Consider the following 52870-nt stretch of genomic DNA (forward strand, 5'->3'; position numbering starts at 1 on the left):
TTTTAACCCCCACCTGCACCTCCAGCATTCTGCAAGAAGACTTACACAACTTTGTGGAAAGGGCGCAGTTGGAAGCAAAAGGGGACGTAATGCTGGCGGACGTGAACCATTACCGCTACAACGAATTACAAGCCGCAGACCGGACTTTACAACAAATCGTTCAATATTACATTGAGAAAGCCCGCAAGCGTGGGGAACTACCGACAGAAAAAACTGCTAAACCTTCAGTTAATATCTTTGGTATTTCTACTCTTGGTTTCCACAATAACCACGACTGTACGGAACTGAAACGGCTAATGGCTGATTTGGGAATTGAGGTAAATACTGTCATTCCTGAAGGTGCTTCGGTTCACGAGTTAAAGAATATGCCAAAAGCTTGGTTTAATCTAGTTCCTTACCGCGAACTTGGTTTAACTACAGCTAAATATTTAGAGGAAGAATTTGGGACTCCTTACGTAGATATTACGCCGATGGGTGTTGTGGAAACTGCAAGATGTATCCGCAAAATTCAGCAGGTAATTAATGCCCAAGGTGGTGAAGTTGATTACGAAGACTTCATTAATGAACAAACTCTCCATGTATCCCAAGCTGCTTGGTTTTCCCGTTCGATTGACTGTCAGAACTTGACTGGTAAGAAAGCGGTGGTATTTGGTGATAATACCCATGCGGCGGCTTTAACTAAGATTTTGGCGCGGGAAATGGGGATTCATGTGGTTTGGGCTGGTACTTATTGCAAATATGATGCTGACTGGTTTAGAGAACAGGTGAGCGAATATTGCGATGAGGTATTGATTACAGATGATCATGGAGAAATTGGGGATGCGATCGCTCGCGTTGAACCTTCTGCTATATTTGGTACACAGATGGAACGCCACGTTGGTAAACGTTTGGATATTCCTTGCGGTGTGATTGCAGCACCAATTCACGTTCAGAATTTCCCCATTGGTTACAAACCATTTATGGGTTATGAAGGTACAAATCAAATCACAGATTTAATCTACAATTCCTTCACTTTGGGCATGGAAGATCACCTTTTAGAAATCTTTGGTGGACACGATACAAAGGAAGTAATTACCAAAGGAATTTCTGCGGAATCTGGTTTGAATTGGACAAAAGATGGACAAGCAGAATTGAATAAGATTCCTGGTTTTGTGCGCGGAAAAGTGAAGCGAAATACCGAAAAGTTTGCCCGTGAACGTGGGTTTAAGGATATCTCGGCTGAGGTATTGTATGCGGCTAAGGAATCTGTAGGGGCGTAGGTTTCGAGGTTAGTTAATAAGAGTGAGTGGTGAGGGGTAATATTTACTCTTTACTACTTGCTTTTATTTTATTGATGTTGTTGATTTTGGTGCAAAAGTCGAGTTTCTTATAAAAAATAATTTAGTGTATAATACTATCTATTATATTCTTAAGTATCTAAATCTACATCTATGAAACTCTCCTTGGTTAAACCTTATAAATCTATAACTTTTCTTACAGAGACTGAATTACCTGATTTTGTCGTACTGACTGGAGTTAATGGTTCTGGAAAAACTCAACTATTAAAAGCAATTGAAAAAGGTAACATTCTGGTTGATGATATTACAGTTAATAAGCAAGAAAAAACAGTCAGATGTTTGAATTGGATTGATCTTATATCTCTTATCTCTAATGATGGTGGTGGTTCTGTAGGTCTTTTTCAAATGAGTCAGGAAAAAAGTAATTTGTGGATTGAGCTTTCTAGACATATTAAAAATGGTCACTCTCAAATTAACAATATATTACAAAAATTTAATAAACCTGATCTCTTAAATATAGAAATTCATAATCTTGTGAATATGAATGAAAATGATTTAACAAATAAAGGACTTAATCCAGAAGAGGTGACACAAATTCTTACAGCAATTCAAAAAGCAAATCAAAATACCAAGAAAGACTTCACAAAAAATGATCCTAACTATCGTTTAAAAATAGTTGAGCTATTAGAAGATAAAGCGGAAATGTATCTCATAGCCTTTGAACAAGAAGATTTTTATAAAAATTTTCCTGAGATAAGTCGAAAAAAGTCTATTGATATATTCCAACAATCTTTTGCTAGACTTTTTATGGATTATCACAGGAATTGGTTGTTTAATGAACTTAAGCAACTTAGAAATTCTAAGGAAAGCAAAGATATTGAATATTTATCTGATGAAGAGTTTAAAGAAAAACATGGAAAACCTCCTTGGTATCTCTTAAATGATATTTTCAAAGAAGCTAATTTAGACTTCTTAATTAATAAACCAAATAAATACGAAGATATTCCTTACGAACCTATTCTTACAGACCAACTAAGGGGAAATGTTGTCACATTTGGTGATCTTTCATCTGGAGAAAAGATTTTAATGTCATTTGCACTATGTTTATACTATACGAAAGATAGTCGTCAGCTTGTAAATTATCCAAAAGTTCTGCTTTTTGATGAAATTGATGCCCCACTACATCCTTCAATGACTAAATCTCTTTTAAATACAATACAAGATGTACTTGTAAGTCAACATAAAATAAAAGTAATACTGACAACGCACTCACCATCAACAGTGGCTTTAGCTCCAGAAGATTCAATATATATCATGAATAAAACTGGAGAAAATCGTTTACAAAAAACGACAAAAGATGACGCACTTGCTATTCTAACTTCTGGTGTTCCTACCTTAAGTATAGATTACGAAAATCGCCGTCAGGTATTTGTTGAAAGCCAATATGATGTTGAATTTTATGAAAAGATTTATAAGAAATTAAAGAACTATTTAACACCAGGAATTTCACTCAACTTTATTTCATCTGGAGTAGGAGGTAAGGGAAACTGTGATCAAGTTGAAGAAGTTGTAACTCAGCTATATGATAAAGGTGGTAATAGAACTGTTTATGGAATTATTGATTGGGATTTAAAAAATATTGAGAGCGAACGTGTGAAAGTTCTCGGTCAAGGAAATCGTTACAGTATTGAAAATTATATTCTTGATCCAGTTCTCTTAGCAGCTTTCTTATTGAAAGATAAGTTAATCGAACGCTCAGATATAGGTTTAAATGAAGATGAGACATATATTCACATTGCTAATTTCGATAATATTCGGCTTCAAAAAGTAGCTAATTTTATAGTAGATAAAATTAGAGAAAATTTGCCACCTCAAAATGAAGAGACAATTCAGCAATGTGAATATATTAGTGGACAATCAATTAATTTGCCAGAATGGTTTCTTCAGATTCAAGGACATGAATTAGAAAATAAGCTAAAAACTATTTTCCCAGGACTCAAGCGATTTCACCAAGAACCTAAACTTAAAGAAGAAATCTTAAAGACAGTTGCTGATGATATGCCAAAACTGCTTTCTAAAGATTTTATACCGTTATTCCATAAAATTCAGAATGTTAACTTTTAAACAAAATAATCATTGAGTCCGTTTTAACGAACTTCGACTATTAGACTGGGAATTAATTCCCAGACGGGTTATAAAGCTAACTGATAATATTAAAAAATATCAGCTACAGCATGAGGAAAAATCCCACCATGTCCAACTAAACAAACTTAAATGATGCTCGTAATAACGTAAGTTGCTAGTTAAAGAAATTGTCTGAATCAGGATGTCCAGGATTTAAGGATGAACAGGATTAAGACTGAGATTTTATCACAAATTACCTATTACCAGCCTCAACTAGATAACTAGCAACTTGAGTTATTATTGAAGGTAGTCGATTTTTTGTAGGTTGGGTTAAGCAACAGCGCAACCCGACTCATTTGTTAGGTTATGGCTAACGCCACGCTACGCGAACGTCCCTCAACCCAACCTACAAATCAAGACTTTTTTCGATTTGGACAAGGTATTGAATTATGAAGTTGTTTATTTCAGTGAAATATTACGTAAAGTTGTAAATCATCCTAATAATATATTTTTATATCCCTTTTAATAAATTTTTAGTAAAAATTATTACAATTAACTTGACAGCTATTACACCTTGACAAATTCAGTTCTTACAGGTTAGGAGTACACTTCTACTATTTCCTAAATAGAAGATTTACTGATAAATAAAAATTTATAGCAGATAAATATCACAATACAAACTTATTATTTCCACCATTCAACCGCCCAAATCACCAATTTGAGTATTCACCGAAGTATCTCTCAAAACAATGTAATAAAAGTATCATAAAAATATCGCAAATTCTTCTATAGAAAATTAGCAGATGCGTGTTAAGGTTTTAATTTCGTTGTCTTCCCCTAGCGCTTCTGCCCATGCATCTGCATTATTTACACCCCCAACACCTTGAAGAATTAGTCAAGGGCAATGGTATTTCTTTACACATAGCTCAATTAAATTTTAAATCGCTTCAAGGCGTGAATGCCTATGAATATCTGCTGATTTCCGACCAACTCCCCCGCACCAATACTGGCATGATAAAAAACGGCTGGTTACAGCGTTACAGCCACATTACAGAAGGTGGTTGGTGGTGTTCTGGACGAGATCCTCTTAACAATTGGCAAATGATGGAATGGGGATGCTTTAAACCCAGTCAACCCCGACAAAATCAAAATGGCAAATCTATTAAATATGAACATCCCCCCAGCACACCAACACGGGTGTTTTGTTTGCGGGTGACATTGCAAATTTGGCAGCAAGTTTCCCAACGTTATCAGATTGCAATGCCTGACAATATTAGCATTACTGAAGATGGCGAAGCAGTCGGTTTTTGGCAATGGATAATGGCATCTAACATTGCGATCATTATTTGCGAAGGTGTGAAAAAAGCAGCCGCATTATTAACACAAGGATATGCTGCTATTGCTATTCCGGGAATTACCAGTGGTTATCGAGTTATTAAAGATGAATTTGGCAAAGTTACCCGTCGTCAATTAATACCTGATTTAGCTATATTCGCTAAAAATAAACGTAATTTTTATATTTGTTTTGATTTTGAAATTCAAGCTAAAAAAATTGCTGCTGTTAATAATGCTATTTCCCAACTTGGTTGTTTATTTCAACAAGAAAACTGTCCTGTAAAAGTTGTTGAACTACCAGGAAAAGAAAAAGGCGTTGATGAGTTTATAGTCGCTAAAGGTGCAATCAGTTTCGATAAAGTTTATCGCCAAAGTGTTGATTTAGAAATTTACCTTGCCCAAACAAAACCCCACACAGATTTAACAATTCCGGCGGCACTAACTGTGAAAGTTCCCTATTTAGGTGAACTACCTTTTCCTACCTCTGGTTTAGTGGGAGTTAAATCAGCTAAAGGCACAGGTAAAACCACAGGATTACAAGCTGTTGTGACTAAAGCTAAAAATCGTAATCAACCAGTTTTATTAATTACTCACAGAATCCTTTTAGGGCGTTTTTTGTGTGAAAAAATTGGGATTAATTGGGGAATAAATAAAACAGAATGGTTTGCGGAAGATGAGCCGGAACTACCAATTACTCAATCTTTCGGTTTATGTATTGATTCTATTTGGAAACTGAAGCCAGAAGATTGGCAGGGTGCAATAATTATTTTAGATGAAGTTGAACAATCTTTATGGCATTTACTCAATAGTAATACTTGTAAACAAAAGCGGGTAAGAATTCTTAAATTATTCCAAGACCTGATTTCTACAGTTTTAAAAACTGGGGGTTTAGTAATTGCCCAAGATGCAGATTTATCAGATGTTTCACTAGAATATTTACAAGGATTATCAGGAATAAAATTAACTCCTTGGGTGGTTGTCAATGAATGGAAACCTCAGCAAGGTTGGGATGTGACTTTTTATGATTCTCCTAACCCAACACCTTTAATTCATCAACTAGAATTAGATTTAATTGCTGGACGTAAATGTTATGTGACTACGGATAGTCGAACTGGACGTTACAGTTGTGAAACTATTGAAGGTTACTTAAGGCAAAGATTACAGAAATTGAGAAAAGAATTTCCTAACACATTGGTAGTTAGTAGCCATACTACTAATACACCTGGTCATGCAGCGGTTGATTTTATAGGTGCTATTAATCAAAAGATAACTGATTATGAAACTGTTTTTGTTACTCCTAGTTTGGGGACAGGAATTAGTATTGATGTTCAACATTTTGACCGAGTTTATGGCATTTTTCAAGGGGTAATTCCTGACTCAGAAGCACGACAAGCTTTAGCTAGAGTTCGGGATGATGTACCGCGAGTTGTTTGGTGTGCTAAACGCGGTATTGGCTTAATTGGTAGCGGGAGTACAAATTATCGGTTGTTATCTTATTGGTATCAGGAAAATCAAAAAGAAAACTTGGCTTTGCTGAGTCATTTACATAAAATTGATGTTGATTTACCTTTGGTTTATGACCCAATTCATTTAAGAACTTGGGCTAAATTATCTGCTAGGGTAAATGCTTCTATTCGTCTTTATCGTCAATCGATGCAAGATGGTTTAATTACAGATGGGCATCACATCCAGATGCGGAGTAATGCAGTTCAAAATAATATTCTTCGAGATTTGCGTTTGGCATTTTATGCAACGGATTCTAGTGATATAGAAACCCGAAAAAGGTTAATTGTAGAAATTGTGAAAGTGCAGAAAGATTGGGCGCAAAGTCGCCAAAAGGCTAAAGACATTAAACGCAAAATCCAAGATATTAAAATTCATAATCAATTATTCGCTGCAACTGCTGTTGCTAATGCGAAAGATATTGATTATGTGGAATATGAACAACTATTAAGTAAGCATTCTTTGAGTGAAATCGAACGTCAAGAAATTAATAAATATATCCTCAGACAAAGATATGGAGTTGAAGTTACTCCGCTGTTGAAGTTACAAGATGATAAAGGATATTATGGACAATTGCTAATTCACTATTATCTAACTCATGAAAGTGAATATTTTCATGTTAGAGATGAGCAAGAATGGTATCAGCAATTATCTTGGGGTGAGGGTAAGGTTTTTCTGCCGGATTTAAGGACTTATACTCTGAAAGTAGAGGCTATGATAGCTTTAGGAATGCTCCAGTTTTTGGAACCAGAAAGAGTGTTTAGTGAAAGTGATGCTGATTTAATTTGGCTAAAAAATGTTGCTGTTCAGAACAGTAAACATATTAAAAGAGCGCTGGGTATTGATTTGGTGAGAGGGAATGAAGTTGTTTCTGGAATTAAGATCATTAGCCGCATATTAAATTTATTGGGTTTGCGGCTGAAACAGGTAAATGATGTCTATCAAATTGATTTAGAATCATTAACAGATGGTAGAGAAAAAATCTTTGCAGTTTGGCAGCAAAGAGATGAGTTGATGTTAAATCATTTGCAAGGTGTTGATTGTGTTTTAGAATTGAAGGGTGGGCGATTAGAAGTTGCTGCTACTTAAACAATTCAAAATCCTAGCTTTTTTAAACGCAAAGGTACGCGGAGGTTAGCGCAAAGGTAAGCAGAGATTTTCTCAAGTTAATTCGCTATGTTCCAAAAAAAATTACATGAATGCTGAAGAGTTGATAAATCAGGGATTAAAGAAAAAGTTAGGAGGGGATTTTGAAGAAGCTATTGCGCTATTTAACCAAGCAATAGAGTTAGAACCCACTCTAGATAAAGCTTACCAAGGAAGGGGAAATGTTTACTTGGTTTTAGAAGAATATGAAAAAGCGATCGCAGATTATCAGCAAGCAATAGATAATAGTACTCAGTTGGAGCAGAATCTCAATTTCGATATTGCTAAGGCTTTCCATGGCCGGGGGTTAGCTGATTTTAATCGCGGGAATTATCAGGAAGCTATTGCAGATATTAACAAGGCTTTGGAATATTATCCCAATTTTGCTGTGGCTTATAGCAATCGGGGTAATATTTACCATAGTATCGGTCAATATACAGAAGCGATCGCAGATTATAACCAAGCAATACATTTAAAACCCAACTTTGCGGAAGCTTATCATAATCGTGGTAATAGCCGTTACGCTCTTCAAGAATATCAGGGTGCGCTCGCAGATTATAACCAAGCAATACATTTAAAACCCAACTTTGCGGAAGCTTACTACAACCGAGCTTTGCTTTTTTGTCATCTTGCCAAATATGACAAAGCCATGCAAGACTTTAACCAAGCAATCAAACTCAATCCTGATGATGTTCAAGCATACTACCAGCGGGGTTTGCTGCGTAGTACTTTGGGAGATGATCAAGCCGCAATTCAAGACTTTAACCAAGCATTACAAGAAAATCCTACCTTAGATGTAGTTTACGGCTTTCGGGCTAATGCGCGTCAGCGATTGGGAGACTATCAAGGTGCAATAGAAGATAGCAATCGACAAATACAACTTAATCCTACTTTAGCCACAGGATATTGCGATCGCGCTACGGGTAGATATTCTTTAGGAGACTATCCAGGCGCAATTAAAGATTATAATCAGGCATTACAGATAAATTCAAATTTAGCAGATGCTTATTATGGAAGAGCTATTGCTTATCAAGCTTTAGAAGATTTTTCCGCAGCAATTACAGACTATAACCAAGCAATCAAAATTGAACCGCATTTTCCCCAAGCTTACTGCAATCGGGGTAACGCTCGGTGGTTGCAAGGAGATGAACAAGGAGCAATTGCAGACTATAACCAAGCAATAGCACAAAATCCCGATTTAGTCACAGCTTATTACAACCGGGGTTTGAGCCGCTATGCCTTAAAAGACTTTGTAGGCGCAATCCAAGATTATACTGAAGCATTAAGGTTAAATCCCCAATCAGCCAGATTTTATAGCGATCGCGCTAATGCCTACTATGCCCTACAAGACTATCACAAAGCAATAGCCGATTACAACCAAGCAATTATCATCAATTCTCAGGTAGCTCAGGACTGGTTTAACCGGGGTCGAAGCCATTTTTGGTTAGGAAACTCAAAAGCAGCGCTAAGAGACTTAAATCAAGCCTTAAAACTCCAACCATCCTCAGCTTCCGCTTATCTAATGCGGGCAAATATTCGCCGACATTTAGGAGATAAGCAAAATGCCATTGACGACTTCCGCAAATCAGCTAACCTTTATTATCAAGAAGAAAAAATACAATACTACCGACAAATTATTAAATTGATAGAAGAAATCCAATGATACTCCCTTCCAGAGAAAGATTAGTTATCTTCTTCCTTCTTTCTTTACTTCGCGCTCTTTGCGCCTTCGCGGTTTAATTAATCCATATTCTCTTAATAGGAAATCCCTAAGAACGATAAGCAACTCGCAGACTTTGGACTAAAATCACCAAAGAAGCCACAGCCATCAAACCGCCCCAAAACCAATAAGGTAAAAGCAAATACCGCTGCATTTGAGCCGTATCAGAAAGCCCCAAAGAACCAGCACTATAGCTAAATAGATAATTTAATTGGTGATAGGTACTCACGCAAGCTTGCACACCTAAAAATTGAATTGCAAACCCTTGTACCCAACGGGGAGCCTTCAAAGCAATTCCCAGAATAATGATACCCAACACCGGAATTGCAATCAACCCAAACCAAGAACGCACCCAAACTAATGTAGACAGCAGTAAAAAACCGCCTAAAATCTTCAAACTCAACGAAGCTGCTTTAAAACTGCGAGAAGCGAGAATCAAAGCTGCACCGGCGATAGGTGGACCCATTGGCCCTGCGGCCGCTACCATAGCTGGCCCAATCGGACCCAATGTTGAGCGCATAGTATAAGTAGCTACACCAGAACCATTACTAAAAATTTCCAACTTCTGAAAATTTCCCCCTAACATCAAAGCCATCAAGCCGTGACCCATTTCGTGAAACCAAGTTGCTAGAATAGTAAATGGGTATAAAATATAATCGCCGTTTGGTAATTGCCACAAAAATACAGTAGCGATCGCTGCGCCTATCAACCAATTTAACCCCATGCGTTCAACTTCTGCGGGGGCTTCTTGAGTCAGGAAGGGTGGAAAATCTTTTGGTTCCCTCATTGGTTAGGTTCCTAATTATGAATTCGTAATTGGTAATTATTCATTATTAATTACCAATTACAAACTAAGAATTACGAATTATTTGTCTAAGAAAGTTGAAATAAGAACGTTACCAAATCTCCTTTACCCAGACTGATGCGATCGCCTGGACGTAAGCGGTGTCTGTTCCCTGGTAATAGTGGCAAATTATTAATATAAGTGCCATTGGAACTACCAACATCTTCAATATAATGAGCGTCTCCCTCAACACGAATATCTGCATGAATCCGGGAGACAATTTCAGAATTTGGAAATCCAGCCACGTCGATATCGGGAGGAATCCGATCATTAGGTTTACCAATATGCACCACAGAGATATTTTGCGGTAATTCAATTTCCTGGTTACTTTGGACATGAAATAGCCGCGCCACAACTTGCTGTAATTGAGTTCTCGATGCGGTAACTGTTTGTACTATTGGTTCCGGTGCGGATTGAGCTACAAAAACTGGTTCTGGCTCAGTTTCTGGCTCAGGTTCTGGTGGTGTAGAAACTACTGGCTCTGGAACTACAGCTATAGGTGGTTCTACAGGCGGTAAGGGTGGGGTATTTTCCACTACAACAGGTGGTTCTACAGGCAATATTGGCGCTGTGGGTATTGCTTCTTGTGCTACTGAAACTACCGTAGGTGGAAGGGTGGAGTTAACAGGAGTGCCGAGTCCCAAAGCATCTGGTTGTAAAAGTTCTAACATTGGATCAGGTGTAACCAACGGTGGTACTTCCACCGGGATTTCAGGCGCAACGGTTGGTGCTACTGTTGTGGCTACCATTGCAGCGTTTGAGTGTAGGTTATGGCCACACTGACCACAGAAAGCAGCATCTGCCTGCACAGTTGCCCCACAGCTAGGACAATTAGTAGTCGCTGGCAAGGGTGTATAGCAAGCTTCACACTGAACAGCGCCGTCTGGGTTGGGATGATTGCAATTTGGGCAGACGATCATGGATTTAAGCCTTTGTCAAGGTCATCGTAAAATATATTACTAGCAAGCAGAAGTCAAAGTAATTCGTAATTGTCAACCCATGTCTAAAGCTAGGGACTTGTAACCTTGAATTAAGGCGGTATGCCAGAGGCATTATTACGAATTACCTTAGCGCAGCGTTTCCGCAGGAAAGATTACGAATTACGTTCGCGCAGCGTGCCGGAGGCACTATTAGTAATTATGCGGTCAGTTATCAGTTTCTTCACTGTTGACTGATTTAAGGTTTTAAGGTTTCAGTTCCAAACCAGCCTCTGCATCCAGGAGCCACAGTAGTTCTCCTTGGGGTTTAATTAAGCGAGATGGATACGTGAAATCATCAGCTTCGGGTGCGAAGACTTGGGCTAAAGCAGGTCTTTTATTAGCACCGGCAGCTAAAAAAATCACAGTTTGAGCAGCGTTGATGAATGGGTAAGTGAAGGTAATGCGCTGACTACTGTCTTTATTACCTACAGTGATCAAGCGATCGCATACTTTAAGCGCTTCTGTATGAGGAAATAATGATGCAGTATGGGCATCATCACCCATTCCCAATAAAACTACATCCAATGCCGGAAAATTTCCTGGTGCAGAATGGAAAAATTCTTGCAGATGCTCTTCATACTTAGTAGCATCTACCGCTGGATTGGCTGATAAAGTTGGTACAGCATGAATGTTTGCTGCTGGAATAGGAACACGATCTAGCCAAGCGCGACGTGCCATCAGTTCATTGCTATCAGGATGATCTGGTGCGACATAACGCTCATCTCCCCAGAACACATGAATTTTATCCCAAGGCAACTTTTGATTACCTATCGCTTCATACAACGGCTTAGGTGTGCTACCACCAGATAAGGCAATAGTAAATTGTCCCCGTTGCTGAATAGCCGTTTCCAATTTCGATAAGATCAAATCTAGCGCCCGTGCAACCAGCGCTGGTTGATCCGGTAGAACTTCAACCGTTTTGTTCATGGCTTCATCATTACATAACCGGCTTCCAGCAATACAATACCGAACTTCTGACAGTTTCCCTTTTTAACTTTTGAAACTTTTAACATCATCCAGTTAATTGGGAAATAATCAACCTAGAGGTTCTTTATCACCATTCATGGTTATTTGTCAGTAGTCATTTGTACTAACCGCCAATAATCATCGCAGAGGATAGGTTTAAGAATAAAGCTCCCTGTAGGGGGAACGTAACGAATCAATACTTAATAAATCGCTTTAGATATATAGGACTAATATTTGATTTTCAATAGTATTTTTAAGTAAATATACTATAAAAATGTAACATACTGAACTGAATATGCGTGTACGTCAACCTTGTGCTGAACATGAGTTAGAACTGCAACTTGTTCATGAAAGCCTCTTGGAGTTAACTTTTCAGCGTGGAAATATTGCCCAATCAACTGTAATTAAAACTGCTAAGGAAAAGTGGTTTGTCAATACAATAGCTGTAGCCGTCTGGGTTTGCGGGATTGGTTTCGGCTGCCGTATTATTTTGTATAGTTTTCATGATTTTACACAGCTTGTACAGCTTGCTAATATGCTATTTCATGTTTTGATGTGGGGCATACCTGTTATTTTTCTAATATTCATTTATATACTTTATTCTCCATGCTTCATCATCTGGACATTTGATCAAACTACCAAACACCTACTGCAAATCAAAACTAATTTATTGGGAAAACACCAAAAACGTATATTTGACTTCAGTAAAATTCAAGCTATCCAAGTTGAACAGGACTACGATTCGGATTTTCAGTCTTTTGAATGTAGCGAGTTGTATGTTGTGCTGAAATCTGGTCAGCAAATCACTCTTAGGCAAAGTTCTTATGAATCAAATCGACGCAAAAAAGCGATCGCGCTGAAACATCATCGAGAACTTGCTGAAAAAATGCGCTCCTTTGTGGGATTGGGTAATGAAGCCATTCCCAAAAACGAAAGAGCAGACGCTGTTTATATCCCCAGTGAAGAGGAAATTAATCAAGAAATAGAAGCTGGTCATAAATTGGCGAAACAAGTCTTTGGCACGTTATTTTCTAGCAAAGCCAAGAAACAAGAAACGCTACAAGAATTACGTTCACAGGTGAATCAAGATCCAACCAACCCAGCAGCTTGGGAAAGTTTAGCTATGATGCTAGGACTACAGCGAGATACACAATTGGAGTGTATTGAGGCTTATCATCAGGCAGAAACACTTTATCGTCAGCTTGGAGATACAGATAAAGCAAATGAGATCCAATCATTGATCAAACGTGTTAATAAAAGCCTTGGATGAAATTCAAAGTATAGGCTGCTCAAACAGTAGCAACGCCAGTACAAAATCCATCATAAAAATTGCTACCCAAGTAGTCACAACCGCTGTTGTCGCCGATTCTCCTACTTCTTTAGCGCCACCTTTAGTAGTTAATCCCCAACTACAGCCATTAACAGCAACTATAGCCCCAAAAATTAACCCTTTGAGCAAAACAATTAATACATCTGAAGGCAATAAAAAATCTCTGACTGACTCTAAAAACGTCTCTGGAACCACCTGATAAAATTGTGAAGCGGCAAAAGCTCCACCAGTGATACCCATTAATAAAGCGAATATCATCATTAAGGGCATCATCAAACAGCAAGCAATAACTCTTGGTAGTACAAGATAATCAATGGGATCAGTTTTGAGCATATATAGTGCGTCAATCTGTTCTGTGACTCGCATTGCGCCTATTTCTGCTGCAAAAGCTGAACCAACTTGTCCGGCAATGATACTAGCAGTCAAAATTGGTGCTAATTCTCTACAAAAGGCTAAAGCAAAAGCACCGCCGACACTCTCTACTGCACCAAATCTGACTAATTCTCTTGCCGTTTGAATGGTGAAAATCATCCCAGCAAAACCACTGACTAGCAGAACTGGTAAGAGCGAAGCAGGTCCTGCCGTTACCATATGCTCTAAAATCTTCCGGTAGTAAGTTTTTCCTTGAAGTAAATGCAGGCAGATTTGACCAAATAGGAGGACTGCGGCCAGACAGCGAACAATCCATAATTGCTCTAAATTTCTTTTTGGTTGCAACGTTACCGCCAATTAATATTGAATTTTATTATTTAGTTAATATTCATCACAATTAAACATTGACTGGAAACATTACCCCTAATTTATGACAAATAAGATATCCCAATCAGCAATTGCATCCCGTTGAGCAATTAATAATTCCTGAATGCCTTTTTCAGAAAAATCTAGTAATTGATTTAACTGAGTACGGCTAAAGCTACCTTCTTCTGCTGTTCCCTGAACTTCAATGATGCCAAGTTTGTGGTTCATGACAACATTAAAATCTACAGTTGCGGCTACATCTTCAATGTAGTTAAGATCCAAAAATGGCTCTTCTTCCAATAAACCTACAGAAACTGCTGCCACTTGTCCACGCAAGGGCGATCGCTCTAATACTCCCTGTTGCAATAATTTAGAAATTGCTTGAGCTAAAGCTACAAAACTGCCTGTAATTGCTGTTGTTCTTGTTCCAGCATCTGCTTGCAACACATCAGCATCTACAGTTAGTGTCCGTTCTCCCAAAATATCAAAATCCAAAGCTGCTCTTAAACTGCGTCCAATTAAACGTTGAATTTCTTGCGTCCTTCCCGATAATTTCATAAATTCCCTTTCGTGCCTTTGTTGGGTGGCAGATGGTAACATTCGGTACTCGGCGGTTAGCCAACCTTTGCCTGTTCCTTTTAAAAACTTAGGCACTCCCTCAGTAAGGCTGACTGTACAGAGTACTTGAGTATCTCCGCATTGAGCCAGAACAGAACCCGGAGTAAAGCGAGTGAAACCGGGTAGAAAACTATGGGGACGAAGTTCGTAAGGTTTTCGACCGTCTGGACGCTGCCAAGTCATTGGAGTTACCTCAAAATGTGGAATGCTTTTAGATTACCGCAGGAGAATGGGGATATGGGTAGCTAAATTTGAAATGGGAGTCAATTAAATACAATCCAAAATCCAAAATCCTATCACCCAAGTAAAGTCAGAATATTGTGCTGTACCTGTTCTGGGGAATAGTCACCATTAATAGTTAACAGTCGGCGACGACGATCATAATATTCTAAAATAGGAACAGTGCGATCATAAAATAACTCTACACGGCGCTGCACAATCTCCGGTTGATCGTCTGGGAGCGATCGCCCTAAAGATCGGCTAACCATTACGGCCTCTGCTACTTGCAGATAAATTGCCCAATTTAGCTTCTGTTCTAAACTGTCTAACAAAAAATCTAATTCTTCAGCTTGAAAGGCTGTTCTCGGATAACCTTCTAATATCCAGCCACACTTGACATCCTCCTGGTTGAGGCGAACTTTGATAAATTCAATCATCATTTCGTCTGGGACTAATTCCCCTTTTTCTACATATGGCTGGGAGAGACGGCCTAACTCATTCAATTCACCAGAGCCATTATCCGATTTTTTTCCAAATATTGCTTCTCGTAAAATCTCACCTGTGGAAATTAGAGGAACCTCAAAGTATTTACAAAGTCTTTCTGCTTGAGTGCTTTTTCCAGAGCCTGAACCTCCTAAAATCACCAATTTCACAACTATTTACTCCTCTTGATGTCAGATTTCTGACTTTTTAACTTTTTCTCAATTAAAATTGCTATTGACTTCAGAATGTCAATCAGAAAAATACACTCAATCTGTACAAAAATAGACTAATCATACAGCGTCAATTTGCTATTACTATTCACAGCAAAAGCTATTTAATGTATTGTGACTATTTAAGCTAATTTTTATGGTTGCCCAACTAGAACCCCCAAGTATCAATTTGACTCTCAGCCTACCATATTCAGTTCAGGGATTAGTGCAGGTTTTCACTACCTCCCAGCGAAATTTTTTTACGACTGTCATGGCGCAAGCCCTAAGAATTGCTGGTCAAGGTACACCAGTTTTAGTGGTTCAGTTTCTGAAAGGCGGTATTCGCCAAGGGAAGGATAAACCCATACAAATGGGTCAACATTTGGATTGGTTCCGTTGTGATTTGCCACGCTGCATTGATACACCACAACTAGACGAAGCTGAAAACGAAGCTTTACAGCAGTTGTGGCAGTATACAACAAAGTTAGTATCTGAAGGTAAGTATTCTCTGGTTGTTTTAGATGAATTAAGTTTAGCTATCAACTTTGGTTTAATTCCCGAAGCAGAGGTTTTAGAATTTCTCACAAAACGCCCTCCCCATGTTGATATTATTTTTACTGGTACGGAAATACCAATGTCTATACTGGATGTGGCTGATCAAATTACAGAGATTCGCCGTAGTCATCAACCTTAAATATTTTAAGTAGATAGGTATAATTAAACATAACTATGTGAATAAAAATTAACGATATTCAAACCCTCTTCTCTTCTTCTTCCTCCCTGATGATCCTAATAATCAAGATTTACACCTACTTGTTTAGGTTATTGTCATCGTTCTCAGAACCAGTCTAAAAACGATGACCGCCTGCTTATTACTTTTAAATTTGACCGCTAAAGGCAGGCTTTACTTTACGGTCAATCCTTTCCCCCAAGTCTTCAGCAATAGTTAGAACATAAGGTTTGCACTGCTTGACATTGACTATGATGCCTTGAGCTTCTTCAATTTCCAAATCTTCTACATAGCCTTTGCTGGCGGATATTGCTTCTACTGAACTTAGAAATGGACCAAAATAGTAAGTACAACGGGGATTTTGGGTAGCAATTTCTACCCACCAAGCTAATCCTAAGCCGTTGGATAAACTAACCAGTCCTTCTTTAAGGTTATGCCAAATTTTTTTCATGGTTTTCACCAGTTTATAAAGGTATTACAGGGTGTTCAACAATATGTTGGATTTATGCTCTGTTACATTTCTTTATACTCTTTTTGGCTTATTTTTTCAAAGAAACTGACCGTAGTTTATCAAGATAGTGAGTATTTAACGAACGTTGGCGATAAATTTCATAAAGCGCCATACCTGCTGCGACCGATGCATTTAGGCTAGGAGTCTTACCCTGTAAGGGTATTGATACTAAAACATCACAACCACGTTGTGTCAACATACTCAGACCTTCGCCCTCAGCACCAATTACCAAAACACTAGGTCCACTGAATGTTACTGTATGTAAAGGTTCGCTACCGGCCGCAGCAGTTCCATAAATCCAAAACCCAGCTTCTTTAAGTTGTTCTAACGCACGGCTGAGGTTAACAACTCTGGACACGGAAAAGTTTTCTAAAGCACCTGCTGCCACTTTCACCACAGTGGAAGTGATCCCGGAAGCCCTTCTTTGGGGAATCACTAATCCTTGAGCGCCTATGGCTTCGGCTGTACGAATAATTGCACCCAAGTTGTGTGGATCAGTGATACCATCTGCCACAACAATTACAGGGTCAGAGACAGATTTTGTTTGTTCAATTAGATCTTCTATTTCTATGTAGGCGTAAGGAGCTATTTGGGCTGCTATACCTTGGTGATTAGCTCCGTCAGTGATTTGGTCTAACCGCTTAGGCTCAACTTCATCAATAACTGAGCCATTTTCTTTAGCTTGCAGGATCAAATGATGGAAACGATGGTCGTAGCGAAGGCGAGTAGTAATCCAGATGCGATTGAGATTACGCTGACTTTCCAATGCACTCAATACTGGATGACGACCGTAGATGAGATCATTATCCTTATCTTGATCTTCTGCGGGTTTAATGACTGGAGAGGGTTGGGAGATGTGATGAGATATGCGGGGTTTACCAGAGATGGGTTTGCTTTCTCCCTTGGCTTGATGACGAGTAGGATTAGCAATGACGCGTTTACCCTTAATCTTGATGGGTTGTCCACGTTTGGGTTCACTAGCAGTATTAATTTTTCTTGGTTGATTTGTCATGGAAGTATTTGGGTGTGAATAAATTGGTGAGCATCACGATGATCTCAATTTAATGAAACATTACGACAGATTTTCCTACCACCAGGTGTAGCTACTGACTATCTCTCTAGATGGAGTTTTTGTAATAGTTCCGTTAAACGGGGATAATCTGTGAGATATAAATAGCCAACTAAAGTTTCTAGACTAGTTGCTTGTTGATAAATTTCGGGATTAAGTCGCTTGGGACGGCTTGTAACAGCGTTGCGACCTCTTCGGACAATTTCTAACTCGTTGCTCCTCAAATAAGGAGTCAGCGATCGCAAATGTAGCGCTTGTGTTTCTGCTCTGACCTGCGCCACTACTGAGCGATGGTAAATTTCTGACCGCTGCTGTGGCCATAGGTAATACATCCTAACATAAAGTTCGTAAATTGCATCCCCCAAGTAAGCCAAAGCCGAAGGAGAAACCTGTTTAATTTGTGCTGGGGATATTTGCTGGGGTAATTCTGCTGGGTTTACCAACAATGTAGTTTTATCTGAGGAATCTTGTATGGTAGATTCATCTTCTTGATCTAATGGCTGTTCCTCCTGTGAGTTCACAAGTTCATCATTCCTTGACTCAAATATATTAGCTGGATTATTTTCGCCCACATTTTTACTGCGGCAATTATCAGTTATTGACTGACTTGGGATATTTAACACTAGTAACAATTAATTACTAAATCTTTGTTTATTGTTAGCGATTGGCAGGTGATATTTAGAGGTATTTGGACACAAAAACTTTTCAAAGTACTTAGCGTAGTTTACGAATTACCCGTCATTATTCAAACCTAGTATGCCAATGCTATAATTCTACTGGGATAACTAGTATAAATCTTAGATTGCACTTTCAAACACATAAGTTGGCAAGATATGGAATTCTTATTTGATTTTTGTTGGCGTAGAGCTTTACTTTATCTAAACAAGGGCTACACTACTCAAGCTATCAGTAATCAAACCTAATCCTTTATAGCAGCTCATATAATTTTTGGGCTTTGCATAATTGCGGGATGATTTGAGAATCTGCATCAATATATAATCACCGCGTCTGGAGTGTCTCCGCGTCCCCGCGTCAGCCTCAATCATCCCCTTATTCAGCAACACCAATTTTTGTACCTCTCTCACAAGGAGAGAGGTTTTTTGCCCAACTGTTAAAAATTAAGCTATCCGATTTTGTATCTGGATAGCCCAAGTCAAGCAATCAAGATGACTTGATATTTTCTAAAGCCGCATCAACCGTAGGTTGAAGGGAGAGAAATTTCTCTAAGCGAACAAGCTTGACTGTTTGAGTTACACGCGCATTGGTGACAATTTGCAAAGTGCCTGTGGCGGTTTGAGCTTGCTTGGCCAACTGTACCAGCGCACCTAAACCAGAGCTATCAACAAAGTCAATTTGTGAGAGATCCAGAATGATGTGCTTTGGACCTTCGTCAATCTTACCACCCAATACCTTGCGAAATGTCGGCTCAGAAAAAGCGTCTAACAAACCTGTGAGGCGGAATAGCTGACAGTTATCCCGGGCTTCGCGAGTGCCTCTCAGGCTCACGGTTAGATTTAGTGGTTCAGCAATAATTCCCTCCTCGTCCTTTTGACTGAAAGTAAACGCTCAAGTATAGATGGTTTTGGCGTAAATTGTCTAGTTTGGGGATTCGATTTTGGATTTTGGATTTTGGATTTTAGATTTCGGATTTGGGATGTTAATTAACTCCCATCTCAAATCTAAACTCTAAACTCTAAAATTTATCTCTTCCTCTAGTGACCCATTCAGACATTTTTTTATTTTTACTTCACCTAAGCGATCGCTGCTTGGCGTGCTGTTTGCATTTCTAGCACAAATTGTGCAAATAAGTAATCAGCATCGTGAGGACCCGGACTAGCCTCTGGGTGATATTGTACGGAAAATACAGGTAGAGACTTGTGACGTACCCCAGCTACTGTGCGATCGTTTAAGTTCAGGTGACTAACCTCTACAACTGCTGATGGTAACGAATCCGGATCAATAGCAAAACTGTGGTTTTGGCTAGTAATTTCGACTCGTTGCTGTAAACCAGCCGGCTGATTTAAACCACGATGCCCAAATTTTAGTTTAAAGGTTTCTGCTCCTAAAGCATGACCCAAAATTTGGTGTCCCATACAAATACCAAACATGGGTTTTTCACTTGCTAGTAGCGCTTTAGCCGTGCTAATACCTGCTGTGACTGCGGCAGGATCGCCAGGACCGTTGGAGAGAAAAATACCATCTGGATTGTAGTTGAGGATTTCTTCACAAGATGTATCGGCAGGAACAACTATCACCCGACAACCATAACTGGCTAAACGGCGCAAGATATTACGTTTAACACCAAAATCTAAGGCGACAACGGTGAAGGTTTCCCCAATTTTAGCCACAGCCTCTGAGTTGAATTCCCATGCAGCAGTTGTTGACTCTGACCATTCATAAACATTTTGTGTGGTGACTTGCTGTACCAAATTAAGTCCTGTCATATTGGGAGCAGCTTGCACCAGTTCCAACAATTCTGATTCATCTAAAATGGATGTAGAAATGCCACCATTCATAGCGCCAAACATCCGAATTTTGCGAGTCAGGGCGCGGGTATCAATGCCGTAGATAGCGGGGACTTGATGTTTTTTCAGGTAGTCAGGTAGGGATTGTGTGAAGCGCCAATTACTCGGTTTATGACAGATATTGCGAGCGATCGCACCTTGCACTTGAGGTCTAGCTGATTCCTCATCTTCAGGATTGACCCCAGTGTTGCCTAATTCAGGATAAGTAAAAATAACAATTTGACCAGTGTAACTCGGATCGGTTAACACTTCTTGATATCCGGTCATGCCAGTGTTAAAGACCACTTCACCGATAGCGGTTCCCGTAGCACCGAAAGACCAACCGTGATAAGCAGTGCCATCTGCTAAGACAAGTAGAGCGGGTATTGCATCAGACATAGGTAATAGGTGATTAGTAATTGGAGCTAGAAGAGGGTTTTCTCTCTTCCATAATTTAAATTTAGTTCTTTATAAGACTACAAAAGTATATTTTCTCATGGTTTATTCTGGTGGATACTCTACATCTACAATATTCATTTCTATAATTGCAAGTTGCTCTTTCAACTCCTGATCACTAGGTCTTTTAGGGTATTCTTCGTGCGTATAAACCCATACAGGATAAACAGAGCAAGAAGCTTGATGAACAACATACATAAATCGGCCTCTACGAGAAGCACCTTGAAGTTCCGGCATAGAAAACCGAATTTTTCTAAATTCAAAATCTGGTTTGTAAGCACCTTTAGGAAAATTCTCGCTATCTGAATCATCAAAAAAGGGATCTTGGGCAAGGGTATCTATATAGGTCTTTATCAAAACCTCAAATGAATCTCTAGCTCTTTTGTTTTTTTTGTAGTGACTTTTAACAAGCCTAACAAGACTAAGCTTAAACTTCGGCAATGGCCTCATCGAATATATTTCGCAACCAGGCACTACTATCCTCCGGCTTTACTTCTGGAATACGTTCGTAATTTAAACGCAATTCCTCTAAAGTATCAGATAAAACTGCCTGATATTCGGGATCATCTTGCTCAATACAATCAAGAATTGTATCAACTAAGAAATCAATAGCATCAACACAAGCATCAAAAGATTCTCTTTGGGAGCTAAGATTCAAAAAAAGCAAATAAATTTTTGATTTGAGGATTTCCAAAAACCCTGTAGATCCCTGCGTTGGTTCAATGAAAGAGTAGGCAAAATCTCTTAAGTAATCACGTTGTTCAAAAGAAAAATTGCTCCACTCAGTCTTGATCTCTCTAGATGCTTTTTTTAAACGTGAAGCAAGCTCATCAAATTTGGCAGCAGAACTCACTTTATTGCCCCGAACTTGATAAATTTGATCGAAATCAATTAAAACTGCACTAGACACAGGTAATACCTCTACTTATATATAAATGACAACCTTAAATACCTTTCTAGAGAATATGACTCTCCACGGGTAATATCTGGTAATGCTAGACATAACTAGACATAAATATTTATATATTCATCAGAAAGTAATAAACTTCCTGTAATTAGTATACAATTCTTTACAAAAAACAACAATATATGTGTATACAAAAATACAAAAAATTCTTATTGAAAATCTTGGTTTGAAAATGATTAAACCTAAACCATCTTTAATTCGGTGGGGGCGCTACACTTGGATAGAGCCAGGGCGGTTAAACCCAAAAGTGATTATGCTTAAGCCTTTTTTATCCTGCACAGCCCTAATGATTCTCTTCAGTAGTCTAGCGGTTTTGACTGTTGCCTGTAGTGAAGATCAACAGACAACGACGACTGGTAGTCAACAACAATCTGTGCCTAATGGTAATCTGGCAGCAATACAGCCGCCGGCGAAGAAGCCAGACTCACTACCAGCCAACCTAAAATCACAGCCATTAGCACCGTCGGAAATTAATCCCAATACTTTAGAGTCGGCGCTGGACAAAGCTACCAGTGGTTTGACTATCAGTCAATCGGCTCAATCAACGGATGATTGGAATTTGGTAGCGAGTCAGTTTGAGGATGCGATCGCTCTCATGGGACAGGTCCGCCGAGACAGCCCTAATTTTCCTTTTGCTCAAAGAAAAATCGTCGAATATAAGCGTCAAATTAAGTTAGCACAGCAGAAAGCTCGCCCCAGCAGTTTCCCATCTCCAAGTCCTCAACCCCAAAGAGTTGTTGTTTTTGTTCCCCAGGCAAAACCAAAAATACCAAGTTACTCAAGTATTTCTTCTCCTAAACAAAAACCACAATTACCACCACCACAGCCTGTTTTCCCCTCATCAGAAATCTCCAGCCAAAATCATGAGGTATTCACAGCACCAATTAAGCGGAGAATTGGTGGCACGCCTATTGTAGAAGTGACTTTCAATGGTAGACAGCGATTTGAGATGATTGTGGATACGGGGGCTAGTGGTACTGTGATCACTCAAGAGATTGCAAATGCTTTAGGTGTAGTTCCAGTGGGGAAAGCTAAAGCCAATACTGTTAGTTCCAAAGCTGTGGAATTCTCTATTGGCTATCTGGATTCGATGGAAGTTGGCGGAGTGATGGTAAATAAAGTCCCAGTTGCGATCGCTGGTGCAGAATTAGAAACTGGATTGTTAGGACATGATTTTTTTGGCAACTACGACGTTACTATCAAACGCAATGTTGTCGAATTTCGACCCCAAACCCACTCAGAAATTAATTCCCCAGGAATTCAACTAACTGTTCCAACTTTGTCCAGGGGCTACCGCTTTGTAAAATTTCCCTAGCCAATGTTACACCTTGAGTATGGTTCAGCAGGGGAACTACACCCGCCACTTGTAATGCTAATGACGCATTCAGCGCTACCGCATCCTGTTGCGCCTGAGTCCCTTTTCCTTGCAGCACTTCCTTGAGAATTTGGGCATTTTCTGGGACATCTCCACCTTTTAAGGCTGTAATGGGCGCAGGTGTGATTCCTATTTCTTGGGGATTTACAGTTGTTAGCTGCACTTCACCATTAGCTAATACTGCTAAGTCTGTGATATCACCTAACCCCGCTTCGTCTAATTTTTCTCGCCCATGCAGTACAATCGCCTTTTGCGTTCCCAACTGGTTTAAGGTTTGTGCGATCGTTTCTATTAATTTGGGATCAAATACTCCAATGACTTGCCCCGTCGGACGCAAGGGATTTACTAATGGTCCAAGTAAATTAAACACTGTTCGTACTTTTAGATTTCTCCGTAATGGTGTAACTGCTTTTAGTGCTGGATGCCAACCAGGGGCAAACAAAAAGGTAATTCCTATTTCTTGGACTGCTGCTTGCACTTTCTCACTAGAAGCACCTAAGTTTACTCCCAAAGCTTCTAAAACATCAGCACTTCCAGTTAAACTAGAGGCGGAACGACTACCATGTTTAGCAACAGGCACACCAGCCGCAGCCGCAACGAAAGCAACTGCTGTGGAAATATTAAACGTTGATGCCCCATCCCCACCTGTCCCACAAGTATCAATAAGAGGTAGGGGCTGGGTATACCCATCCTTCTTGATAGGTACAGAAGAGAGGGATTTCAATACTTCAGCCATTCCTGTCAACTCTTCCACAGTTACACCTTTAAAGTGCAGCGCTGTTAAAATTGCTCCTGATAACTCTGGGGGAATCGCTTCATTTATCCATCCTTGCATCAATACTGCGGCTTGAGTACGGGATAATGATTGGCGATCTAATAATTGTTGCAGCACAATCGGCCAATTAATAGGAATTGGAGGAGTAGTCATAGCTTCTGGTTCCACTTGATCGGACTGGGATTTATCCTACCGAAAAAATGGCAAAGTATCAAAATAAGTAGTCGGACAAAATTAAATTCATTCATTGAGAGAGGGAACAGGGAACTCTTAACAGGGAACAGAAAAACCAGTTGTGTAATTAATTCTGTCTCATTACTTATAGCGTTAGACATCCAGACTTAATTGCAAAGCTAAATTAGGCAGATTGTTATTTTTTACTATTTTCTTGACAGTTTGTTTCACTTGATAGTTGCTAATGAATAACTCTTGACCTTTTTCAGCTTTTTTTTGCTTATAGTTATTCATTCCATACTGCAATTGCCACTCAAAAATATTTATATTTGCCCCTTGAAAATTTTCGCGGATTTGCGGTGAGTCGTCATAGGTAATTAAATATCGATGATCACATAGTTTTAAATCTTCAGCAAATTTTTGATCATCAAATCCCGTATGTAAATCACCATCTTTACCATATAATCTTGATTTTTTGGCAATTAAATAGGGTGGATCTAAAAATATAAATACATTTTCTCCTTCGGCATTGATCACTTGACTGTAATCTAAATTAGTAATTTTGACATCTTCTGTTAATATGGTTTCTAATTTTTCCAACCGATCTATAGATGAATCAGTAAATCTTTTATGAAAAGATTCCCAAGAAAAACCACCAGATTCTATAGTTCCCGAAAAGGTAATTCTGTTAAGAACAAAAAAACGCACGGCTCTTTCTAAATCTGATAAACTGCTGACATTAACACTTGTTAATTCTGAGAATAGCAATCTACCATCTTGATAAGTTTTTTTAACATAGCGAATTTTAGAAACTAATTTAGGTAAATCAGATTGAGCAAAATGCCAAAATAAAAATAACTCACGATTTAAATCGTTAATCCAAATCTTTAAATCAGGGACTTGTTGTTTTAAATAAATAAATACGGAACCACCACCCACAAAAGGTTCTCTGAATTCTGAAAAGCTTTCTGGTAAGTATTCAGATATTTGCTTGATTGCTCTTGATTTACCACCGGGATAACGGAGAGGACTTTTAATCATAACAAAATTATACTGTATAATTTCCAGACACTTGTATTTTTAATTTTTGATTATTTTCTGCTTCTAAAGCCAATCTTCTGATGATTTCTTTTTGCTTTTTAGTGAAAACTGTCATATTGGCTTGTAAAAAATAATCTAGATATTGCACTGTCGCATCTGGGAAAATGATGTGACCAACTACATTTTTTCCAGTAAGCTTTAATTTAGTAACAAAATCAACAGGTTTCCCATCCAGTTTTAAAGAATCTAAGTTGGAAAATAAAATCAGCTTGAATAAACCATCTTGAATATCAGAAAGTTTAGGTAAAGATTCTTTTGAAGAGTTTTTGGATTCTTGAATTATATACATATCATTATCAAAAACTATTTCATCAGGAGTTAAATAGTAAATTCCCCCTAAATAATTCTCAATACTAAAAGTTGCTTTTAATCCATCTGCTAAATATTCCAGTTTGTGAGAAGTCATAGCTTCACGCTTACTAGCGTTCTGGGAACCTTTAAGAGAAATATTTTTAAAGTGTTCAAATTCTTCTGTAATTTTCTGTAAATAATTGTCCATCCCTACTCGCGCATGAATTATGACTCCAGTTCGATGAGAAATATCATCATAAGAATTCAGGGCTTTTTCAAAGATTTGCAAAAACTTTTTTTCAAATAAATTTTTATTCCAGTGCAAAGCACTTTGACGATAGGCTAATATTTCATGAATTTGATTGTTTACGAATTCATGGTTAAACTTTTGATTAGTAAGTTTATCCCTGGTTGCTTGTCCTTTTTTATTACTTTTTTGTGCTGTTTCATAATAGGCAAGTACAATATAAATATTCAGTAGATTCATCCAAGAAATTGTAGAGTATTGAATGATATCTCTATCTCCATCTTTACCCTCATCTTTAATTACTGGAATGATAGTTATAATTTTAGATGAATTATATGTAGCATAAATCCTTGCAAATGGATAACTTCTGGTTCTTTTTGGTGAAACCCACTTAGAATACGCAACTTCGGTTATAGGTGACTTTATTAATCCAGAACCACTTGCTTCATTAATATCAAAACTATCTATATTAATTTTATTTAACTTTTCACCTAAGTAAGTTTTATAAGTTACTCCTTTGATAAATCCTGTAAAATGTATAATCTCAGCCATTAATGCACCATTTTCTCAAATTATGAACAGCAAAAAAAGATATCTTTCGGCTCTGATTTTATTCGCTCTTTGCACCAGCATTAGTAGTTGTGCTACTAACAATACGGCTGATAATGGTCAAAGTCAAATTTCAACACCAACAACCATAACAAACGGCGAATCTCCACCTAGCAAAGTTGAGCCATATTCCACTACAAAATCTCCTAGTCAAGAGACACCTACTTCAAATTCTAAAGCTGTCTCTGGTAAAACTACCAATGTTACCCTATACACAAGTGATGAACAATGTCAAGTCTTAATTCCTAAACCAGCTTCAGTATCAGCAGATGAACCCATGACGGAAGCCATTGGGAAAATCATAGAGCAAAGAGATACAGCGGACTTTAGCTTGTCTGGGTATCGAGTTAATGTTAACAATGGTGTTGCTACCGTTGATTTACGAATTGCTCCTGATTCAAAGCGGCAAATAACTTCTCTTTCTAGTTGTGAACAGTTTGCGCTGTTTGGTAGTCTCCGCAAAACCTTAACTAGTAACGCCCAATGGAAAATTAAAGATGTCCGTTTCACAGAGCGAGATAAAGAAATTGCTCTCTAATGAAGGTGCAGAGTATCTAGGACGAAAATCATATTACTTAACTGATTCAAGTTGGACAGATTAGCTAAAAAGGTTTAAAATCTAAATAATTAGAGTAATTTTACCTATTGCTCAATGTACCCAAGCATAGTAAAGATTTTCTAGTGATTATGCCCAGATACAGAATTACACTATTAAGATAAAAAAGTCTTTAGTCAAGGAGGGCAAACACATGGATGTTAAGCTGATTTTAGTAGGATTAACCGTTATATTTACTATTTCATGCTTATTTTTCGGCACGAAGAACGGATTTTATGATTCAGATAACTATCATGGCAACGGTTCTGCACATTGATAGAATTCATTGATCTTTTGTGGGGTTAAGGCTCTTCCTGTGGGTGTTATATCAATTCACTTAATTAAAGCTACAAATGAATCTCCGGATCACCGCGTCTATCCATTTGTATCAATTTTTAAGTGAAACAGTATTAGTCTAAATCAAGACTTGAATACTGTGATTAATCTATCAAAGGCGGCTGGCTTAGTCGTGTCTGCCTGTGGACGGGGAGAAAAACCGACAGTCCCGGAAGAAGCAGGAAGTAAATCTCAATGTCTGGATAATTTCTAGCGTTGTATTATTTTTATGGAGCAGGAGAGCATGAGGGATGATCTGTCGTTATCCTCTCACCCTGATACTGGGGAAGCGCCTAGTGAATTAGAGTGTTTTCCCTACAGTGTCCAACATCAGGATGAAGGCTTATGTTTATTAGTGCGGATGGGACCACACCGCATTTTGTTAGATTGTGGTTTGGCGGATATTTCATTGCTGACGGGAGAATTGACTAAATCGACAGCGCGGGGTTCCGAGCTACCAGCAGATGTAGTATTAGTTAGTCATGCTCACCCAGATCATGCTAGAGGTTTGCTGGGGCTAAATCAAGCTTTTCCGCATTTACCAATTTATGCCAGTGAAGTAACTAGTAAGTTATTGCCGCTAAATTGGCCAGAACAAGAGCCTGAAGGAATTCCGGCATTTTGTCAGGCGCTGCCGTTGCGATCGCCTATAGAAATTCAAGAGAATCTGGTGGTAGAATTATTCCCTGCTGGTCATATGCCAGGGGCGGTGGCTATTCTGCTGACTTATCATACCCAGCACCGAGATTACAAATTACTTTACACAGGGGATTTTTTCTTATCCAATTCCCGGCTAGTAGATGGATTACGGTTGGAGGAATTGCGGGGATTAGATTTAGATGTGCTGCTAATTGAAGGTAGCTATGGCACATCTCGCCATCCCCACCGCCGCAATCAAGAAAATCAACTAGCTGAAAGAATTCATCGCGCCATTACCGCCAGTGCGTCAGAGGCGATCGCAGATCATTATTCTGTGATTCTCCCTACACCTGCTTTAGGGTTAGGTCAAGAACTACTGATGCTGTTACGCTCTCATCACCATTTTACCGGACGAGACTTAGATATTTGGGTGGATGGGGCTGTTGCTGCTGGCTGCGATGCCTATTTAGAACTTTTATCTCATCTACCGGCATCAGTCCAGAACTTTGCTCGTCATCAACCTTTATTTTGGGATGAACGAGTCCGTCCCCGTGTGCGGCGGTTGAAGGCAGAAAATCTAGCGACTCTGGGCAGTTCACCCTGTATTCTCCTCACTGACTCTACAGCGGATTTGGCGAAATACTGCCAGCCGAACACAGGCCCTTGGCTGATTCTGCTGCCAGAAAAAATTGATATAAAAGTTAATCAAGAATATTTAGCAAAGACTACTGTTGAAAGCTATCTGATGGCTCAACATAGTGATGGACCAGGTACAACACAGCTAATTCATAATTTACGTCCCCAGCACGTTGTTTTTGTTCACGGTTCTCCTGCCTACTTAGCCGACTTGACTAGCTTAGAAGAGCTACAAAATCGTTATCATGTGCATTCTCCGGCGGCTGGTATTTTAGTAGAACTGCCCATTGGTGAGACATTTTTACAACCAGCTGCTCCAGAAACTAATTATGAAGGCGAGTTAACAGAGTTGGGAACAGTAATTACAATCACCCTCCCCGATGCGATTACAGCTGATCAACGTTGGCGACAATTTGCAGATACAGGTTTAATAGAAGCCCGTTGGCAAGGGGAAGAATTAGTCTTGCGGGGGTTGTCTCAACGAGAACTGCTCAACCAAAATAAAGATCGCTGTACATGGTCTGAACTAGAATGCTGTGGTACGTGCCGATACCAAAGAGGACAGCGGTGTTGGAATGCCGCCGCCCCATTGTATAACTTCAAAGTTACCCTTGAAGGTTATTGTCCAGCCTTTGAGAGGCTATCTAATCATGAGTCTTGAATCAGGATTGGCGATTCAAAACTCAAAACTTACTCAGATATAATTAGTCTGGATTTGAGTCTGTGTATGGGTTGCGGATACGCTCCGCCTCAGGACAATCTTCAGTCATGAGAGGTTCCACATTACCCCGTGGTACGGAAGCTAATTTTTGCGTTACAGCGCCAATGCTTTCTAGGCGAACCATCTCTTCCCAAGAACAAACTTCGTCTTCTTCGTCTGTTTCATAGCGTAGAGTCACTAAATCACCCTCTATATCGATGATGCGGGCCCGCTCTATCCAGCGTTGCTGATCCCGCAAAAAAACACATACCTCCCGCCCGTCGCAACACAGTTGATAAATCTTGCGGTGTAGCATGTACTGCTTCTGCCTTTTTAAACAACGTAGTTAAACCTGTCAAAATTCGGGTTTTACCCCAGTAAAATACACCCTTAAGAGGTCAATTCTACAGTTCAGAACTAGTACAAGGTGGCAGAAATCAATCTACAATTCAAAATTGATAAAAAACTTAGTTCATAAGATTTGGGAATTTTGAATTTTGTAGATACTCTGTAGACGCAAAGCGACTTGGTGAGTATTTTGAATTCCGCGTAGGCATCGCCTCTCGCAGAGAAGCGGTACTAGTTAAGTCTCTTAACCCAATCTAACAATAACTTGGTTGTAGTAGTTAGATATAGGGAAAGCTTGGGTCATAAACATATGGTGACTGTATCAGTTGAATTCAATCTCTTTTGGGGCAATGCTAGAGAATGTCTACTTCATAGAAGTCAAACAATTCTGGATTTGTCCTAACCAGGTTAATATGTGGTGGTGATTCCTTACTACCGTTATGTAATAAATAGTACTGCAAAACAAGCGATGATTGCGGTTGTTTGAGTTGCCTACTTGTAGTCATTGGCATTTCTAGGAAGTCTGGGGACTTGGCTGTACTTTTAACCCTTAATGTATTTGATCTTAACTCATTCTGTGGCTTACCTTCATTGTTTTCAACAACAATACCTGAAGAGTTTTGAGTTTTTATTTGTAACCTGTGATAATACAACCGTATTTTACAGACTCGATTGATGTCAAGTGTATTTTTGCCATCTACTTAGTAGTGTGGCGGCAGACAAAAGGTATTGTAGTAGTCTTAATTAATGTTAACCTGCAATGATTCCCAAACAGGCAGGCAGTAAAATTCTATATTCGGATCATTCCGGCTGTATATTAAATTTTGTGGAGCAATTGTTAGTGAGATTAAGTGAGATTAGTTGAGGATAGGGAATTTCATCAGGTTTTTGGACGAAGCTTCTCGCTTAATTTTACCTGTGTGAATGGCTTCGTATAGAGATTCAATATCTTTTAAATCTTCTGGTTGATAGCACTTGGTCTCTAATACCTGACGCAGTAAACCCTCAGATTCAACACTAAGATATCCAGTTTGGAAAGCAGATGCGATAAGTGTACGAATCATGATAAATAGGGCATAATGAAAGGTTTATCAGTCCTAGTATGAAACATTTGCTTGCTAATTACATTGATATAGAACAGTAAAATCCAGTGATTGTCATTACATTATTATTGTGATTTCAATCACGAAAATCTTACAAGAATACTATGATTTGCAAGGCTCTCACGGAATTACTTAGAAGTTAATACTACAAAAAAAGTGGTTATTTAATTGAAACGGTTAGCGAATGGTTCGTATTTAAATATACAGATGCATCAACACTTTAAGTAATTTTTATTACTTAAAAGTACAAATTGCCAAAATATTTAATCAGGGTAAAAACTGCCGGAAATCCTCATCCCTTTGACTTAATTGCACCCAATCTAAGTTGAGAGTTTGGAATTTTTGTACCAAGCGATCGCACGCTGGGCGTTCAGTGGCATAATGTCCAGCATCTATAAGAATGAGTTCCTTGTCTCTACTTTCTTGGAATTGATGGAACTTACAATCAGAGGTAAGATAAGCTTGAGCTTTGGTTTTGACAACTTCGGAAATAAAACCTGCACCCGAACCACCCAAAACCGCAACTCGTGAAATCTTTTGCTGCAAATCAGCCGTAGGGGAAAAAATCAACTTTGGCGGATTCAGTCGAGTTTGAATGGTGGTCAATAATTCCTGTAAAGTCAGAGATGGTTCCAGCATTCCTACACGTCCATAACCTAAACCTGCTTGGGTAGGGACTATGGGAGATACTGCTTGCAGTTGTAGCATTTGTGCTAAAACATCCGCTGTGCCATCTTTTACCTGATCAAAATTTGTATGAGCGCTATATACACCAATTTTGTGAGTAAAAGATAACCGCACCATTTCTGTAAGTGCTTCCCCAGTGCATAAAGATTTGAGGGGATGAAAAATCAGAGGATGATGGGCAAAAATCAGATTAGCATTCAGAGATATCGCTTCTTGCATTACCGCTAACGTTGGAGTCAAACACACCAACACCCTTGCTTCTTCCGGCAATACACCTGGTTCAATCTGCCAACCACAATTATCCCAGCTTTCACACCAAGCGGGATTTGCCCATTCTTCAAACCAGTTAATTAAATCAGCAATTTTCATAGATATTTTAGGCACAGTCATCCGTAATTATATCAAGCGCTATGTTGTTAATTGTTAAGATACATCGTACTTTATCTAAAGCTAAGATGAACTTTTTACACCAGGAGTGCTGAATGTGGGTTAAAGATTTATAGTTAGGGAACCACACGGAGACAGGGGGGACGCGGAGACGCGGAGAGTTTTTTTTGACAAGTCATTAAGCGAACATGAAATCAAATCGGCTTGATATCTACTGTACTGGTAGCTTATCCAGAAATGTGAACTACCAACTCTCTTGTTTGACTGCGCTGACGATGTTCCCAAATATAGATGCCTTGCCATGTTCCCAACACTAAATAACCATTATTAATAGGTATTTGTTCGGAAGTATGAGTTAAAACTGTGCGAATATGGCCTGGCATATCATCTGCACCTTCGGCATCATGGATATAATGGTTGCCTTCTGGGACTAATTTAGCCATGAAATTTGCTAAATCTATTAATACATCAGGATCTGCATTTTCTTGAATGACTAAACTGGCAGAAGTGTGACGCAAAAATAAAGTACAAAGTCCAGTTTTTACTCCTGATTCGGCAACTATGGCGGCGATTTTGGCGGTAATGTTTTGAAATGATTTCCCAGTAGTGGAAACTTTCAATAATTTTTGGTAATGTGTCATACCAATTTTAGATTTTAGATTTTAGATTGAGAAGTATTTCTTCAATATTATCTACATTGATTGAAAATAATTTATCACAGATTTAGCTATAGTTTCGTTTCCATCTTTAGCTAAGGGTTGATTTTGTTTTGGTGGTTGGGGTGAGTCATGAAGAAAATCCCAATTTCCTTGAAAGAAATCTTTGGGGTTGATGATTTGATGTTGGTTGTAATTTTTTATTCCTTCTAAGAGTAAAACAGCTTCAGCAAAATCATCACGAGGGATGGTAATAATAGGTAATTCTAAACGCGTAGCTTCTGCAAAAGTACTATAACCTGGTTTAGAAATAACTCGTCCACAAATTGGCATAAAATCAACTGGACGATATTGACGATTTGTCACTTTAACTAAGTTTGGTAAATCAGGTGCTGAAGAATCAAAAGTGATAAATTGCCAATCGGAAAACTTATCAATATTATTATAAGGAATTTCCTGTAAACCTAAACCACCAAAGGTAAGTAAAATAGTTTTTTCTAGCGGTGCTGTTATTCCCCAATTAGCGCGTAATTCCTCAGCAGGGAAGTTTGGAGAACTACCTGTTAAACCCACATCTGTGATATTAGCAAAAGCTGGCATAGATTCGTGAAAGGGAAAACGAAACAAGCGATCGCTTTTTGCATACCAATCATTAATCCAATCAGCAATTTCTATAAATTCCCCACCCCAATCTCGATAAATAAAGTCCCAACCAAAGTTACTCATCATCCAGCAGGGAATATTTGCTGCTTTTGCAAATCCAGCTGCGAGAAAGGGAATATCTGCCAATATGAGATTAACACGATTTTGACGAATGAAATTAACTTCAGATGCAATTAAAGAATTTTGATTTTTTTTAATTTCTTTTAACTTGGCTAAGGTTGCTGATTTATCCATCGTTAAACTATCAGTTTGGATGACACCTAAATCAAATGCCCTTTGACGGAGGATAAAATCACCTTTTATATAAGATTCTAACAACCAGCGGGGAGCAGTGGTGACTAATATTAATAATATTTCTGGACACAGTTTTTGAATTGTTGCAGCTATTGATGCGGTACGGGTAGCATGGCCAAAGCCGTGATTGGTGATGGCTATATATAGGATAGGGCGTTCCATTTTAGGTTTTAGGTTTTGGGGTTTTTACCGCAAATAAAAAAGATGCGGAGAACTTGTTTAATTTTGAATTGTGAATTGTTTGATTGCTGTGATTAATTGGTCAATTTCTGATTCTAAAGTTAGATAATGAACGCTGACGCGGATACAATTTGGATTAGCAATTGTTCGAGTTAAGATTTTTTGCGCTTCTAAAAATTGTACTAACTTCAAACTAGGCTGATTGTTGGCAAGTTGAAAAGATACTAAACCGCTTTCGGGTGGGGAGTTCTTTAAACATTTAACTTCCGGTAAATTTGTCAATTTACGCCAAAGATATTCACTATTATGGCAAATTTGCTCATATCGTTCTGCTGCTGTTCCCCATTTTTGATGGATTGCGATCGCTTCCCTTAATCCCACATACAATGGAGTTGCTAGGGTAGACACTTCATATCTTCGCCCATCTGGTTGCCAATTAACTGGTTGCGCTTGAATATTGGTAATTATTCCGTCCAAACCGATAAAAGTCGGTTGCAAACTTTCTCTCGCTTCTGGACGCACATACAAACCACCAACACCAGCAGGACCGCATAACCACTTATGACCGGTGAAAGCATAGAAATCTACACCCAATTCCGTTAAATTTAAAGGTAGAACACCCACCGATTGTGCAGCATCTACCAACAGCAAAGAATTGTTATTCCTGCATATTTCGACAATTTTGTCAAGAGGCAAAACTTGTCCTGTATTCCACAAGACATGACTTAAAACCACAAGCCTGGTATTGGGGCGTAAATTTTCGGCAATAATAGAGAGAGGATCACCCTCATTTAAAGTTGCCTTCAGGGGACAAATAGAAACTTCTACAGCGAATCTGCGGCTAATTTCCTGAGCAGTAGCAATTACTCCGGGGTGTTCACAATCAGAGAGTAATAGATGATCACCAGCTTGCCAATTGATACCCCACATCCCAATATTACAGCCAATTGTGACATTACCCGTGAGAGTAATCGTGTCAAATGGTACATTTAACACAGAAGCGATCGCTTGCCTAGTAGTTTGCATTTGGGGTGAAATCCAAGCATAAGCCTCAGTTCCAAACGGACCAATATCCTGAATATGAGCTTGAGTTTGGGTAATAGCATCCATAGCCCCTTGAGGCATTGGTCCTTGTCCACCATAATTAAAATAAACCTTATTCCCTAAAGCCGGAAATTGGGCGCGATGGTGATGCAACATAGTGAATTTTGGATTTTAGATTTTAGATTTTAGATTTTAGATTTTAGATTCGCCATTTAGCAGGAAACCCCATATTAATACTATTCCCCCCTACCTCCTACACACTTCCCAGTCAAAAATTACCTATTTTCCTTCTTCCCTCTTCCTTCTTCCTTCTTCCTTCTTCCTTCGCGCCCTTCGCGCCTTCGCGGTTCATTAAATCCATATTCAAGTAACTTCGGCCGTCTATCCTAAAAACCCATAATTATTGTTAGCTTAAAAGGATGTTAATCAATGCTGAAAACCTACTCCAATATCAACGCTGTAAACGGCGGCCTTTTTTAGATACTCACGGTGACTATAACCAACGAGTAGTTACCCATGAATTGCTGGTGAAAGTACAACAAGACAAAATTGCTCATCAGCAGAGTGTAATGGAAAACTTGGAGTATCACCAACCTGAATATCCCCGAAAAAACTGGCAAGCCGGCGCAGCAGCAACCATAGAATTAATGCAGCAAGGGGTTGATTTCATTCATCGCGGAGTGTTATTAGCCAATTATGTAGACAAATATACCTTACTGAGTCGTCCAGATTTACTTGTCAAACAACCAGGAAAATCATGGCTTGGAGATTGGGTTTATGTTCCCTTGGATATTCAACTAGGTAAACGTCCTAAACAAGAATATCAAGTTGTTGCGGCTTTTCACGCCGAAATTTTGGCGGCTTTACAGGAAAATATACATCAAGAAGCTTGGCTGATTTTGCGGAATAAAGACTCGACCTATGTGGTAGATGTGGATAAATGGATACCACAAATGCTGGAGATTTTGGCGGAGTATGTTCAAATGATAGAGTCACCAGAACCGCCAGAGGTATTTATTGCTCGGCAAAAATGCAATCTCTGTCACTGGTATAATCATTGTTATGCGATCGCACAATCTCAAGAACATCTTTCCCTATTGCCTGGTGTAACACCGATTCGCTACACTCAACTACAAGCTTTATCGACTACTACACTGGAAGCATTGGCGAATACGAGTTCTAGCAGTTTAGAAAACTTGATTGGGTTTGATGCTGATGTTGCATCTAAATTAATAGTCCAAGCAAAATCAACTTTTACCAAGCAGCCCCTAGTCTTACCATACCCTCTTCCTGGAGAAGAACTGACATTTACAGCTCCAATCGAGCTATATTTCGATATTGAAGCCCAACCAGATTTAAACTTAAATTACCTGTTAGGGGTTTTGGTAGTGGATAGACAAGCTAACAGCGAACAGTTTTATTCATTTTTAGCAGAAACACCAGCCCAAGAAGAATTGATTTGGCAGCAATTTCTAGATTTAGTCTGGCAATATCCCCAAGCCCCAGTATATCATTTTTGCGCTTATGAATTTGATACCGTCAAACGGTTAGCAAGACTTTACCGCACACCGCACACTTCAGTACAGCCCATACTCAATCGCTTTGTAGATATTTATGAACAATTAACCCAAAGCGTTGCTTTACCAATCGAAAGTTATGCTTTAAAAGCGATCGCACGTTGGTTAGGATTTGAGTGGCGTGATAAAGAAGCTAGTGGTGCTAAATGTATCTACTGGTATGATCAATGGTTAGAAACAAGCGATCGCACTTTACTAGAACTCATCCAACGATACAACGAAGACGACTGCCGCGCCACCCGTAAAGTTAAAGATTGGCTAGTCAACTTTTTTCAGAACGAATATGCTAGACATTTGGCGTAATTACTTGACAGCATAGTAGTCCATATCATCTTCAGTAAATTCATGCAGCTTCTTAAAAAACTCTGGAAACCGCCACCAGTTATTTACTTTCTCATCCTGATTACAATTATTACATTATTTATCAGTAATTTTGCATCTGCATCAGTGATAGTATCTGGCATCGAATTTATTGGTGAAGCCACCTTACCTACTGGTTTATCCTTCCAAAAAACCGAAGTTGGAGGATTATCAGGAATTACCTATGATGATAAAACCGACCTTTATTATGCCATCTCCGATGACCGAGGAGAAAAAGCACCTCCGCGTTTTTATACACTCAAAATAGACCTTAGCCAGGGTAAACTCACAAAAAATGGAGTTATACCTGTAGCAGTAACTACCCTCTTAAATGCTAATAATCAACCTTTCACAAAAGGGATTACAGATACAGAAGGTATCGCTTTAACCAAAAAATCAACTGTTTTTATTGCTTCTGAAGGAGACGTTCAGCAGTTAATTAATCCTTTTATTCAAGAGTTTTCCCTAGCTTCTGGCCAGTTAAAAACCACTTTACCCATACCAGATAAATTTTTACCAGATCCCAGAGGAAAGAAAGGTGTCCGCAATAACCTAGCTTTTGAAAGTCTCACTATCACACCTGACGAAAATTCCCTATTTACAGCCAGCGAAAATGCTCTAATTCAAGACGGTGAAGCTGCTAAATCTGGATCTGGTACACCTTGCCGTATTTTGCAGTATAACCTGTTAACTAACCAGCCAGAAAAAGAATTCCTATACCCAACAGAACCTGTCACACCTGTATTTAATTTGACAGGCAGGTTTGCTAGTGGACTACCTGATTTACTTGCCCTCGATAATCAAGGACACTTATTGACTATAGAAAGGTCTTTTACTGGCTTGGGATTTGCAATTTTCCTATTTCAAGTTTCCTTAGATAACGCTGATGACATTCACAATATCAATAGTATGGTAGCTGTTGATACACCATTAGTTCAACCAGTCACAAAAAAACTGTTATTAGATTTGCAAACTCTAGATGTAGCTTTAGACAATATTGAAGGCTTAACCCTAGGTGCAAAACTACCAGATGGTGAACCTTCTTTAATACTGATCAGCGATAATAATTTCAACGGACTACAAACCACCCAAATACTAGCCTTTAAACTCAAAATAGCATCCCCATTAACCAAGTTCTGGAACCTGCTGCAAATCCATGGAACTCAATAACTGCTAATTACGTATAATTACTCATGATCTTGGGCATATTGACTGCTATTTGATATAATTTAAGTATGATTACTGCTAACAGACACTGCAAAAATATGTTACATAAGATTAGGTAAGTTTTACATACTTAGCAAAACTAAAAGGGAACATCAAATCCCTTTTCAAGATTTAAAATAAAAAACTGTATTTATGGATTTTGTGGTGCATCATAACATCTAGGATATGAATGAATATAAAAATGAATCAGACATCTACATTGGGAAATTATTAAACAACCGCTATTTAATTAAAAACTTACTTGGTAAAGGGGGAATGGGTAGAGTTTATCTAGCTGAAGATGTGAGCAGAAGCTGTATGTTGGTTGCAGTTAAAATACTCTCTTTAAATATAGCCAATCAGCAAACCGCTCAACGCTTTGGTAGAGAAATTTTTATTGGCGCTCAATTAGGTAGAAAAAGTCCACATATTACGCGAGTTTTGACTTATGGAATCACTAATGAAAGAATACCATTTTACGTTATGGAATATCTATCTGGGAAAACCATAAAACAAATTCTTAAAATTGAAAGTTTAACTATTCCCAAATTTATAGAATTTTCTCAGCAAATTTGTTTAGGATTGCATTGCGCTCACCAAGGAGTAACATTAGATGGCAAAATTTATCCCGTTATTCATAGAGATATTAAACCAGAAAATATATTTATCAATAATCATGGTAAAAAATCAGAAATAGTCAAAATCCTTGATTTTGGCATTGCCAAATTTTTAACAGAGAGTAGTGGAATGACAATGACTGAATCTTTTATAGGTAGTCTACCTTACTCTTCTCCAGAACATATGCAAGGAGAAAAAATATTAGATGTGCGCTCTGATATTTATAGTTTGGGAGTGTTGATGTTTGAAATGTTGACAGGAAAACATCCATTTTATACAACAAATCACTCTTTTAGTATTTGGTGTAAACTTCATTGTGTTCAAAATCCACCGACATTTGAAGAAGTTAATCCCCAAGTTAAAATCCCTTATGAATTACAGCAATTAGTCAGACGTTGTTTAGCAAAAAATGTAAATGGTAGACCCCAAAATATCCGCGAAATATTGGATAATTTAGCCAAAATCAAAACAGAAATTAATCAAAATGATTTCAGCAATACTACTGTCAAACTAGTACCTTTAACATCAACTTCTGAAAAGGAATGTTGGCAGAAACATTGGCCTAAAAATAAACCACTTGCCTTAATTTGTTTCCCACAGCTTTTACAAACAACAAAAGGCAATATAGCAACTTTTTGGGCGATGTTACCGCAAACAGAAATCATTAAATTTAAAGAAAAAATATATACAACTGAATTTATTAGTAAGATGGATAACTACCCAATGGTGTTATGGGTAACAATGCTTTATGATGATCAGTCTTCAATCACAAGATGGCTATCTCATTACTTAGACCTAAAAGACATTAGGGAGGAAAAAATATTACGGACTTTAGCAGTAACAGGTTACTATCATCTGCTATTTTTCGCCCGTGAAGAACCTCAGAAATGTTCCCACGTCCAAACTTTTATTCTTACAGCTCAACAGCGGCAGACTCTAGCAGATAACCTAAATCAAAATTTTGACGAAACGAATATTTCTCCCAGCCAAGCAAAAAGCATTCTTAAAATGGAATATGAAAAACTCAGATTAGCAGTTAGCCAAAAACTAAATACACAAGAACCAAAATCTACAGTTATTTTCAAATCTTGGCTAGTAAAATTATTTGATTTATTTAAATCTTCATCATAAATCTAGCCATATTAATCAATTAATTAAAATTTTCTCATTTCAATTTAGAGGTTATTAAAGTGAACACAAGCCCATTCGCCTCTCCAGAAAATCAGGAGTTGCTTGTTAATCGTTACCAGCTTAAGAAATTAATTGGTAAAGGTGGCATGGGTGAAGTTTTTTTAGCACATGATGTTTTGCTAGGAGGCACACCTGTTGCCATAAAATTTCTATCCCAAACATTTGCCAACCCCAAAATCCAAGAAAGCTTTAACCGTGAAGCCCTACTCAGTGCCGCTTTGAGCCAAAAGAGCATACATATTGTCCGCGCCTATGATTATGGTATGAGTAAAAGTGGCAAAGCATTTTATGTCATGGAATATTTATCTGGCAAAAGATTAAAAGATTTAATTCCCGTACCTTTGTCAATGTTTTTTACTCTAGCACGCCAGATTTGTTTAGGCTTACAGTGCGCTCATAAAGGTATTAGTATAGATGGAAAAATTCATCCACTAGTTCATAGAGATATTAAGCCAGCTAACATAATAGTGATCCCTGATCCCATTTTGGGGCAATTAGTAAAAATTTTAGACTTTGGTATTGCAAAATTTTTAAATTCTTCCAATGTTATTCATACAAAAGGATTTCATGGGACTTTACCATACTGTTCTCCAGAACAATTAGAAGGGGATGAAGTAGATAGTCGTTCTGATATTTATAGTCTGGGTGTAATGATGTTTGAAATGCTGACAGGACAAAAACCTTGGCAGCTAGAAACTCAATATTTTGGAGCTTGGTATAAAGCACACAAATTTGAACAGCCAAAATCAATTCCTGAGGTAAATCCCTATATTCAAGTACCTCAGCAGTTAAATGATTTAATCATGACTTGTTTAGAAAAAGACTTAGTCAATCGTCCGCAAAATATCGCGGAAATTCTGCAAACATTGTCAAAAATAGAACAGTCTGCTCATCAAAACCAGATAGCTAGTGTAGAAAATAAATCCACTCCTCATGGTTCATTGAGTTCAGAATTACCAATCACAATTACACAAACCTGTCGGGAACTTGTGTGGCCTGAAAATAAACCCATTCAGGAAATTGTTTTTCCACAGTTAATAAATACTAAAAAAGGCTCTATGGCAGCTCTATGGCTGATGCTGCCTCAACAAGAAATTATAAATCGCGCTCATACCATCCTTCATAACCAGTTTATCTTTATTACCTCCCCTCACCCGATGTTACTGTGGGTGACAGTACTTTATGGTCGGCAGGTTGTACCCAAGTGGCTACCTTGCTACTTAGATATGCAAAATTCTCAAAATCTTCAGTTGGTATCGACATTGACCAACTATACATCTTACCCTTTGATTCTTTTTACCCTAGAAACACCCCATACCTGTGCCAATGTTCTCAGCAGCAGCATAGCGCCAATACAGCAAAAAAAATTGAAAAATTGGGTGAAACAAAGTCAGCAGCTACCATCTTCTGCTCTCTCCCAAGTCAGCAAAAAGATGTTAAAACATCAGTATAAACAAATACAGTCTCAAATGCTACAATATCTGGAATCTCAACCTCAGATTGTTGCTTAGAGAAACTAGCTGTGTTGGATTATGGTTTAGGAAACGAGGAACTAGAAAAACTATCAACATTCTTCTTCCCAAGTACTTGACAAATAGAAAAAAAGGAGCAATACTAATAAAGTTGCTAAACACAAGGGACTGTAGTTCAATTGGTTAGAGCACCGCCCTGTCACGGCGGAAGTTGCGGGTTCGAGCCCCGTCAGTCCCGTTCTCAAGTGCTGAGTCATGAGTACTAAGTGCTGAATTTAGATGATTTTGAGTTAATCAAAAAGATTTTAATGGATGAATGGTTTTAAACCAGGACTCAGTATTCAGAACTCAGCACCTGTTTTGCTTTGTGAAAGAGAGAATTAACTGTGACCGTTAGAGTCCGTATTGCTCCAAGTCCAACTGGAAATTTACATATTGGTACAGCCAGAACTGCTGTATTCAATTATCTGTTTGCCCGTCACCATGGCGGCAAGTTTATTCTGAGAATTGAAGATACAGATTTAGAGCGATCGCGCCCTGAATATACTGATAATATTCTGTCAGGACTGCGCTGGTTAGGATTGAACTGGGATGAGGGTCCTTTTTTCCAATCCCAAAGGCTGGATCTCTACCAAGCAGCAGTTAAAAAACTGTTAGAACAGGGATTAGCCTATCGCTGCTACACCACATCTGATGAACTAGAGGCGTTGCGAGAAGCGCAAAAAGCTAGAAACGAAGCTCCTCGCTATGACAACCGTCACCGTAACCTCACCCCAGAACAACGCGCCGCATTTGAAGCGGAAGGACGTTCTTCCGTAATTCGTTTTCAAATTGACGACGGACGAGAAATTGTCTGGAATGATTTAGTACGGGGTAAAATGAGTTGGCGTGGCAGTGACTTGGGTGGTGATATGGTCATCGCTCGCGCCTCCGCCGAAGGTACTGGTCAACCACTGTATAACTTTGTTGTCGTCGTAGATGACATTGATATGCAAATTACTCATGTGATTCGTGGTGAAGACCATATCGCCAACACCGCTAAACAGATTTTGTTGTATGAAGCTTTAGGCGCTCAAATTCCCGAATTTGCCCATACACCGCTGATTTTGAATCAAGAAGGGCGAAAACTTTCCAAACGGGATGGAGTGACTTCTATTTCCGATTTTCAGCAAATGGGTTTTACTGCTGAAGGTTTGGTTAATTATATGACTTTGTTGGGTTGGTCTGCTCCAGATTCAACTCAAGAAATCTTTACTTTGGAAGCAGCAGCCAAAGAATTTACCTTTGAGCGTGTCAATAAAGCCGGTGCTAAATTTGACTGGGATAAACTGGATTGGTTGAATAGCCAATATCTCCATAGTATGCCAGTAGATAAACTCACCGATTTGCTTATACCTTTTTGGGAAACTGCTGGATATACATTTTCTGGTGGTAGAGAGCGTCCTTGGTTAGAGCAACTAGCAGGTTTAATTGGTGCTAGTTTGACTCGGTTGGTAGATGCTGTAGCCATGAGCAAAATGTTTTTTATAGAGGCAGTAGAATTTAGCTCAGAAGGCTCGGCTCAACTTCAGCAAGAAGGAGTGAAAGCTACACTTCAAGGTATCCTCACAGCTTTAGAAAATCAGCCTCAACTGTCACCAGATAGCGCCCAAGAGATCATTAAGCAAGTGGTGAAAGAGCAAAAAGTGAAAAAAGGCTTAGTTATGCGATCGCTCCGAGCCGCTTTAACAGGAGATGTACATGGACCAGATCTCATCCAATCATGGTTATTATTAAATCAGATTGGTTTAGATAAACAACGTTTAAATCAAGCAATTACAGCTGCCAATTAGGTAAGGGGAAACAGGGAATAGGGAATAATTAATAAATTCTCCCTACCTCCCCATCTTCGGCATTGGGAACTTAGTGTGTAAAATTCATGTCTTTAAAAATACTTAAAAATGAATGTAATACAATGCCGACAAAAGCGTTCAATATAATAATAAGATTATCTTTGATGATAGTTACTCTCTGTAGTACTTCCATAATTAATAGTTCTGCTGATGCTGAAGAAACACCACCAATTTTTGGGGATATCACCATTAATCGTCAATTTTCCCCAGATCCTTTAAAAGTAAGAGGAATGAGTGGTGGCTCAGTGGCCGCAACCGAAGTGGGTGAGAAAGAAACCCCCACCGGACCATGTGTAGGATTTGTAGATAAAGCCCCAGATCATACTCTCAAGTTAACAAGTAAATTTGATTACCTAAAGCTGCAAGTGGAAAGTCCCAGGGACACCACTATTATGATTAAAGGACCCGGTGGTACTTGGTGCAATGATGATTTTGATGGTAAAAATCCCGGCATTGTGGGTGAATGGTTGAAGGGAATTTACAAAATTTGGGTCGGTTCATACGAAAAAGGCAAATATCTACCCTACACTTTAAAAATTACAGAAGTTAAGTAGGTCAAGGGTTCTGTAAGTTTTAGGGACACGGAAGGGATAGTAAAAGAATTCACCGTGTCTCGACGACCCTGTATTTGTATTAAAATGAGAATTAAGTTAACTTTAATTAAGATTTTTGAGAGGCGTTATGGATTTGCCCTATGGACTTAAGAGCTTAGTGGCAATACCTCAACGGTAATCAGATATCCAATTAAACAAAATGGATTTATAAACATCCGTTACACAGATTAAGTTGTACTGGCTTCTAGAGGTAAATTAAAGATGAAATTTTCTTGGAGAGTCGTAGCACTCTGGTCATTGCTGGCCTTAGTAATTGGCTTTTTCTTCTGGCAAGGGGCTTTTGCAAACGCTCCTGTAGATGCAAGCAAGAATGCAGCTAATACCCGTATGACCTATGGACGGTTTCTGGAATACTTGGACGCTGATCGCGTTACCAATGTAGACCTGTATGATGGTGGTAGAACAGCGATTATCGAAGCTAATGACCAAGATATCGAAAACCGCGTTCAACGCTGGCGAGTTGATTTACCTACTAATGCGCCTGAGTTAATTAACAAACTCAAAGAACATAAAGTTAGTTTTGACGCTCATCCTATCCGCAATGATGGCGCAATCTGGGGCTTATTAGGTAATCTTGTATTCCCAGTGTTATTGATTACTGGTTTGTTCTTTTTGTTCCGTCGTTCTAATAATCTTCCCGGTGGACCTGGCCAAGCTATGAATTTTGGTAAGTCCCGCGCTCGGTTTCAAATGGAAGCGAAAACCGGAGTAAAATTTGACGATGTAGCTGGGATTGAAGAAGCGAAAGAAGAACTACAAGAAGTTGTGACTTTCCTCAAACAGCCAGAAAAATTTACTGCTGTAGGTGCAAAAATTCCTAAAGGTGTCTTGTTAATTGGACCTCCTGGTACTGGTAAAACTTTACTAGCAAAAGCGATTGCTGGTGAAGCTGGTGTACCATTCTTTAGTATCTCTGGTTCAGAGTTTGTAGAAATGTTCGTGGGTGTGGGTGCTTCCCGTGTCCGCGACTTGTTCAAAAAAGCTAAAGATAACGCTCCTTGTATCATCTTTATTGATGAAATTGACGCTGTAGGTCGTCAACGGGGTGCAGGTATCGGTGGTGGTAATGATGAGAGAGAACAAACTCTCAACCAACTGCTAACCGAAATGGATGGTTTTGAAGGGAATACTGGCATTATTATTATTGCTGCTACCAACCGTCCTGATGTTTTAGACTCGGCTTTATTACGTCCCGGTCGTTTTGACAGACAAGTAACTGTTGACGCACCTGATATTAAAGGACGCTTGGAAGTTTTACAAGTTCATGCTCGTAATAAGAAATTAGACAAGAGTGTATCCTTAGAAGCGATCGCACGTCGTACTCCTGGATTCACCGGCGCAGACTTAGCTAACCTCCTCAACGAAGCAGCTATCCTCACCGCTAGAAGACGCAAAGAAGGCATTACCATCTTAGAAATAGATGATGCAGTAGACAGAGTAGTTGCTGGTATGGAAGGAACTCCTTTGGTAGACAGCAAGAGTAAGCGGTTAATTGCTTACCATGAAATCGGTCACGCTTTGGTGGGTACTTTATTAAAAGATCATGACCCAGTACAAAAAGTAACTTTGATTCCTAGAGGACAAGCGCAGGGCTTAACCTGGTTTATGCCTAACGAAGAACAAGGTTTAATTTCTCGTTCTCAACTCAAAGCCAGAATTACTGGTGCTTTGGGTGGTCGTGCTGCTGAAGAGGTCATTTTTGGACCAGCAGAAGTGACAACTGGTGCCGGTGGAGACTTACAACAGTTATCAGGAATGGCACGACAAATGGTAACACGGTTTGGGATGTCTGACTTAGGTCCTTTGTCACTGGAAAGCCAACAGGGTGAAGTGTTCCTGGGTCGTGACTGGACAACACGTTCTGAGTATTCTGATTCTATTGCGGCTCGCATTGATGCTCAAGTTAGAGCGATCGCAGAAGAGTGTTACGATAACGCTAAGAAAATTATCCGTGAACATCGCAGTGTGACAGACCGTTTGGTTGATTTGTTGATTGAAAAAGAAACCATTGACGGTGAAGAATTCCGTCAGATTGTCGCTGAGTACGCTGTTGTACCAGATAAGTCACAGTTTGTTCCGCAACTGTAAGGTTTTTTGTTAGATGTGAAATTGATGGGGATGGTAAAAGCCGTCCCTATTTTTTTGGGAATAATAAACCGCAGAGGACGCAGAGAATTTAATCCGTAGGTTGGGTTAAGCAACAGCGCAACCCAACAAAATAAATCAATGTTGATGGTTATAATTATAGAAAACTGGTAACAGGGTAAGAGATATGATCCAAATTATTCTGGATTCAGAACAAGAAAAGTTATTGCAGTAACAGTTAAAAACTGGTAAATATAGAACACCCAATGAAGTGATTACCGTTGCTTTAGTTACGGAATCAACGAACCACAGAGACACAGAGAACACGGAGGAATGAGGGTTTGAGAGATATTTTGCGTAAGTCCTGAGTAAATAATTTATCATGTGCTGCTGGTTATGTTTGATTTTAATAACTACATCCAAGATATACAAACCAACATTAAACGCGGTGGAGAACGCAGTCATTACCCTAGTTTACAACGTCTAGTTGAAGGTTTAATGATTGGAATTAATGCCAGAATTGAAGAAAAAGGTAATCAAGAAGGTATTCCTGATTTTACCATCAGAAAAAATGACCGAGTTTTGGGATATATCGAAGCTAAGGATATTAATGTTGATTTAATTAAAACCGAAAAAACAGAACAGATTAAACGTTATTTAGAATCCAATATTGGTTACAATTTGATTTTAACTAATTATCTAGAATTTCGTTGGTATGTCGATGGAGAATGTGAAAAAACTGCAAAATTAGCTGATTTAGAACAAGGTGAAATTACGCTGGTTGATGATTTACAACCTATCACAGAATTACTGCAATTATTTCTTGATCAAAAAGCTAAAGATATTAATAACTATTATGATTTGGCTAAAGAAATGGCAGCTTATACTAAAACCATTAGAAACGCGATTTTCTCAACTTTAGATATAGAAACAAACACCGAACAATTAAATCAATTAAAAGAAACATTTAAACAAATATTGATTCTGGATATAGATAATCAAAGCTTTGCGGATATGTATGCTCAAACCATTGCTTATGGTTTATTTACTGCTAGAATTGGTCATGCACAAAACCCTGGACAATTTGCATTTAATCGCACAACAGCAAGTATTTATATTAGTGATAGAATCCCTTTTTTGAAAGGTTTATTTGATATAGTTATTGCTACAGATAGCGTCAGCAAAATTCATAAGTCAATTGAAAATTTAGTAGAATTACTAAATACAGTTGATATGACCAACATTTTAGAAACATTTGGTAGAGAAACCCGCACAGAAGACCCAGTTATTCACTTTTATGAAACATTTTTAGCAGCTTATCAATCTTCATTAAGAAAAAGTAGAGGAGTTTATTACACTCCTGAACCTGTAGTTAATTTTATTGTGCGTGCTGTTAATGATATTTTAGTGAATGAAGAAATCTTTGATTTACAATATGGTTTAGGAAATAGAAGAGTAACTATTCTTGACCCCGCAACAGGTACAGGAACTTTTTTATATGCAGTTATTAAACAAATTCGAGATAATGTTGCTAAATATGGGATTGATAAATGGAATAATTTTTTAAGAGACGCAAAACTTGTACAGCGTCTCTTTGGTTTTGAATTATTAATGACTCCTTACACTATAGCACATTTAAAATTAGGTTTATTATTAGGAGATTTAGGTTATAAATTTGTACCAGAGGAAAGATTAAAAGTTTATTTAACTAATGCGTTGGAAGAAGGAATAAAACAAGGTGATTTGATTCCAGGAATCACACAAATTATAGCCGAAGAATCAAGTCAAGCGGGAAAAGTAAAAACAGAAGTTCCGGTAATGGTGGTATTAGGAAATCCTCCTTATTCTGTCAGTTCCCAAAATGCTAGTAAACGCAAAAGACTCTTAAACCAAGATGAGAAATATTTAGCTGATGTTGAATATACTGGTTCAGTTTGGAATCGCATTTATAAAACCGGAAAAGCAGGTAAAACCATTACTGAATTAACCCATATTGGGGAACTTTTAGAATTATATAAAGGTAGGGTGAGGTTAGAAAAAGAAAAGAATATTCAACCTTTGGATGACGATTATATTAAATTTATTCGGTTTGCTCAATATCAAATTCAAAAAACACCTAAAGGTTATGGTATTATTGGTTTTATTACTAATCATTCCTATCTCAATGGTTTAATTCATCGGGGAATGAGAGAGGAGTTATTAAAGTATTTTGACACTTTATATATTATGGATTTGCATGGTAATTCTTTATTAAAAGAAACTACACCAAATGGAAATGTTGATCAAAATGTTTTTGATATTCAACAAGGTGTATCTATTTTAATTGCTGTGCGAGAAAAAAGCGAACCTGATTATTTTTCTACTGCTTATAAATCCAGAGATGGAATTAAGGAAATGGCAAAAGTATTATATTATGATCTTTGGGGAAGTCGTGATAAAAAATATAAGTTTTTGGAATCTGCAAGTTTAAATAATGTTGACTGGATAGAGTTACAACCAACTGCACCTAATTACTTTTTTACAGCCATAAATTATTCTCTAGATATAGAGAAAGAATATCAAAATTACTGGAATCTTCAGGATATATTTTTAGTATATTCCAATGTTATAGAAACAGGAAAAGATGATGTTTTAATTTCTTTCAATCAAAACAAAATACAAGAATTTATTAAAAAATTATCTAATCCTGCAATTCTTGATCAAGACATAGCTGATATTTATAAAATTGCAGATTCTTCTAATTGGAACTTTTTTAAATCCCGATTATTAATTATTAAAGATGGTATACAAAATGATCTAATTAAACCGATATATTACAGACCATTTGATATAAGATTTACATATTTTCATAGTATTCTTAGAAGAATGCAAGAAAAAGTTTTAACAAATTTAACTCAAAATAACCTGGGACTATTAGCAATGAGACAAGTAGCTTCAGGAGATAATCAATATACACATTTCATGGTTTGTAATCATATAGTTGATAATCGTAGTTTTTTTAGTAATAGAGGTAGGCCAAGTGTTTTCCCTCTCTACATTTATCCAAATACAGAAAATAAACAAACTAATCTTTTTATAGAAAGAACTTCTAATTTATCTCCAAAATTCTTAGAAGCTATCAAAAACAAACTTGGTAAAACACCAACACCAGAGTACATATTTTATTATGCTTATGCTATTTTTCATAGTCCTACCTATCGCACTAGATACGCTGAATTTCTCAAGATTGATTTTCCTCGTCTTCCCTTAACTAGTAATCAAAAACTATTTAATTCTTTAGCTATAAAAGGAGAAGAATTAGTTAATTTACATTTAATGAAATCCGAGAAACTCGATAATTTAATTACTACATATCAAGCAATAGGAGAAAATCAAGTTAGTGAAGTTACGTATAATTCAGAATTGCAAAGAGTGTATATTAATAAACAGAATTATTTTACAGATATTCCCCAACACATCTGGGAATTTAAAATAGGTGGATATCAAGTATTAGATAAATGGTTAAAAGATAGAAAAAATGCAAATCGAGTATTATCTGAAGATGAAATTATTCATTATCAAAAAATAGTAATTGCTTTAACAGAAACCTTGCGGTTAATGCAGGAAATTGATAGTTTAATTCCTGGTTTTCCGATAGAGTAAATATTCATTATAAAAACGAAAAATAACATAAGAGTTAGCGTTAGCAGTCATAAATTGATAACGCTAACTTGGAGTTCTATTTTTTGCCAACAGCAGTTATTTGCAGTGGAAATCCTAGCTTTCTTCTTTGCTCAACATATAAATGAGCCACCTTTCTTGCCAAATGCCGAATCCTTGCAATGTAACGAGTCCGTTCCGTTACCGAAATTACACCCCGTGCATCGAGCAAATTAAAACTATGGGAACACTTAATTACATAGTCTAAGCTCGGTAAAACAAGTTCTCTCTCTGTTAATTGCGTAGCTTCTTGCTCATACAAATTAAATAGTGTCAGTAACATTTCAGGATTCGACGCTTCAAAGTTATAAGTACACTGTTCAATCTCGCCCTGAAGATGAACATCTCCATATGTAATGTTGTCTGTCCACTGAATATTCGTAATTGCCTCTACTTGCTGGAGGTACATTACAAGTCGCTCCAGTCCATAGGTAATCTCAATTGACACCGGACGGCAATCAATTCCCCCGCATTGTTGGAAATATGTAAATTGAGTAATTTCCATCCCATCTAGCCAGACTTCCCAGCCAGTACCCCAAGCACCCACAGTCGCATCTTCCCAGTTATCTTCCACAAAACGAATATCGTGGTCTTCAGGACAAATCCCTAAAGCCCTTAAAGAATCAAGATATATCTCCTGAATATTATCCGGTGAAGGCTTAATCAATACTTGGTATTGATAGTAATGCTGAAATCTGTTCGGATTTTCGCCATAACGTCCATCTGTAGGACGACGACATGGTTCAACATAAGCTACAGACCAAGGTTCAGGACCTAAAGCTCTTAAAAAAGTATGGGGATTCTTGGTGCCTGCACCTTTTTCCATGTCATAAGGTTGGGCAATTAAGCAGCCACGCTCACCCCAAAACTGATGCAATAAACTTACTACTGTCTGAAAATTCACGCTCTACTCTTCCTTGAGTCAATAATGCCTAACCCATTGTGGACTAAACCCAGCATTATGAGCAGTTTTGAGCCATTTAAAAAAGAGCGAAGAAAAAAGTTTGTCAAAGTAGTTGACAAGAAGAAAGAGGTTAGATATATTGAATAAGTGCCGGAGAGAGAAGCCGAACGAAAGCGACGCTCGAAGGAGACCGAACCTTGAAAATATTATAGTTTGAAAGACAGTATAAAACAAGTACTCTGCGTCAGTAAAGAAAATAACCTGACCGAGGTTGAAAAAGACGGTCAAAAGAGCTAAAGAAAACGAACCAAAACGGAGAGTTTGATCCTGGCTCAGGATGAACGCTGGCGGTATGCTTAACACATGCAAGTCGAACGGAATCCTTAGGGATTTAGTGGCGGACGGGTGAGTAACGCGTGAGAATCTGGCTTCAGGTCTGGGACAACCACTGGAAACGGTGGCTAATACCGGATGTGCCGAGAGGTAAAAGGCTTGCTGCCTGAAGATGAGCTTGCGTCTGATTAGCTAGTTGGTAGTGTAATGGACTACCAAGGCGACGATCAGTAGCTGGTCTGAGAGGATGATCAGCCACACTGGGACTGAGACACGGCCCAGACTCCTACGGGAGGCAGCAGTGGGGAATTTTCCGCAATGGGCGAAAGCCTGACGGAGCAATACCGCGTGAGGGAGGAAGGCTCTTGGGTTGTAAACCTCTTTTCTCAGGGAAGAAAAAAATGACGGTACCTGAGGAATAAGCATCGGCTAACTCCGTGCCAGCAGCCGCGGTAATACGGAGGATGCAAGCGTTATCCGGAATGATTGGGCGTAAAGGGTCCGCAGGTGGCTATGTAAGTCTGCTGTTAAAGAGCGAGGCTCAACCTTGTAAGAGCAGTGGAAACTACATAGCTAGAGTGCGTTCGGGGCAGAGGGAATTCCTGGTGTAGCGGTGAAATGCGTAGATATCAGGAAGAACACCGGTGGCGAAAGCGCTCTGCTAGGCCGCAACTGACACTGAGGGACGAAAGCTAGGGGAGCGAATGGGATTAGATACCCCAGTAGTCCTAGCCGTAAACGATGGATACTAGGCGTGGCTTGTATCGACCCGAGCCGTGCCGTAGCTAACGCGTTAAGTATCCCGCCTGGGGAGTACGCACGCAAGTGTGAAACTCAAAGGAATTGACGGGGGCCCGCACAAGCGGTGGAGTATGTGGTTTAATTCGATGCAACGCGAAGAACCTTACCAAGACTTGACATGTTGCGAATCTTCTTGAAAGGGGAGAGTGCCTTAGGGAGCGCAAACACAGGTGGTGCATGGCTGTCGTCAGCTCGTGTCGTGAGATGTTGGGTTAAGTCCCGCAACGAGCGCAACCCTCGTTTCTAGTTGCCAGCAATAAGATGGGAACTCTAGAGAGACTGCCGGTGACAAACCGGAGGAAGGTGGGGATGACGTCAAGTCAGCATGCCCCTTACGTCTTGGGCTACACACGTACTACAATGCTACGGACAAAGGGCAGCAAGCGCGCGAGTGCAAGCAAATCCCATAAACCGTAGCTCAGTTCAGATCGAAGGCTGCAACTCGCCTTCGTGAAGGAGGAATCGCTAGTAATTGCAGGTCAGCATACTGCAGTGAATTCGTTCCCGGGCCTTGTACACACCGCCCGTCACACCATGGAAGTCGGTCACGCCCGAAGTCGTTACCCCAACCGAAAGGAGGGGGATGCCTAAGGTAGGACTGGTGACTGGGGTGAAGTCGTAACAAGGTAGCCGTACCGGAAGGTGTGGCTGGATCACCTCCTTTTTAGGGAGACCTAATCCATTTAGAAGTCGAACACAAACAGTAATTAGACGCTAAATTGGTCTAACCTAGGTCGGTCGCAGGTATGATTATACGCTTTCAGACTATGATTGGTTCGATTAAGGGCTATTAGCTCAGGTGGTTAGAGCGCACCCCTGATAAGGGTGAGGTCCCTGGTTCGAGTCCAGGATGGCCCACCTGAATCAATTAAAAATTCAAAATTAAGAATTAAAAATGCAGAGAAAATTTGTTTTTTAATTTTTAATTATCAATTTTTAATTGCTGATGGGGGTTTAGCTCAGTTGGTAGAGCGCCTGCTTTGCAAGCAGGATGTCAGCGGTTCGAGTCCGCTAACCTCCACATTGGAAAAGAAGTCAGCAACTGGATAAAGATTCAGACTGCTGGATTTAACCAGCCAGAACCTTGAAAACTGCATAGTAACGAGAAAAGAAGCAGGCAGACGAAACTGAGTACTGAGTAATGAGTACCGAGTGATGAGTGAAAGACTCAAAGCGGAGTATAGAAGAATTCAGAGCAGCAGAAAAGTTTGCAAGTGGAAACCAATGTAAAAAGTGGTCAAGCTAATAAGGGCTAATGGTGGATACCTAGGCACACAGAGGCGAAGAAGGACGTGGTTACCGACGAAATGCTCCGGGGAGTTGGAAGCAAACTATGAGCCGGAGATATCCGAATGGGGCAACCCTAAATACAGCCTGTTGAATATATAGACAGGTATGAGCTAACCCAGCGAATTGAAACATCTTAGTAGCTGGAGGAAGAGAAATCAATAGAGATTCCCTAAGTAGTGGTGAGCGAAAGGGGAAGAGCCTAAACCAAAGGGTTTACCTTTTGGGGTAGTGGGACAGCAATAACGAATCATGGAGACTA

41 protein-coding genes, 3 tRNA genes and 2 rRNA genes (2 of these 46 running past the window's edge) are annotated in these 52870 nt (G+C 38.8%); 22 read left to right on the forward strand and 24 right to left on the reverse strand.

Features of this window, described 5'->3' with window-relative positions; translation table 11 throughout:
* From bchB to ANA7108_RS0113585, 4 genes are all read left to right on the forward strand, one after another.
* A protein-coding gene (bchB, locus tag ANA7108_RS0113570) for a ferredoxin:protochlorophyllide reductase (ATP-dependent) subunit B (RefSeq protein WP_016951345.1) crosses the window boundary here: on the forward strand, positions 1-1259 show its 3' portion. 268 nt of this gene lie to the left of the window's left edge; 1259 of the gene's 1527 nt are visible here — the last part of the coding sequence; the start codon falls outside the window, past its left edge; the stop codon is at positions 1257-1259.
* Positions 1260-1430: 171 nt separating this feature from the next.
* Positions 1431-3401, forward strand: a complete 1971-nt coding sequence (locus ANA7108_RS0113575) for an AAA family ATPase (RefSeq protein WP_016951346.1) — start codon at positions 1431-1433, stop codon at positions 3399-3401.
* Between the two features lie 852 nt (positions 3402-4253).
* Positions 4254-7328, forward strand: a complete 3075-nt coding sequence (locus ANA7108_RS0113580; protein ID WP_016951347.1) for a plasmid replication protein, CyRepA1 family — start codon at positions 4254-4256, stop codon at positions 7326-7328.
* 106 nt (positions 7329-7434) lie between these two features.
* Positions 7435-9048 carry a tetratricopeptide repeat protein gene (locus ANA7108_RS0113585; protein WP_016951348.1) on the forward strand — a complete coding sequence of 538 codons (1614 nt, stop codon included), beginning with the start codon at positions 7435-7437 and terminating at the stop codon, positions 9046-9048.
* 106 nt (positions 9049-9154) lie between these two features.
* On the opposite strand, the gene ANA7108_RS0113590 is transcribed toward ANA7108_RS0113585, so the two are convergent.
* The 3 genes from ANA7108_RS0113590 to pgl form a co-directional block, all read right to left on the reverse strand.
* Positions 9155-9892, reverse strand: a complete 738-nt coding sequence (locus tag ANA7108_RS0113590; RefSeq protein WP_016951349.1) for a M50 family metallopeptidase — start codon at positions 9890-9892, stop codon at positions 9155-9157.
* An 86-nt stretch (positions 9893-9978) separates the two neighbouring features.
* Complete coding sequence (locus tag ANA7108_RS0113595) at positions 9979-10869, reverse strand: FHA domain-containing protein (RefSeq protein ID WP_016951350.1); 891 nt, start codon at positions 10867-10869, stop codon at positions 9979-9981.
* A 264-nt stretch (positions 10870-11133) separates the two neighbouring features.
* Positions 11134-11856 (reverse strand): 6-phosphogluconolactonase, encoded by a 723-nt coding sequence (gene pgl / locus ANA7108_RS0113600; protein WP_016951351.1) that lies wholly within the window; start codon positions 11854-11856, stop codon positions 11134-11136.
* Positions 11857-12190: 334 nt separating this feature from the next.
* Here pgl and ANA7108_RS0113605 point away from each other — a divergent pair, with 334 nt between their 5' ends.
* A complete protein-coding gene (locus ANA7108_RS0113605; protein ID WP_016951352.1) occupies positions 12191-13165 on the forward strand; it encodes a hypothetical protein in 975 nt (324 codons plus the stop codon).
* Positions 13166-13168: 3 nt separating this feature from the next.
* Here the strand turns inward: ANA7108_RS0113605 and ANA7108_RS0113610 are convergent, their stop codons facing one another.
* The 3 genes from ANA7108_RS0113610 to ANA7108_RS0113620 form a co-directional block, all read right to left on the reverse strand.
* Positions 13169-13942 carry an MlaE family lipid ABC transporter permease subunit gene (locus ANA7108_RS0113610; protein WP_016951353.1) on the reverse strand — a complete coding sequence of 258 codons (774 nt, stop codon included), beginning with the start codon at positions 13940-13942 and terminating at the stop codon, positions 13169-13171.
* 78 nt (positions 13943-14020) lie between these two features.
* Positions 14021-14764, reverse strand: coding sequence for a ribonuclease PH (gene rph, locus ANA7108_RS0113615; RefSeq protein WP_016951354.1), 744 nt, complete (start codon positions 14762-14764; stop codon positions 14021-14023).
* Between the two features lie 113 nt (positions 14765-14877).
* Positions 14878-15453 carry a nucleoside monophosphate kinase gene (locus ANA7108_RS0113620; RefSeq protein ID WP_016951355.1) on the reverse strand — a complete coding sequence of 192 codons (576 nt, stop codon included), beginning with the start codon at positions 15451-15453 and terminating at the stop codon, positions 14878-14880.
* Between the two features lie 196 nt (positions 15454-15649).
* Here ANA7108_RS0113620 and ANA7108_RS0113625 point away from each other — a divergent pair, with 196 nt between their 5' ends.
* Complete coding sequence (locus tag ANA7108_RS0113625; protein WP_016951356.1) at positions 15650-16186, forward strand: P-loop NTPase family protein; 537 nt, start codon at positions 15650-15652, stop codon at positions 16184-16186.
* Between the two features lie 184 nt (positions 16187-16370).
* Here ANA7108_RS0113625 and ANA7108_RS0113630 read toward each other — a convergent pair whose 3' ends face one another.
* The 7 genes from ANA7108_RS0113630 to ANA7108_RS0113665 form a co-directional block, all read right to left on the reverse strand.
* Entirely contained in the window at positions 16371-16673 is a 303-nt protein-coding gene (locus tag ANA7108_RS0113630) for a DUF1816 domain-containing protein (protein ID WP_016951357.1), read from the reverse strand.
* A gap of 88 nt (positions 16674-16761) precedes the next feature.
* On the reverse strand, positions 16762-17745 hold the full coding sequence (rlmB, locus tag ANA7108_RS0113635; RefSeq protein WP_016951358.1) for a 23S rRNA (guanosine(2251)-2'-O)-methyltransferase RlmB: 984 nt from the start codon (positions 17743-17745) through the stop codon (positions 16762-16764).
* A 98-nt stretch (positions 17746-17843) separates the two neighbouring features.
* Complete coding sequence (locus ANA7108_RS0113640) at positions 17844-18323, reverse strand: Mini-ribonuclease 3 (RefSeq protein ID WP_026104175.1); 480 nt, start codon at positions 18321-18323, stop codon at positions 17844-17846.
* 640 nt (positions 18324-18963) lie between these two features.
* Positions 18964-19335: an STAS domain-containing protein gene (locus ANA7108_RS0113650; RefSeq protein ID WP_026104176.1), complete on the reverse strand. Its 372-nt coding sequence runs from the start codon at positions 19333-19335 to the stop codon at positions 18964-18966.
* A 218-nt stretch (positions 19336-19553) separates the two neighbouring features.
* A complete protein-coding gene (gene carA / locus ANA7108_RS0113655; RefSeq protein WP_016951361.1) occupies positions 19554-20705 on the reverse strand; it encodes a glutamine-hydrolyzing carbamoyl-phosphate synthase small subunit in 1152 nt (383 codons plus the stop codon).
* A 102-nt stretch (positions 20706-20807) separates the two neighbouring features.
* Entirely contained in the window at positions 20808-21212 is a 405-nt protein-coding gene (locus tag ANA7108_RS0113660; protein WP_016951362.1) for a hypothetical protein, read from the reverse strand.
* The gene (locus ANA7108_RS0113665) at positions 21190-21672 is read right to left on the reverse strand and encodes a hypothetical protein (RefSeq protein WP_016951363.1); all 483 of its coding nucleotides are present in this window, start codon (positions 21670-21672) and stop codon (positions 21190-21192) included. Before ANA7108_RS0113665 ends, ANA7108_RS0113660 begins: the two co-directional genes overlap by 23 nt.
* A gap of 310 nt (positions 21673-21982) precedes the next feature.
* Here ANA7108_RS0113665 and ANA7108_RS0113670 point away from each other — a divergent pair, with 310 nt between their 5' ends.
* Entirely contained in the window at positions 21983-23044 is a 1062-nt protein-coding gene (locus ANA7108_RS0113670) for a TIGR02281 family clan AA aspartic protease (protein WP_026104177.1), read from the forward strand.
* Here the strand turns inward: ANA7108_RS0113670 and trpD are convergent.
* From trpD to ANA7108_RS0113690, 3 genes are all read right to left on the reverse strand, one after another.
* Positions 22974-24032, reverse strand: coding sequence for an anthranilate phosphoribosyltransferase (trpD, locus tag ANA7108_RS0113675; protein ID WP_016951365.1), 1059 nt, complete (start codon positions 24030-24032; stop codon positions 22974-22976). The two genes, ANA7108_RS0113670 and trpD, sit on opposite strands and share 71 nt — an antisense overlap.
* A gap of 174 nt (positions 24033-24206) precedes the next feature.
* Positions 24207-25094 carry a DNA adenine methylase gene (locus ANA7108_RS0113685; protein ID WP_016951367.1) on the reverse strand — a complete coding sequence of 296 codons (888 nt, stop codon included), beginning with the start codon at positions 25092-25094 and terminating at the stop codon, positions 24207-24209.
* Between the two features lie 7 nt (positions 25095-25101).
* Positions 25102-26244, reverse strand: coding sequence for a hypothetical protein (locus ANA7108_RS0113690; RefSeq protein ID WP_016951368.1), 1143 nt, complete (start codon positions 26242-26244; stop codon positions 25102-25104).
* A 22-nt stretch (positions 26245-26266) separates the two neighbouring features.
* On the opposite strand from ANA7108_RS0113690, the gene ANA7108_RS0113695 reads away from it, so the two are divergent.
* Both ANA7108_RS0113695 and ANA7108_RS0113700 read left to right on the forward strand, forming a co-directional pair.
* Positions 26267-26839, forward strand: a complete 573-nt coding sequence (locus ANA7108_RS0113695; RefSeq protein ID WP_016951369.1) for a hypothetical protein — start codon at positions 26267-26269, stop codon at positions 26837-26839.
* Between the two features lie 637 nt (positions 26840-27476).
* Positions 27477-29168 carry an MBL fold metallo-hydrolase gene (locus tag ANA7108_RS0113700; protein WP_016951370.1) on the forward strand — a complete coding sequence of 564 codons (1692 nt, stop codon included), beginning with the start codon at positions 27477-27479 and terminating at the stop codon, positions 29166-29168.
* A gap of 43 nt (positions 29169-29211) precedes the next feature.
* Here ANA7108_RS0113700 and ANA7108_RS0113705 read toward each other — a convergent pair whose 3' ends face one another.
* From ANA7108_RS0113705 to ANA7108_RS0113730, 7 genes are all read right to left on the reverse strand, one after another.
* A complete protein-coding gene (locus ANA7108_RS0113705) occupies positions 29212-29523 on the reverse strand; it encodes a DUF6679 family protein (protein WP_016951371.1) in 312 nt (103 codons plus the stop codon).
* 385 nt (positions 29524-29908) lie between these two features.
* The gene (locus ANA7108_RS30515; RefSeq protein ID WP_192815429.1) at positions 29909-30061 is read right to left on the reverse strand and encodes a hypothetical protein; all 153 of its coding nucleotides are present in this window, start codon (positions 30059-30061) and stop codon (positions 29909-29911) included.
* Positions 30062-30412: 351 nt separating this feature from the next.
* Positions 30413-30619 carry a hypothetical protein gene (locus ANA7108_RS0113710; protein WP_016951372.1) on the reverse strand — a complete coding sequence of 69 codons (207 nt, stop codon included), beginning with the start codon at positions 30617-30619 and terminating at the stop codon, positions 30413-30415.
* A gap of 306 nt (positions 30620-30925) precedes the next feature.
* On the reverse strand, positions 30926-31714 hold the full coding sequence (locus ANA7108_RS0113715; RefSeq protein WP_016951373.1) for a Nif3-like dinuclear metal center hexameric protein: 789 nt from the start codon (positions 31712-31714) through the stop codon (positions 30926-30928).
* Between the two features lie 245 nt (positions 31715-31959).
* A complete protein-coding gene (locus tag ANA7108_RS0113720; protein ID WP_016951374.1) occupies positions 31960-32373 on the reverse strand; it encodes a secondary thiamine-phosphate synthase enzyme YjbQ in 414 nt (137 codons plus the stop codon).
* Positions 32374-32424: 51 nt separating this feature from the next.
* Complete coding sequence (locus tag ANA7108_RS0113725; protein WP_016951375.1) at positions 32425-33507, reverse strand: hypothetical protein; 1083 nt, start codon at positions 33505-33507, stop codon at positions 32425-32427.
* 57 nt (positions 33508-33564) lie between these two features.
* Positions 33565-34725, reverse strand: coding sequence for an aminotransferase class V-fold PLP-dependent enzyme (locus ANA7108_RS0113730; RefSeq protein WP_016951376.1), 1161 nt, complete (start codon positions 34723-34725; stop codon positions 33565-33567).
* Between the two features lie 263 nt (positions 34726-34988).
* On the opposite strand from ANA7108_RS0113730, the gene ANA7108_RS0113740 reads away from it, so the two are divergent.
* From ANA7108_RS0113740 to ANA7108_RS0113780, 9 genes are all read left to right on the forward strand, one after another.
* A complete protein-coding gene (locus tag ANA7108_RS0113740) occupies positions 34989-36449 on the forward strand; it encodes a TM0106 family RecB-like putative nuclease (RefSeq protein ID WP_016951378.1) in 1461 nt (486 codons plus the stop codon).
* A 42-nt stretch (positions 36450-36491) separates the two neighbouring features.
* Positions 36492-37676, forward strand: coding sequence for an esterase-like activity of phytase family protein (locus tag ANA7108_RS0113745; protein WP_016951379.1), 1185 nt, complete (start codon positions 36492-36494; stop codon positions 37674-37676).
* Between the two features lie 222 nt (positions 37677-37898).
* Positions 37899-39461 (forward strand): serine/threonine-protein kinase, encoded by a 1563-nt coding sequence (locus tag ANA7108_RS0113750; RefSeq protein ID WP_016951380.1) that lies wholly within the window; start codon positions 37899-37901, stop codon positions 39459-39461.
* A 59-nt stretch (positions 39462-39520) separates the two neighbouring features.
* Complete coding sequence (locus ANA7108_RS0113755; RefSeq protein ID WP_016951381.1) at positions 39521-41032, forward strand: serine/threonine-protein kinase; 1512 nt, start codon at positions 39521-39523, stop codon at positions 41030-41032.
* Positions 41033-41157: 125 nt separating this feature from the next.
* A tRNA-Asp gene (locus ANA7108_RS0113760) sits at positions 41158-41231 on the forward strand.
* A gap of 148 nt (positions 41232-41379) precedes the next feature.
* Positions 41380-42825 carry a glutamate--tRNA ligase gene (gene gltX, locus ANA7108_RS0113765; RefSeq protein ID WP_016951382.1) on the forward strand — a complete coding sequence of 482 codons (1446 nt, stop codon included), beginning with the start codon at positions 41380-41382 and terminating at the stop codon, positions 42823-42825.
* A gap of 122 nt (positions 42826-42947) precedes the next feature.
* Positions 42948-43439 carry a hypothetical protein gene (locus ANA7108_RS0113770; protein WP_026104178.1) on the forward strand — a complete coding sequence of 164 codons (492 nt, stop codon included), beginning with the start codon at positions 42948-42950 and terminating at the stop codon, positions 43437-43439.
* A gap of 261 nt (positions 43440-43700) precedes the next feature.
* Positions 43701-45587 (forward strand): ATP-dependent zinc metalloprotease FtsH2, encoded by a 1887-nt coding sequence (gene ftsH2 / locus ANA7108_RS0113775; RefSeq protein WP_016951384.1) that lies wholly within the window; start codon positions 43701-43703, stop codon positions 45585-45587.
* A 393-nt stretch (positions 45588-45980) separates the two neighbouring features.
* Positions 45981-49226, forward strand: a complete 3246-nt coding sequence (locus ANA7108_RS0113780; RefSeq protein ID WP_016951385.1) for a type ISP restriction/modification enzyme — start codon at positions 45981-45983, stop codon at positions 49224-49226.
* Positions 49227-49302: 76 nt separating this feature from the next.
* On the opposite strand, the gene glyQ is transcribed toward ANA7108_RS0113780, so the two are convergent.
* Positions 49303-50187: a glycine--tRNA ligase subunit alpha gene (glyQ, locus tag ANA7108_RS0113785; protein WP_016951386.1), complete on the reverse strand. Its 885-nt coding sequence runs from the start codon at positions 50185-50187 to the stop codon at positions 49303-49305.
* 309 nt (positions 50188-50496) lie between these two features.
* Here glyQ and ANA7108_RS0113795 point away from each other — a divergent pair.
* The 4 genes from ANA7108_RS0113795 to ANA7108_RS0113810 all read left to right on the forward strand — a co-directional run.
* A 16S ribosomal RNA gene (locus ANA7108_RS0113795) occupies positions 50497-51985 on the forward strand.
* 120 nt (positions 51986-52105) lie between these two features.
* Positions 52106-52179, forward strand: a tRNA-Ile gene (locus ANA7108_RS0113800).
* A 90-nt stretch (positions 52180-52269) separates the two neighbouring features.
* Positions 52270-52342 (forward strand) — tRNA-Ala (locus tag ANA7108_RS0113805).
* 214 nt (positions 52343-52556) lie between these two features.
* Positions 52557-52870 (forward strand): 23S ribosomal RNA (locus ANA7108_RS0113810); it runs 2510 nt beyond the window's last position.
* The 16S and 23S rRNA genes sit together here with 2 tRNA genes alongside, the layout of an rRNA operon.

Source organism: Anabaena sp. PCC 7108, from assembly GCF_000332135.1.
Classification (GTDB): Bacteria; Cyanobacteriota; Cyanobacteriia; order Cyanobacteriales; family Nostocaceae; genus Anabaena.

What these genes read in the sequence shown, in the direction of transcription:
- ANA7108_RS0113575 (WP_016951346.1), top strand. Translation starts at nt 1,431, where the DNA reads ATGAAACTCTCCTTGGTTAAACCTTATAAATCTATAACTTTTCTTACA.
- ANA7108_RS0113580 (WP_016951347.1), top strand. Translation starts at nt 4,254, where the DNA reads ATGCATCTGCATTATTTACACCCCCAACACCTTGAAGAATTAGTCAAG.
- ANA7108_RS0113585 (WP_016951348.1), top strand. Translation starts at nt 7,435, where the DNA reads ATGAATGCTGAAGAGTTGATAAATCAGGGATTAAAGAAAAAGTTAGGA.
- ANA7108_RS0113590 (WP_016951349.1), bottom strand. Translation starts at nt 9,892, where the DNA reads ATGAGGGAACCAAAAGATTTTCCACCCTTCCTGACTCAAGAAGCCCCC.
- ANA7108_RS0113595 (WP_016951350.1), bottom strand. Translation starts at nt 10,869, where the DNA reads ATGATCGTCTGCCCAAATTGCAATCATCCCAACCCAGACGGCGCTGTT.
- pgl (WP_016951351.1), bottom strand. Translation starts at nt 11,856, where the DNA reads ATGAACAAAACGGTTGAAGTTCTACCGGATCAACCAGCGCTGGTTGCA.
- ANA7108_RS0113605 (WP_016951352.1), top strand. Translation starts at nt 12,191, where the DNA reads ATGCGTGTACGTCAACCTTGTGCTGAACATGAGTTAGAACTGCAACTT.
- rph (WP_016951354.1), bottom strand. Translation starts at nt 14,764, where the DNA reads ATGACTTGGCAGCGTCCAGACGGTCGAAAACCTTACGAACTTCGTCCC.
- ANA7108_RS0113625 (WP_016951356.1), top strand. Translation starts at nt 15,650, where the DNA reads ATGGTTGCCCAACTAGAACCCCCAAGTATCAATTTGACTCTCAGCCTA.
- ANA7108_RS0113630 (WP_016951357.1), bottom strand. Translation starts at nt 16,673, where the DNA reads ATGAAAAAAATTTGGCATAACCTTAAAGAAGGACTGGTTAGTTTATCC.
- rlmB (WP_016951358.1), bottom strand. Translation starts at nt 17,745, where the DNA reads ATGACAAATCAACCAAGAAAAATTAATACTGCTAGTGAACCCAAACGT.
- carA (WP_016951361.1), bottom strand. Translation starts at nt 20,705, where the DNA reads ATGTCTGATGCAATACCCGCTCTACTTGTCTTAGCAGATGGCACTGCT.
- ANA7108_RS0113660 (WP_016951362.1), bottom strand. Translation starts at nt 21,212, where the DNA reads ATGAGGCCATTGCCGAAGTTTAAGCTTAGTCTTGTTAGGCTTGTTAAA.
- ANA7108_RS0113670 (WP_026104177.1), top strand. Translation starts at nt 21,983, where the DNA reads ATGCTTAAGCCTTTTTTATCCTGCACAGCCCTAATGATTCTCTTCAGT.
- trpD (WP_016951365.1), bottom strand. Translation starts at nt 24,032, where the DNA reads ATGACTACTCCTCCAATTCCTATTAATTGGCCGATTGTGCTGCAACAA.
- ANA7108_RS0113685 (WP_016951367.1), bottom strand. Translation starts at nt 25,094, where the DNA reads ATGATTAAAAGTCCTCTCCGTTATCCCGGTGGTAAATCAAGAGCAATC.
- ANA7108_RS0113690 (WP_016951368.1), bottom strand. Translation starts at nt 26,244, where the DNA reads ATGGCTGAGATTATACATTTTACAGGATTTATCAAAGGAGTAACTTAT.
- ANA7108_RS0113695 (WP_016951369.1), top strand. Translation starts at nt 26,267, where the DNA reads ATGAACAGCAAAAAAAGATATCTTTCGGCTCTGATTTTATTCGCTCTT.
- ANA7108_RS0113700 (WP_016951370.1), top strand. Translation starts at nt 27,477, where the DNA reads ATGAGGGATGATCTGTCGTTATCCTCTCACCCTGATACTGGGGAAGCG.
- ANA7108_RS0113705 (WP_016951371.1), bottom strand. Translation starts at nt 29,523, where the DNA reads ATGCTACACCGCAAGATTTATCAACTGTGTTGCGACGGGCGGGAGGTA.
- ANA7108_RS30515 (WP_192815429.1), bottom strand. Translation starts at nt 30,061, where the DNA reads ATGACTACAAGTAGGCAACTCAAACAACCGCAATCATCGCTTGTTTTG.
- ANA7108_RS0113710 (WP_016951372.1), bottom strand. Translation starts at nt 30,619, where the DNA reads ATGATTCGTACACTTATCGCATCTGCTTTCCAAACTGGATATCTTAGT.
- ANA7108_RS0113715 (WP_016951373.1), bottom strand. Translation starts at nt 31,714, where the DNA reads ATGAAAATTGCTGATTTAATTAACTGGTTTGAAGAATGGGCAAATCCC.
- ANA7108_RS0113720 (WP_016951374.1), bottom strand. Translation starts at nt 32,373, where the DNA reads ATGACACATTACCAAAAATTATTGAAAGTTTCCACTACTGGGAAATCA.
- ANA7108_RS0113725 (WP_016951375.1), bottom strand. Translation starts at nt 33,507, where the DNA reads ATGGAACGCCCTATCCTATATATAGCCATCACCAATCACGGCTTTGGC.
- ANA7108_RS0113730 (WP_016951376.1), bottom strand. Translation starts at nt 34,725, where the DNA reads ATGTTGCATCACCATCGCGCCCAATTTCCGGCTTTAGGGAATAAGGTT.
- ANA7108_RS0113740 (WP_016951378.1), top strand. Translation starts at nt 34,989, where the DNA reads ATGTTAATCAATGCTGAAAACCTACTCCAATATCAACGCTGTAAACGG.
- ANA7108_RS0113745 (WP_016951379.1), top strand. Translation starts at nt 36,492, where the DNA reads ATGCAGCTTCTTAAAAAACTCTGGAAACCGCCACCAGTTATTTACTTT.
- ANA7108_RS0113750 (WP_016951380.1), top strand. Translation starts at nt 37,899, where the DNA reads ATGAATGAATATAAAAATGAATCAGACATCTACATTGGGAAATTATTA.
- ANA7108_RS0113770 (WP_026104178.1), top strand. Translation starts at nt 42,948, where the DNA reads ATGCCGACAAAAGCGTTCAATATAATAATAAGATTATCTTTGATGATA.
- ftsH2 (WP_016951384.1), top strand. Translation starts at nt 43,701, where the DNA reads ATGAAATTTTCTTGGAGAGTCGTAGCACTCTGGTCATTGCTGGCCTTA.
- ANA7108_RS0113780 (WP_016951385.1), top strand. Translation starts at nt 45,981, where the DNA reads ATGTTTGATTTTAATAACTACATCCAAGATATACAAACCAACATTAAA.